At 49.3% G+C, this 57,671-nt stretch carries 49 protein-coding genes and 2 tRNA genes (2 of these 51 only partly in view); 29 read left to right on the plus strand and 22 right to left on the minus strand.

Going from position 1 to position 57,671, the window contains the following annotated elements; all coding sequences use genetic code 11:
- Window positions 1–439: the 3' portion of a helix-turn-helix domain-containing protein gene (locus F0L74_RS06955; protein WP_149837076.1), read on the plus strand. The gene continues 398 nt to the left of window position 1, outside the view; only the last 439 of its 837 coding nucleotides appear in the window; the start codon falls outside the window, past its left edge; the stop codon is at window positions 437–439.
- Window positions 440–532: 93 nt separating this feature from the next.
- Entirely contained in the window at window positions 533–1,291 is a 759-nt protein-coding gene (locus F0L74_RS06960; RefSeq protein WP_149837077.1) for a phytanoyl-CoA dioxygenase family protein, read from the plus strand.
- 42 nt (window positions 1,292–1,333) lie between these two features.
- Here the strand turns inward: F0L74_RS06960 and F0L74_RS06965 are convergent, their stop codons facing one another.
- On the minus strand, window positions 1,334–2,863 hold the full coding sequence (locus F0L74_RS06965) for an MFS transporter (protein ID WP_213086906.1): 1,530 nt from the start codon (window positions 2,861–2,863) through the stop codon (window positions 1,334–1,336).
- A gap of 99 nt (window positions 2,864–2,962) precedes the next feature.
- Between F0L74_RS06965 and F0L74_RS06970 the strand changes: the two genes are divergently transcribed.
- Window positions 2,963–3,799, plus strand: coding sequence for a helix-turn-helix domain-containing protein (locus F0L74_RS06970; protein ID WP_149837078.1), 837 nt, complete (start codon window positions 2,963–2,965; stop codon window positions 3,797–3,799).
- A 2-nt stretch (window positions 3,800–3,801) separates the two neighbouring features.
- Here F0L74_RS06970 and F0L74_RS06975 read toward each other — a convergent pair whose 3' ends face one another.
- Entirely contained in the window at window positions 3,802–4,260 is a 459-nt protein-coding gene (locus F0L74_RS06975; RefSeq protein ID WP_149837079.1) for a hypothetical protein, read from the minus strand.
- A 92-nt stretch (window positions 4,261–4,352) separates the two neighbouring features.
- Between F0L74_RS06975 and F0L74_RS06980 the strand changes: the two genes are divergently transcribed.
- Complete coding sequence (locus F0L74_RS06980) at window positions 4,353–5,348, plus strand: virulence RhuM family protein (protein ID WP_149837080.1); 996 nt, start codon at window positions 4,353–4,355, stop codon at window positions 5,346–5,348.
- A gap of 219 nt (window positions 5,349–5,567) precedes the next feature.
- Here the strand turns inward: F0L74_RS06980 and F0L74_RS06985 are convergent.
- From F0L74_RS06985 to F0L74_RS07000, 4 genes are all read right to left on the minus strand, one after another.
- Window positions 5,568–5,649 (minus strand) — tRNA-Leu (locus F0L74_RS06985).
- Between the two features lie 62 nt (window positions 5,650–5,711).
- A complete protein-coding gene (locus F0L74_RS06990; protein WP_149837081.1) occupies window positions 5,712–6,419 on the minus strand; it encodes a LytR/AlgR family response regulator transcription factor in 708 nt (235 codons plus the stop codon).
- Window positions 6,416–7,396, minus strand: coding sequence for a DUF4407 domain-containing protein (locus F0L74_RS06995; RefSeq protein WP_149837082.1), 981 nt, complete (start codon window positions 7,394–7,396; stop codon window positions 6,416–6,418). The genes F0L74_RS06990 and F0L74_RS06995 overlap by 4 nt, the downstream gene beginning before the upstream one ends.
- Before the next feature lie 10 nt (window positions 7,397–7,406).
- A complete protein-coding gene (locus F0L74_RS07000; protein ID WP_149837083.1) occupies window positions 7,407–8,900 on the minus strand; it encodes a sensor histidine kinase in 1,494 nt (497 codons plus the stop codon).
- Window positions 8,901–9,496: 596 nt separating this feature from the next.
- Here F0L74_RS07000 and F0L74_RS07005 point away from each other — a divergent pair.
- A complete protein-coding gene (locus F0L74_RS07005; protein WP_149837084.1) occupies window positions 9,497–10,726 on the plus strand; it encodes a T9SS type A sorting domain-containing protein in 1,230 nt (409 codons plus the stop codon).
- 217 nt (window positions 10,727–10,943) lie between these two features.
- Here the strand turns inward: F0L74_RS07005 and F0L74_RS07010 are convergent, their stop codons facing one another.
- Window positions 10,944–12,128, minus strand: a complete 1,185-nt coding sequence (locus F0L74_RS07010) for an acyltransferase family protein (protein ID WP_149837085.1) — start codon at window positions 12,126–12,128, stop codon at window positions 10,944–10,946.
- 187 nt (window positions 12,129–12,315) lie between these two features.
- Between F0L74_RS07010 and F0L74_RS07015 the strand changes: the two genes are divergently transcribed.
- Together F0L74_RS07015 and F0L74_RS07020 are read left to right on the plus strand one after the other, a co-directional pair.
- On the plus strand, window positions 12,316–13,191 hold the full coding sequence (locus tag F0L74_RS07015; RefSeq protein ID WP_149837086.1) for an AraC family transcriptional regulator: 876 nt from the start codon (window positions 12,316–12,318) through the stop codon (window positions 13,189–13,191).
- Between the two features lie 75 nt (window positions 13,192–13,266).
- Window positions 13,267–13,983, plus strand: a complete 717-nt coding sequence (locus F0L74_RS07020; RefSeq protein WP_149837087.1) for an SIP domain-containing protein — start codon at window positions 13,267–13,269, stop codon at window positions 13,981–13,983.
- 135 nt (window positions 13,984–14,118) lie between these two features.
- Here the strand turns inward: F0L74_RS07020 and F0L74_RS07025 are convergent, their stop codons facing one another.
- Window positions 14,119–15,528, minus strand: a complete 1,410-nt coding sequence (locus tag F0L74_RS07025; RefSeq protein ID WP_149837088.1) for a right-handed parallel beta-helix repeat-containing protein — start codon at window positions 15,526–15,528, stop codon at window positions 14,119–14,121.
- Between the two features lie 379 nt (window positions 15,529–15,907).
- A complete protein-coding gene (locus tag F0L74_RS07030) occupies window positions 15,908–17,305 on the minus strand; it encodes a right-handed parallel beta-helix repeat-containing protein (protein WP_149837089.1) in 1,398 nt (465 codons plus the stop codon).
- A gap of 174 nt (window positions 17,306–17,479) precedes the next feature.
- Between F0L74_RS07030 and F0L74_RS07035 the strand changes: the two genes are divergently transcribed.
- Complete coding sequence (locus F0L74_RS07035; protein WP_149837090.1) at window positions 17,480–18,607, plus strand: hypothetical protein; 1,128 nt, start codon at window positions 17,480–17,482, stop codon at window positions 18,605–18,607.
- Between the two features lie 301 nt (window positions 18,608–18,908).
- Here the strand turns inward: F0L74_RS07035 and F0L74_RS07040 are convergent.
- The 6 genes from F0L74_RS07040 to F0L74_RS07065 all read right to left on the minus strand — a co-directional run bounded on the left by F0L74_RS07040 (window position 18,909) and on the right by F0L74_RS07065 (window position 24,593).
- Window positions 18,909–18,981: transfer RNA gene (locus F0L74_RS07040), tRNA-Ala, on the minus strand.
- Window positions 18,982–19,053: 72 nt separating this feature from the next.
- Window positions 19,054–19,470, minus strand: coding sequence for a response regulator (locus F0L74_RS07045; protein WP_149837091.1), 417 nt, complete (start codon window positions 19,468–19,470; stop codon window positions 19,054–19,056).
- Complete coding sequence (locus F0L74_RS07050; RefSeq protein WP_149837092.1) at window positions 19,454–20,551, minus strand: ATP-binding response regulator; 1,098 nt, start codon at window positions 20,549–20,551, stop codon at window positions 19,454–19,456. Before F0L74_RS07050 ends, F0L74_RS07045 begins: the two co-directional genes overlap by 17 nt.
- A gap of 12 nt (window positions 20,552–20,563) precedes the next feature.
- Entirely contained in the window at window positions 20,564–22,720 is a 2,157-nt protein-coding gene (locus F0L74_RS07055; protein ID WP_149837093.1) for a sensor histidine kinase, read from the minus strand.
- A gap of 9 nt (window positions 22,721–22,729) precedes the next feature.
- Entirely contained in the window at window positions 22,730–23,851 is a 1,122-nt protein-coding gene (locus F0L74_RS07060) for a ThiF family adenylyltransferase (RefSeq protein ID WP_149837094.1), read from the minus strand.
- 16 nt (window positions 23,852–23,867) lie between these two features.
- Entirely contained in the window at window positions 23,868–24,593 is a 726-nt protein-coding gene (locus F0L74_RS07065; protein WP_149837095.1) for a hypothetical protein, read from the minus strand.
- A 580-nt stretch (window positions 24,594–25,173) separates the two neighbouring features.
- Here F0L74_RS07065 and F0L74_RS07070 point away from each other — a divergent pair.
- On the plus strand, window positions 25,174–25,908 hold the full coding sequence (locus F0L74_RS07070; protein ID WP_149837096.1) for a superoxide dismutase: 735 nt from the start codon (window positions 25,174–25,176) through the stop codon (window positions 25,906–25,908).
- 31 nt (window positions 25,909–25,939) lie between these two features.
- Here the strand turns inward: F0L74_RS07070 and F0L74_RS07075 are convergent, their stop codons facing one another.
- From F0L74_RS07075 to F0L74_RS07085, 3 genes are read right to left on the minus strand one after another with little or no spacing between them, the layout of a single operon-like run.
- The gene (locus F0L74_RS07075) at window positions 25,940–27,268 is read right to left on the minus strand and encodes an ArnT family glycosyltransferase (RefSeq protein WP_149837097.1); all 1,329 of its coding nucleotides are present in this window, start codon (window positions 27,266–27,268) and stop codon (window positions 25,940–25,942) included.
- Window positions 27,269–27,319: 51 nt separating this feature from the next.
- On the minus strand, window positions 27,320–28,024 hold the full coding sequence (locus F0L74_RS07080) for a phosphatase PAP2 family protein (protein ID WP_149837098.1): 705 nt from the start codon (window positions 28,022–28,024) through the stop codon (window positions 27,320–27,322).
- Window positions 28,025–28,035: 11 nt separating this feature from the next.
- Window positions 28,036–29,487: an LptF/LptG family permease gene (locus tag F0L74_RS07085; RefSeq protein WP_149837099.1), complete on the minus strand. Its 1,452-nt coding sequence runs from the start codon at window positions 29,485–29,487 to the stop codon at window positions 28,036–28,038.
- Window positions 29,488–29,629: 142 nt separating this feature from the next.
- On the opposite strand from F0L74_RS07085, the gene F0L74_RS07090 reads away from it, so the two are divergent.
- Complete coding sequence (locus tag F0L74_RS07090; RefSeq protein ID WP_149837100.1) at window positions 29,630–30,235, plus strand: hypothetical protein; 606 nt, start codon at window positions 29,630–29,632, stop codon at window positions 30,233–30,235.
- A gap of 157 nt (window positions 30,236–30,392) precedes the next feature.
- Here the strand turns inward: F0L74_RS07090 and F0L74_RS07095 are convergent, their stop codons facing one another.
- Window positions 30,393–30,773, minus strand: coding sequence for an START-like domain-containing protein (locus F0L74_RS07095; protein ID WP_149837101.1), 381 nt, complete (start codon window positions 30,771–30,773; stop codon window positions 30,393–30,395).
- Between the two features lie 364 nt (window positions 30,774–31,137).
- Between F0L74_RS07095 and F0L74_RS07100 the strand changes: the two genes are divergently transcribed.
- From F0L74_RS07100 to F0L74_RS07160, 13 genes are all read left to right on the plus strand, one after another.
- Window positions 31,138–32,013 carry a sigma-70 family RNA polymerase sigma factor gene (locus tag F0L74_RS07100; protein ID WP_213086907.1) on the plus strand — a complete coding sequence of 292 codons (876 nt, stop codon included), beginning with the start codon at window positions 31,138–31,140 and terminating at the stop codon, window positions 32,011–32,013.
- Between the two features lie 264 nt (window positions 32,014–32,277).
- A complete protein-coding gene (ffh, locus tag F0L74_RS07105; protein WP_149837102.1) occupies window positions 32,278–33,600 on the plus strand; it encodes a signal recognition particle protein in 1,323 nt (440 codons plus the stop codon).
- A 175-nt stretch (window positions 33,601–33,775) separates the two neighbouring features.
- Window positions 33,776–34,216, plus strand: a complete 441-nt coding sequence (gene rpsP, locus F0L74_RS34060; protein WP_149837103.1) for a 30S ribosomal protein S16 — start codon at window positions 33,776–33,778, stop codon at window positions 34,214–34,216.
- A 171-nt stretch (window positions 34,217–34,387) separates the two neighbouring features.
- On the plus strand, window positions 34,388–34,909 hold the full coding sequence (locus F0L74_RS07115; protein WP_149837104.1) for a ribosome maturation factor RimM: 522 nt from the start codon (window positions 34,388–34,390) through the stop codon (window positions 34,907–34,909).
- A 50-nt stretch (window positions 34,910–34,959) separates the two neighbouring features.
- Complete coding sequence (gene trmD, locus F0L74_RS07120; protein WP_149837105.1) at window positions 34,960–35,688, plus strand: tRNA (guanosine(37)-N1)-methyltransferase TrmD; 729 nt, start codon at window positions 34,960–34,962, stop codon at window positions 35,686–35,688.
- 297 nt (window positions 35,689–35,985) lie between these two features.
- On the plus strand, window positions 35,986–36,333 hold the full coding sequence (rplS, locus tag F0L74_RS07125) for a 50S ribosomal protein L19 (protein ID WP_149837106.1): 348 nt from the start codon (window positions 35,986–35,988) through the stop codon (window positions 36,331–36,333).
- Between the two features lie 200 nt (window positions 36,334–36,533).
- Window positions 36,534–36,767 carry a Sec-independent protein translocase subunit TatA/TatB gene (locus F0L74_RS07130; RefSeq protein WP_149837107.1) on the plus strand — a complete coding sequence of 78 codons (234 nt, stop codon included), beginning with the start codon at window positions 36,534–36,536 and terminating at the stop codon, window positions 36,765–36,767.
- Between the two features lie 179 nt (window positions 36,768–36,946).
- Window positions 36,947–38,407 (plus strand): Asp-tRNA(Asn)/Glu-tRNA(Gln) amidotransferase subunit GatA, encoded by a 1,461-nt coding sequence (gene gatA, locus F0L74_RS07135; protein WP_246197637.1) that lies wholly within the window; start codon window positions 36,947–36,949, stop codon window positions 38,405–38,407.
- A 13-nt stretch (window positions 38,408–38,420) separates the two neighbouring features.
- The gene (locus F0L74_RS07140; RefSeq protein ID WP_188315886.1) at window positions 38,421–39,764 is read left to right on the plus strand and encodes a lytic transglycosylase domain-containing protein; all 1,344 of its coding nucleotides are present in this window, start codon (window positions 38,421–38,423) and stop codon (window positions 39,762–39,764) included.
- Between the two features lie 123 nt (window positions 39,765–39,887).
- The gene (locus F0L74_RS07145) at window positions 39,888–40,610 is read left to right on the plus strand and encodes a hypothetical protein (protein ID WP_149837109.1); all 723 of its coding nucleotides are present in this window, start codon (window positions 39,888–39,890) and stop codon (window positions 40,608–40,610) included.
- Between the two features lie 118 nt (window positions 40,611–40,728).
- On the plus strand, window positions 40,729–42,888 hold the full coding sequence (locus F0L74_RS07150; RefSeq protein ID WP_149837110.1) for an outer membrane beta-barrel family protein: 2,160 nt from the start codon (window positions 40,729–40,731) through the stop codon (window positions 42,886–42,888).
- Between the two features lie 10 nt (window positions 42,889–42,898).
- Window positions 42,899–43,933, plus strand: coding sequence for a sensor histidine kinase (locus tag F0L74_RS07155; protein ID WP_149837111.1), 1,035 nt, complete (start codon window positions 42,899–42,901; stop codon window positions 43,931–43,933).
- Window positions 43,930–44,703 carry a LytR/AlgR family response regulator transcription factor gene (locus tag F0L74_RS07160; protein WP_149837112.1) on the plus strand — a complete coding sequence of 258 codons (774 nt, stop codon included), beginning with the start codon at window positions 43,930–43,932 and terminating at the stop codon, window positions 44,701–44,703. The genes F0L74_RS07155 and F0L74_RS07160 overlap by 4 nt, the downstream gene beginning before the upstream one ends.
- 6 nt (window positions 44,704–44,709) lie before the next feature.
- Here the strand turns inward: F0L74_RS07160 and F0L74_RS07165 are convergent, their stop codons facing one another.
- On the minus strand, window positions 44,710–45,501 hold the full coding sequence (locus F0L74_RS07165; RefSeq protein ID WP_149837113.1) for a bestrophin-like domain: 792 nt from the start codon (window positions 45,499–45,501) through the stop codon (window positions 44,710–44,712).
- 163 nt (window positions 45,502–45,664) lie between these two features.
- Between F0L74_RS07165 and F0L74_RS07170 the strand changes: the two genes are divergently transcribed.
- Together F0L74_RS07170 and F0L74_RS07175 are read left to right on the plus strand one after the other, a co-directional pair.
- A complete protein-coding gene (locus tag F0L74_RS07170; protein ID WP_149837114.1) occupies window positions 45,665–46,525 on the plus strand; it encodes a DUF4349 domain-containing protein in 861 nt (286 codons plus the stop codon).
- A gap of 142 nt (window positions 46,526–46,667) precedes the next feature.
- Entirely contained in the window at window positions 46,668–49,400 is a 2,733-nt protein-coding gene (locus F0L74_RS07175; protein ID WP_149837115.1) for an alpha-L-rhamnosidase, read from the plus strand.
- A gap of 118 nt (window positions 49,401–49,518) precedes the next feature.
- Here the strand turns inward: F0L74_RS07175 and F0L74_RS07180 are convergent, their stop codons facing one another.
- Window positions 49,519–49,989: a hypothetical protein gene (locus tag F0L74_RS07180; RefSeq protein ID WP_149837116.1), complete on the minus strand. Its 471-nt coding sequence runs from the start codon at window positions 49,987–49,989 to the stop codon at window positions 49,519–49,521.
- Between the two features lie 162 nt (window positions 49,990–50,151).
- On the opposite strand from F0L74_RS07180, the gene map reads away from it, so the two are divergent.
- The gene (gene map / locus F0L74_RS07185; protein ID WP_149837117.1) at window positions 50,152–50,910 is read left to right on the plus strand and encodes a type I methionyl aminopeptidase; all 759 of its coding nucleotides are present in this window, start codon (window positions 50,152–50,154) and stop codon (window positions 50,908–50,910) included.
- A gap of 67 nt (window positions 50,911–50,977) precedes the next feature.
- Here the strand turns inward: map and F0L74_RS07190 are convergent, their stop codons facing one another.
- The gene (locus tag F0L74_RS07190; RefSeq protein WP_149837118.1) at window positions 50,978–53,770 is read right to left on the minus strand and encodes a hypothetical protein; all 2,793 of its coding nucleotides are present in this window, start codon (window positions 53,768–53,770) and stop codon (window positions 50,978–50,980) included.
- A 226-nt stretch (window positions 53,771–53,996) separates the two neighbouring features.
- Between F0L74_RS07190 and F0L74_RS07195 the strand changes: the two genes are divergently transcribed.
- The 3 genes from F0L74_RS07195 to F0L74_RS07205 form a co-directional block, all read left to right on the plus strand.
- Complete coding sequence (locus tag F0L74_RS07195) at window positions 53,997–54,566, plus strand: RNA polymerase sigma factor (protein ID WP_188315887.1); 570 nt, start codon at window positions 53,997–53,999, stop codon at window positions 54,564–54,566.
- 81 nt (window positions 54,567–54,647) lie between these two features.
- Window positions 54,648–55,667, plus strand: a complete 1,020-nt coding sequence (locus tag F0L74_RS07200) for a FecR family protein (RefSeq protein ID WP_149837120.1) — start codon at window positions 54,648–54,650, stop codon at window positions 55,665–55,667.
- 210 nt (window positions 55,668–55,877) lie between these two features.
- A protein-coding gene (locus tag F0L74_RS07205; protein WP_188315888.1) for a TonB-dependent receptor crosses the window boundary here: on the plus strand, window positions 55,878–57,671 show its 5' portion. Its footprint extends 1,722 nt past the window's final position; 1,794 of the gene's 3,516 nt are visible here — the first part of the coding sequence; it begins with the start codon at window positions 55,878–55,880; its stop codon lies beyond the right edge, outside the window.

The raw sequence follows: 57,671 nt of genomic DNA on the forward strand, positions 1-57,671 counted from the left end.
GGCAGAAGAAGTGCTGCAGAACCGTAAATCCTGTTTCTACCTCGATCATTTGCTGCTCTTCATTTTTCGCTTATTATTTGATAACGACAATCTATCCGCAGATCAAAAAATACCAGCCTGGCTAAACCATGCCATCAGAAGCTATTCCACCCCAGCCATGTTTAAACAAGGCGTGCGCGGCTTCGCAGATCTGGCAGAGCGGAATATAGACCATGTAAACAGAACGGTACAACGCACTTTGCATAAAACACTAACAGACCTGGTAACAGAGCTGCGCATGAATTTCGCATCCAAACAACTCTCCATCACCAACACACCCATTAAGACCATCTGCAATGATTGCGGATTCACTAACCTGGGACATTTCTACAAAACCTTCAAGGAAGTATATCAGCAAACCCCATCCGCATACAGACGCAGCAGCCAGACAATTGTATAAGGTCGTTATAGCGTAAAAAACAACCGCCAAGGGATAAAAGATAGACAGCATCCCAACGCCCGTACTTGCTACATTTACATCAAAAAATCAGGTATGAGGACAGACGAAAAAACAAAGCTCTCCCTGGAGGAAATTTCCTTTTACAAAGACAACGGATATCTGCTCACCAACAGACCCTTATTCAGCAAAGAAAAATTCGACAGGCTGTTCACCATTTTTGAAGAGCACCTGAATAACCGCGGAAACCTCAGACCAGATGAGCTGGATGTACCGCACATGAAAGACGCCCGTTTGTTTGAATTCCTGATGGCCCCCGAAATACTCGGCATCGTAGAAGGATTGATAGGCCGCGATATAGGTTTATGGAGCAGCCACTTCATCTGCAAAGAGCCCAGAACAGGGAAGAAAACGCCCTGGCATGAAGACAGTGCCTATTGGGATGGCCGCTTCAACCGATATGATGGTATCGTGACCCTTTGGCTGGCCATAGATGAATCTACAAAAGAGAACGGCTGCATGGGCGTCATCCCCGGTTCACACCATAACGGCTTTTCCGAGTATGAAAAAATGGATACAGATCACAGCATCTTTAACATCGAGATAAAAAGATCAGCGGTGGATGAGAGCAAGGTAGTTTGGTTTGAGCTGCAACAGAACCATTATTCATTGCACGACTCCCGCATCATTCACGGCGCAAATCCCAACACAAGCGAAAAAAGAAGGACCGGCTATACCATGCGCTACTTTAATACGGATCTGATCATGAACCAGGAGCATCCGGATAATATAAACCATAAAGTATACTACTGCCGTGGAGAAAACCGCGGAAAGAACCCATTGATCTATCTGTAAAAACAAAAGCACATCCCATACGATGTGCTTTTGTTTACCAGCTTAACGTTGCGAAGAACGGCCAAACAGCAGATAACTGGCCACTGCCAGCACTATAACGCCAATACCTCCGTACAGCAATACCGCTTCAAAACCATGTACCAGCGCCGCATGAATAACGGTTTCCGGTGAAGGCAACGTACCCAGTTCCGGAAAACCCTGCCCTTGGGAAGAAACGCTCCCGGCCGCTATCTTCTCCGCCAGCACATGTAATGGCGCTGGATTAGCTGCGGCAGGAAGCGCCTGCTGCAGATAAGAAAAGATACCTTCCACCAGTATAAATCCCATCAGCGCAATATTGATCGCCAGCATGATCAACCTGGCGCTCATGTCTATACCGGAAGCCATCCCTGCCCGGTTGCTGGATACAGAAGCCGTAGTGGTATTGGTAACGGGCGTATTGGTGATCCCCAATCCAATACCCGCCAGCAGGGAACCCGGTAGCATAGTGAGCCAGCTGGCATGCGCAGCAGCGCTACCATATCGCATAAGCAAAAAACCTACGCCGATGGTAAACAATCCCAGCGGTATAACAAAGCCCGGCCGGTAACGCAATGAAAGATGCTCTCCTAGCGGCGGAAACACCAGGGTAGGCAGCGTATAGGCCAGCAGTGATAAACCGGCAGTAACGGTATCATAACCCAGCCCCGTCTGAAAATAGATAGGTAAATAGATCATAAACGGCCAGAAACTGAAGTTCATACCCATCGACCCAAGTATCGCCCCGGAAAAATTACGTATCCTGAATACAGAGAAGTCAAACATCGGATGCGCATGCCTCCTTTCTACAAAAAGAAAAACAACAAAACTCACCACGGATGCTATCAGGATACTCACAGCGGTAACGCTGCCAAAACCCAGTTCAGGCCCCTGCGTAATAAAATAAGTAAAACCGAACACCGCTAACGAAAGGCTAATAATACCGCCAACATCCATCCTTTTCGCCTGCGGATCGCTGGATTCCTGCACTCCGCTCACTATCAAACCCAGGGTAACCACAGACAGCAACACATGCACCAGGAAAACCCATTGCCAGTTAGATACCGCCACTATCATTCCACCTATAATGGGCCCAAAACCAAGCCCAATGCCAAAGATAATGCCCCACATACCAAAAGCCCGGCTACGTTCTTTTCCATCCTGGAATTGATGGGAAAGCGTTGCTATCTGGCAGATCAGCATAGCCCCGCCGCCAATCCCCTGCAGAAAACGGCTGATTACCAGCAGGGACACGCTTCCGGACAGCCCGCAGACCAGCGAGGTCAGGCCAAAAAAGATAACGCTGATAATAAAAAGCCGCTTTCTCCCATACCGGTCAGCCAGCGTTCCCGTGGCCATCAGTACCGTTGTACAGGCGATTGTATAGGCATTCATGATCCATTGCATGTCCTTAAAATTGCCATGCAACACCTGTTTGAGGGTGGGAAGTATCACCGGCACACTGGAGATCTCCAGCCCAAACATTAAAGAAGACAGGCAAATAGCGGCCAGCGCTATTGCATTATTACCATTGCGGGAAACTGTTTTCATCATTGATATTTTATTCGGATAGCGAAAGTAGACTGATTGACATCGAAAAATCAGTACATTTCAATGATAAAGGAGTATTTTTGTACCATGGGAAAAGAAAACATGCATAAGTCAGTAGAGGTGGTCTATAAAAAGATCGATGAGTGCCCGGTGGCGGACTTACAACTCACTTTTTTCCAGATGGCCTATGTGATCGCAGGGGAGGGGAAGCTCAGGATAAACGGCAACTGTATGCCTTACAAAGCCGGTAACCTCATGTTACAGGCCCCCAATGATTATTATGCTTTTGATATTGACACGCCCACAGAATTCCTGTTGATCCGTTTCAATAGTGGCTATATAAGGCAGTACCAGTGGGAGAGCATCGATCATATAGAGTGTATGCTGTTCTATGCCAGCCATCTGTCAGGCTGCATCATGAACTCCGAATCTGATAGCCGGCATGTAAAATCGATCGTAGAGGTATTGCTGTATGAAATGAACCACGGCAGCATGTACAACGAAGACCTCACGCGGCATTTCGTAAACGCATTGATCGTGATCGCCGCCCGCAATATTGCTATGATCAAACCCGCCAACATCAGATCAAATGCAGATAACCGCATCCAGGACATCATCAATTACATACAGCTCAATATCCGTTTCCCCCAAAAGCTGAAAGCCTCCGCCATTGCAGAAGCCTTTGGCCTGTCCGATACCTATCTGGGGGCCTATTTTAAAAACCAATGCGGAGAGACTATTCAATATTTCATCGCCAATTACAAGATCAGGCTCATTGAGCACCGGCTGCGGTTCAGCGATATGAGGATCAACGAGATCGCCGGTGAGTTTGGGTTTGCTGATGAAAGTCACCTGAACAAGTTCTTCAAGAAATACCAGGGACAAAGCCTGACGGCCTATAGGAAGGCAAATTTTGAAAAGGGTTATCAGCTGTTGTAAACCTAATTATAAAGATCAATTGCCTTCACCCTCAGATCATACTTTGCAAAACAAGCTACTATTTCATTAGGCTCAAAAAATGCAAACGTCACATCAAAGTCTATTGCCCTTACAAATCTTTCTTTAATGGGCTTATCCGTGAGCACCCGGTTAATGGCCAATACAAATGGCGTTATCAGATCTTGTGCGTCATGCTCCTTAAATTCATAACACACATTGGCAGACTTGATCTTTACATGGTACACATAGCCATCATCCTCATCCTTAAAGGTATCCTGCTCAACAATTATATCAGTGATCCCTTTGTCTGATAAAAGAGGAAGAAAGTACTTTTCAAACATGGCATCAAACTTAAGCGGCGGGTAAAATATATAGGGCTGCAGGCCGATGCATTTGCTGCTGGTAGTAACAAAGAAAGCGGGAATAAAACCTGACTCCTGGATGCTCTCAAAAGCTTCCACTTCATAGGGGGTAATTTGAGTTTTTTTGTCTTACCTTGAAGATTGCAGGCGTCTGGGAAGGAACGTGTGTACAATAATTTAAGAAGAAATATATGTCAGAAAGTAATATCATTATTTATCAGACTGAAGATGGTAAAATACGGATAGAAACATTCCTGGAGGGTGAGACTGTTTGGTTGACTATTGACCAAATGTCAGAACTGTTTCAAAAGTCGCGGTCGACTATTAATGAACATATACTGAATATTTATGAGGAAAATGAGCTTGATCCTCAGTATTCAATGAAGAAAATCGGAATTTCCGATTTTTCAAAAAAGCCTACTAATTATTACAATCTTGATGTTATTATTTCTGTTGGTTATCGTGTAAAAAGCCTGCAGGGTACAAAGTTTCGTCAGTGGGCTACGGCCCGTCTCCGGGAATATATCGTAAAGGGGTTTACTCTCAACGATGAGTTGTTGAAACAGGGAGGTCACGGAAATTATTTCGAGGAGTTATTAGCAAGAATCCGGGATATCCGTTCATCCGAGAAAGTATTTTGGCGGAAAGTACTTGATATTTACGCAACCAGCATTGACTATGACCCCGGTCAAGACATGTCAGTTAAATTTTTTCAAACGGTGCAGAATAAAATGCATTGGGCTGCTCACGGAAATACTGCAGCGGAAGTAATTTTCCATCGTATAGATGCTGGTAAACCGAACCTGGGATTAACCAACTTTAAGGGAGGTAAGCCTACAAAACAGGAAACTGAAATTGCCAAGAATTACTTAACAGCGGATGAACTGAATATTTTAAACAGAATGGTCACCGCGTACTTGGAGTTGGCTGAACTTCAAGCATTGAATCGCCGTCCCATGTATATGAAAGACTGGATAACAAGATTAGACGAGTTTTTGAGAATGACAGGTAATGATATTTTGCAACATGCAGGTTCAGTTAGTCATGAACAGGCTATGAAAAAAGCAGCAGTGGAATACGATAAGTTCAAGGAGTCGCATAAAGATGAACTTTCTAACGCCGAAAAACACTTTTTAACCTATATCGAAGATGCCGCTAAAAAGATAGGACGCAAGAAAAATGAATAGCCGGTCAGCAGAACTGAAAATCAAACATTTCGATCTCTCCGCGCATAAGGCCTTATATTTTCTTCTAAATCACTACCGCGAAAAGCATTTCAGTCGGGTAAACCTTATAAAACAGAATCACGCTGTAAATACTGAAAATGCAACTTCAGCGGTTTGGATATCGCCCCCACAAACAAAAAAGGCCGCATTGCTGCGACCTTTTTAACGGCAATTTACCTGTGCGGGTGATAGGACTCGAACCTACATGCCGTGAAGCACCAGATCCTAAGTCTGGCGTGTCTGCCAATTTCACCACACCCGCGTGTTACGCTAGCTTGCGTAAAAATGGACTGCAAAGGTATTCTTTTTTGGGAATTAAAAAAATTACTCCATCCCCCCCTTCCATATCCTCGCCACCGCATCCGCATAAGCCGCGCCTATACTAATACTCGCCTCCCGCACATACAAAAAATTCCTGTCTATCCTTTCCACCTTACTATTCGCCACTATAAAAAACCGGTGCACCCGCGTAAACAAACTCCCCGGCAACAGATCCAGCGCCTCCTGCATAGACAACCGCGATAACAACTTCCTGTCCTTCAGCACAAAATTCACATAATTCCCCGCGCTCTCCAGGTACAGGATATCATCCAGCTGCAGTTTATACTGCTCATAGCCACTTTTCACAAATACATAATCTGGCGCATAAACGGCCGCAGCGCTCTGCTGCTTCAGCTGCAACAAGGAGTGCGCTTTATTACACGCCTTCAGGAACCGCGTCAGGGAAAAAGGCTTCAACAGGTAGTCAATAGCATCCAGCTCAAAGCTTTGTACGGCATGCTCAGAGTAGGCGGTGGTAAATACCACCATAGGCGGGTTGGTAAGACTGGTCAGGAAATCAATCCCGGTAATATCCGGCATCTTAATATCCAGGAAAAGCAGGTCGGTCTTTTCCCGGTTCAGGTGTTCCATGGCCTCAAAGGCATTGGTAAACAAGCCCTTCATTTCCAGGAAGGGCACTTTGGCGGCGTGCGAGGTGATAACAGACAGCGCCACCGGTTCATCATCTACAGCAATTGCGGTGAGCCTCATACCACATTGTTTTTCCGGTAGCCAAGATACATATTATTCGATTCCAGCAGCCGGTCATATTCGCCTTTGGGTAGCAATAATTTGCTGAGCAGGGGCATGATCTCTATCAGGGTGATGATCAGCACGATCAGCCGGTACCGGTTGCGCAGGGCGGCATGTTCCACCGTCAGCTCTTCCAGCGCTTCTGTCTGCGCCAGGAAACCGTTAGTCAGGGAGGCTACATACACCTTCTCTTTGGCAACGTTCTCCTGCCACAGGCCGGAAAGCTGCGTCTGCCGTTCCTGCTGTTGAGGGCCAAGGCTATTGCGCAGGGCCGTCAGTTCTTCATCAGCTTTCAGGTACGCAGTTTTTTTAACCCGGGCAATGCTGGATTCGCCAATCTTGCCGGAACCGCCGGTACCGTCTGTTTCTTTGATGTAATCGTCTTTATAGGCCTTCACCTGCGCCTCTTTTTGCTGCAGCTGCTGTTGCCATTGCTGCAGGTCTTTTTGAAGGGTAGTGGTGCGGTCCTCATTCAGTGTATTTAGTTCTGCGCGGAACCTTTCCAACTTGCCCTGGCGGTTCAGCACCATCTGTGCCTGTATATCTTTTTGAAACAGCAGCAGTACAATAGGCTGGGAAACAAACAATCCGATGGTGAAGGCCAGCAGTAAGCGAAAGGCCGCCGGTAGAAACTTCCGGCGGCCTGAGCCTGACATAGCCGTTATCAGGCTTCGGTCAATGGACAGGATGGCGAAACCAAAGAAAACCGCCAGTCCTCCTATAACCACATCATCGTCAACAATGGTAGAGAAAAAATATCCCCAGGCCAGGGTCGCGAATAACCAGGTAACCCCTACGGATATGCCCAGTATCCGGTACCTTTCATGATCGGCCCGGCAGTCTTTTAGAATATTGATATCAGCCGCAGCCAGCCACCAGAGGAACTTGCTAAGCCCATCCGGGGCCGGTGTATTGGCAGCAGGTGTTTGTTCCATAGATCGTTTTTTAGCGGGCCACACGAATGGTCAGGTGAACAAAGTATTCCGTAGCGGTCTGGCGTATGCTGAGCTCATGTTTGTCAGGATACAGCAATGACAGCCGGTCCCGCACATTGTTAAGGCCAATGCCGGGTCCTTCGGCCGTATGGTCGTTCTCTGGCCGTTCATGCGTGGTATTGTATACATCAAAATAGATGTGCATAGCGTCGCAGGAAAGGGAGATAGAGATCTTAGACCGGCTGCGCAGGCTGATGCCGTGTTTAAAAGCATTCTCCACAAAAGGGATGAGCAGCATGGGCGCTATCTCATGATCGCAGTGGTGCTCATTGATGTTCACATCTATCAGTATATCCGGGGAAGCCTGTGTGCGCAGGCGCTGTAATGCAATGTAATTATGCAGATAGGCTACTTCCTTGCGAAGTGCTATCTTCTCGCGATGGTTCTCATCCAGCATAAACCGCATCATATCGCCCAGCCGTTGAATACCTTCGCTGGTATTGGTGGCATTCTCCTGCAAGGCGGTGCCATACAGCGTATTAAGGGCATTAAATAAGAAATGGGGGTTGATCTGGGAGCGAAGGAAATCCAGGTCGGCAGTAGAGCGGCCCAGGGCTTTCTGCAGCGTTAGCATGGTATCTGTGCGTTTTTGGCGGGTAGTATACAGCCACCAGGTTAGCGGCAATAGCGCCACAAACTGCACCAGCATCAGGCAAAGCATAATGCCAAATACGAGTCCGTCGTCGTGGCCGCGCGTCATGGCTACCGCCGCCAGGAGAACAGCCAGACCTGCCGCAAAGGAGGTAAATACAATATCCCGCCACAATATCCATTTGTTCCGGTGTTCATCAAATCTGGGAAACACGCGGTTGAGCCATACAAAAAAGACCACCGCATAATAAGGGCCGCCGCAGGCAATGGCCACCGCCAGCATAGGCGCATGTATACCCGCCGAAAAGATCAGCAACGCTACCCATATCACCAACGCCATACCTACCTCGCTCATCACCAGCTTACGCTGATGAAAGTACTGGAAGTACAGGTGTTTACCGGCATAATACAACACATAGATGATACTATAGAACGCCGTAGTGATAAAGGCAGATTTGGCAAAATACATATGCGCCCCCTGCACCGTTTGGTATACGCCCAGCAAATAGCCATACCGGTAAGAATTAGCCACCATCAGCACCAGGAATACGGTAAGCAGGGCAAGACCGGCCAGCAGCAGGCCGGCCAGCCAGCGCTCCTGCTCCAGGAAGCGGGGAACAACAAACATATTCAGGAATAGAAAAGCGGCATACACAACGGTCATATGAGCCAGTAACGGCAGCAGGTAATGGATATAATAATCAAATACCTGGTGATACTGGTGGAATTTATGCCCATATGTATGCTGCATCTCAAACACATTAAAGGTCACGCTACGGTACAGCAATGGGAACAATAGCAGGAGAAAGATGGCCGTCACCGCCCCAAACTCCAGTTTCTTGAAAGGGATCATTGTTGAAAATTTCAACAATGATAGGAATCAATCATAAGTCCTGGCCCGAAATGGGATGAAACCACCCGAAAATGGGATGAACCCACTCACAGGACTCCACCACACAGTGCCAACAGCTATTACGCCCGGCAGCATCCCCACGCCCAGCCTTCCTCTCTGGCCTGACGTGCATACTGCGTTGCCGGCAGGTTCCGTGGTGGGGCCTTGGCCGGCGCGGCTCCTACAGCCCACCTGCAAAACGAACATCCCGCGGCGGGCGCAGCCCCACGGCGGAACCCTGCCGGCATAGCATCTCCCTCGCCGCTGCCCAATAATCTGATCCTGCCAACGCAGCCCCACGGCGGAACCCTGCCGGCATAGCATCTCCCTCGCCGCTGCCCCAATAATCTGATCCTACCAACGCAGCCCCACAGCGGAACGCTGCCGGCAAAGCCCATCTCCAAAAAACTGATCATATCAGCCCACCCACCATATCATCATCGCGTAACTCCCATCCACCTCCATAAATATTGCCACATTTAACTATATTTAAATATAATTAATATGAAAAAACACCGAAATTTGTCGTATCTTTTATAGACCCAAATATTGCCTGTATGAAGACCATAACTTTACTCAAAATCCCTTTACTCTGTTTAACCGCTCTTTCCTGTTTCACCGCCTCCGCACAGCAGAAAAGCGCTGCGTACGCTATTACTGCAGATACCATCGGCGGCATCAACTGGAACGTGTTGAGGTTAATAGACATTAATAACGGCTCCGCCATCAACCAGCTGGCCAAAGCGCCCGCGCCGGCGGCAAACGTAGTGCAGGCCGCTAAAGCAGCGCCTAATGCTAAAACCAACGGTAGCGCTAACCTGGGCCGTGTAGCCGCCTGCGCATTCGACAATGCCACCCACCGCCTGTTCTTTGCTACCATGCAAACCAATGAGCTGTATGCCGTAAACCTGAACGCCAGCGGCGCTGCGCCTATCAAAGTGGCAGACCTGCGGATCAACGATCCCTTTGTCAGCCATCCGGAAGAGAACAACATCAGCCGCATGGTGATCGGCGCAGACGGTAACGGCTACGCCCTTACCAACGACGCAGAGCATTTCTTTGCCTTTGCTACTACCGGTCAGCAGGTACAGTTCCGCGATCTGGGCACGCTGAAGGACGCCGCCACCAATGGAGAAAACTCTATCCACTCCTTCTGCACCGGCTGGGGAGGCGATATGGTAGCAGATAAATACGGCTTTCTTTACGTGATCAACATCTACAACAAGGTATTCAAGATCGATGTAAACAAGCAGGAAGCTACTTATACCGGCAACATCTCCGGCCTGCCCGCGGGCTTTTACACCAATGGCGCTGCCGTGGATGATGATGGTAAAATTCTGTTAAGCTGCTCCACCTTCGGCAAAGGTTATTATGTAGTAGACATCAACAGCCTCGTCGCACAGCCTGCGCCTAACAAAAATAACGACGTATTTAACGCCTCTGACCTGGCCAGCGCCAACCTGCTGTTCCAGGATAAGAAAGACCTCGCCATTGTGCAGGATCAGTTAATGGATCTGGACGGCAACGTATCCGTATGGCCTAACCCGGTACCCGCCGCCAGCAAAAGCTTTAACATCGTGTTCAACACCATTGATAAAGGTGATTACATGGTGCAGCTGGTAGATATGGATGGTAATGTAGTAGTGAACAAACCCGTACGTATCGCCGGCAAACGCCAGAGCTTCCCTGTAAATTATACCGGCTCCGTATCTAACGGTCTGTATATGGTAAGACTGGTGAACAGCAAGAATGTAACACAATCAGTACGTAAGATCTTTATCCTGTAATCAGCCATTACAGCACACGTCCTATTTCAATATAAAGGGGCCGCTTCGCATAGAGGCGGCCCTTTCTTATGCCGCCTCCACACGTCCCTCCGCACCTTGCCTCCCCGCCGCCCCCACGCCATGCTCCGCGCCCTACCGGGCCTCCGCACCGCCTCCGCACGTCCCTCCTACGCCGCCCTGCGCTCGCTCCTCCTACGCCGCCCTGCGCTCGCTCCTCCTACGCCGCCTTCGCCACGCCAAACCCGCTTTTCACAAAGCGCTTACCCAATGCGATAAACGGTTTTTCCACCCACAGGAACAGCGCATAGGAAATAACCAGGTTCGCCACCAGGAACACCGCTACCGCAATACCCGCATTAGCTACCTTGCCCAGTGGAGAGTACGTGATCACCATGCGTATCACGCCAGGCATCAATATCATGTGAATAAGATAAAGGGAGTAAGATACATCCGCGCCAAAAGCGCCTAATTTACCCCCCAGCCCCTGCCGGATCTTATCCAGCATAAACCCTATGCCCGGGTGCGCATAGGGTTTGATCTGGTTGGCAAACAGCAGGGTAATAATACATAGGATAGTTACCACCGTTAACGGACCGGTAAAAGGCAGTATCAGCAAAGACCATACGGCCAGGTGCACCAGCTTTACCTTATTGAAAAGATATGCCGCCAGCAGCATACCCAGTAAAAAATAATGGAGGGAGTAAAACAGCAGGGAAGGGGCCTGGAAATCGATCACCCGCCCCGGTTTGGTCCAGCCGCCAAACAGCTGCTGTACGGCTATGGCGGCCAGCAGGGTAAACACAATGAATTGCATCATGCGGTTCTTCACAATACGGTTATTCTTAAAGAACACCAGGTATAGGAAAGGGAACAGCATATAGAACTGCGCCTCCAGCGAAAGGCTCCAGGCCGGGCCCAGTATGCTGGTATTCACTTCCGGCAGCAACCCGTGCAAAAAGGTCAGGTGCAGCAGCAGATCCGTAAAATGAGGATAGGCCGCCGGGTTATACGTGGTGGCAAAATGGGCGTCTTTCCCCGTAAAATAATGGTAGTTGATGTATACGCTCTCAAAATTGTACTGGAAAAGATTATAGGCCACTATAATGGCTACCAGGTACAACGGATACAGCCTAAACAGGCGGCGTACCCAGAACTTGCCGAATGTAGCGCGTTCCGTAGGCGGCTCTTCCCGTTCCCGCTTTATATAATGGTACATCATCAGGAAACCGGTGATCACCATAAAACCATCTACCGCAGGGCCATTGGTCATCAGTATATTGCCAATGACCGGTATCTTCATAAAAGAAGCGCCCCCTATGTATTTATAAAAATGTCCCAGCGCTACCCATAGCGCCAGTATAAATCTGAATCCGTTGAGAAAATCAGTATTAGGTTTTTCCATAATTTCGTCTTTGTTGGTATAGGTACTATAAACAGGATACAGGTACAGAAAATAAACAGATATGGTGCTGTAATTTTAACCATTCCTGCAGGATCAGCTTACTACTAATAATGCTATAATTATAAAGCAGGCCCCGGCCGGATACTACTTATTTTAATAACAAACGTAAAAAGGCCTTGTTTTGCATATGCCTTCACGCCGTAAAGCTAACATACCGGTACACACTACAGATGAGCTGCACCCAACAGGCCTGCAGATCCATATTGTTGACGATAGCAACATTAAGGATGCAGACACGGTGACCAGCGCCCAGGGCATACACCGGGATGATTACTACATCTTCCTCGTATTAAAAACCGGCGCTGGTAGTATGATGGTGGATTTTCAGTACCAGGAGCTCACCGCGCCAGGCATTTTGTTTGTACTGCCTGGCCAGGTGCATCAATATATCAGCGCCTCCCCGGGCTCTTCCAGTTGGGTAATTGCGGCAGACAGCCTGTTGATCAGCGAGCTGTTTCAGCCCGTATTTAATGCGGAATCCCGTACCGGCCCCCTGTCCATTACACCGCAACAGCTGGAAGCCTTTAATAATACCTGCGCCCTGCTCAACTGCCAGCTGGCAAATGCACCCGCTACGCCCTATGCAAAACCTGTTATACATGCCCTGGTGACTGCATTTGCAGGCATGGTGGCCGCCGTGTATACGGAGCATGCCGGCCGCGGTAAACAAGGCCAGCGCGGCGCTGCCATCACCAGCGATTTCCGGCAGCTGCTCACCGCCAGTTACAAAACCATGAAAAGTCCGGTGGACTATGCCCGGAAAATGAACCTCTCCCTCTCTTACCTCAACGAAATGGTAAAGGCCCATACAGGCTTCCCCGTCAGCTACTGGATCCAGCAGGAAAGCATGCTGGAAGCCCGGCGCCTGCTGTATTACACACAACTAAGCATCAAAGAGGTGGCCTATGACCTGGGCTACGATGATCCCACCTATTTCTCCCGCCTGTTTAAAAAAGTGGTCAGCCTCAGCCCCGGCGATTACCGCAAGCGATACCGCGAATAGTCCAGCTTTTGCCATGTATTGTCTATTCCCGGCGGCGGAATGATTCGTTGCTTTGCAGACTAAACCGCCTTCTTTATGGGAAACACAATACAGGTAATAAAACAAAAAACAATAGCGCGCATCGCGCAGCGAAGGTCTAAGACCGCCAGCGTACTGGCAGTACGGACCTGGGAGCCGGAGGGGATGATAGAGGTGGATGTACACCTGCCGGATACGGATATGAGCCGGTGGACAAACGCCCAGCATATAGATATAGCCGTGGCAGAAGGAGTGTACCGGGACTATACGCCTTTTGGCTGGGATGCCGGTACCGCTACCTGCACACTGCTCATAGAAACCGGGCATAATGGCGCCGGTACCCGTTGGGCGCAAAAGCTACAGCCAGGGGATAGTTTCTCCTACCTGGGGGTAGGGGCCACCTCACACCGGCCCGCGGCAGGGGCGCCGCTTGTCTTTCTGGGTGATGAAAGCAGCATTGCGCACTTCCTTGCACTACGGCAGCTGGCGGCACAATCCCAGTCCATAAGCGGGGCCATTGCATTTACCCACGCTTCGCACCGGGAGCTGTTCCATACCTGCTGTTATGAGCTGCAGAACATATGCCCCGTTAGCAAAACAGGCAGCAATGGTACGGCGGCGTTGTTGGAATGGGCCGCCGCACAAAGCTTTAACAGTGATACCGTCTTTTACCTGGCAGGCCAGGTGCAGGCCGTCCTTCGGCTCCGGCAATGGCTCAAGGCAAAAGGGTACAGTGGTAGTGGTCAGGTAAAGGCCCAGGGATTCTGGAAATAACCGCGCCAATAGTAATAGCCGTTAGCATGTTGTGTAATGATACGTATAACATTACACCATACTAACGGCTAACAACTATGACTAACGACTATTGTTTGTTAAAGAGAGATGATCAAAATATATCAGCAGCGCTTATTACTTCCTGTAACCGGTAACGCCCAGGGGAGAACCGGCTTTAGGCAGGCAGTAATTGGTGATATCTATCAGCGCAGCGGTAACAGTGGCGATCTTCTTGTTGGCCAGTGCACCGGTGCCTTCTTTGTAGGTACCACCACCTTCTGTATAGATATAAGCCCTGGATTCTACAACACCACCGGCTACCCTGGGTTGGATCAGGGCATTGTCGTTAATGGTCTGCGGTAATACCATGCGGCCATCATAACCGTTGATACGGATGCTGTTGCCACCGGTACGCAGTACGGTGTTGTTAGAGATCACGATCTGTGCGTTGTCTATACCACGCAGGCTGATGCCGTCATGAGCGCCCTTGTTATCACGGAACAGGTTGTTATAGATAACGTGCTGAGCGCTGCCATAACCGGAACCGTAGAACTGCAGCAGCTCACCCCAGCCATCATGTACGTAGTTATCGTGCACGTTGGTGTTGGTGGTACGGCCGCCTATCAGGATACCGCCATTATGGGAAGGATTCTGGTTAGTAGCCCAGTTCCTTACTTCATTTTTGTAAACTTCCAATCCGTCAATAGCGGCAGTCTGGATACCGTCCCCACCACCGTCATGTACCAGGTTGTTGTAGATCTTCACGTTCTTCCATTTGATAGGCTGCACATATTTGTGGCCCGCAACAAACTGTGAAGGATCTCCGTAGAAAGACAGGTTGGTGTTCAGATCCAGGTAAGTAGCCGTATGGCCAATGTAGAAGGCCTCATTCTGGTTACCGGTAACCTCTACATCATGGATGCTCAGGTTATTCATGTAAGAATTGGGATGCCAGGTGCTGGGATCATTTGCCAGCGGATCTGTTTTAGCCCAGATACCAGTACCACCATTGGTGATAGTGATGTTCTTTACTTCAAAATTGTCCGTGTGGTCAGCCAGGATCAGGTCAAAATAGGCCTGACGGGCAGACTGCGTAGAGCCAGTGATCTTGAATTGCGTTTTGCTGGTTTCGCCACCCAGTTTAATGTACTGACAGTTCTCGAAACGAAGCGCTTCGGCATAAGCGCCACTGCCCCAGGCCGGATTACCAATGGTGGTTACCGCGCCGCTCGGGTTCTTGATGATGATGGGAGAGGCTGATGTACCTTTCAGATTGTAAAAATAAACCGCTTTAAAAGTGCCCTTCAGGTTGATCACATCTCCCGGTTTGTAATAACCGTTCTTGTTATCAACACTCAGGTGACCGTAAGCGTCCGCTACCAGTGTGAATTGGCGGCCGGAAAGGGCCTCAGTTTTTGCAGAATCGCCTGCCGCATCGGCAAGGTTTCCTACATCATTCTTTTTACAGCTGGTGATCAATAGTGCAGCGGAGGCCGCTAAGGTTAGACATAGTTTTACTGCATGCTGGTTTTTAAAGACTCTCATGGCTTTTCTTATTATATGGTTTAAATGTTTAAGAAAGCAACAGTGTAAACATGACAAGGAATCATGTACACATGGCTGTTATGGCATAGTACACTTGGGCATAGGCAATAAAATGATGCATCGGTTTTTTGTCTCCCCAAATAATGACTGCAAAAAAACGGAACTTATTTTGAATTATTATCTTCTCTTCGTTGATGGGTGGGCGTTTGAGAGGAAATATAAACGTAATAATGATCGCAATAGCTGCGAAATTAGGGTGCTAACAAAATAAACATAAGAAAGTAGTGAATGACTATTTAGTATATATATAAAAAAAGCTAAACCTTAAAAAAAGTTAAAATTTTTTTCTTGTTTGAAATACCGGATAAATTACAGGGACTTACCAACCGTTTTTACGGAAGCCGCAAGAGCCAAGCGGGGAGCCGCTTTGCGGCTGATAGAAGTTGTTTGTATCCACTTCTGCGGCGGATACCGTTGTAAGCTTGGTATTAGACTCATTACCGTTGCCTTCTATCACCACAGCGCCGCCCTCCGTATAGATATAAGCATTAGGATACATGGGCGTGCCGTTGTTACGGGGCTGCAGCAACGCGTTGTTATTGGCCACCTGTGGCGCCGTCATGCCCCTGTAGCCGCTCACACGGATGCAGTTGCCGCCTGTTTTAGCCACCGTATTATTGGTGATCTGGATCACAGCATTGTCAGTGCCCCGCAGGCTCAGGCCATCATTGCCTTCCTGGTTATCCCGGAACAGGTTATTGTTGATGATATGTTTTGCGCCATTCTCACCAGAGCCATAAAACTGTAGCAATTCTCCCCAACCATCATGCACATAATTGTCGTGCGTGTTGGTATTGGTAGTACGGCCGCCTATCAGGATCCCGCCGTTATGTGAGGGATTATGCTGCTTTGCCCAGTTGGTCACTTCGTTGTTATATACCTCCAGCCCGTCAATAGCGGAGGTCTGTATACCATCTGCCCCTATATCATGCACATAGTTATTGTAGATCTTCACATTCCGCCACTTAATAGGCTGCACATACTCGTGCCCCGCTACAAATTTGGACGGATCATCGTAAAAAGAAAGATTGGCCGTAAGGTCCCAGTAAGTGGCCGTATGGCCTATGTACATAGCTTCATTATGTGTGCCGCTTATCTCCACATGATGTATGGACAGGTTCTCCATCATCGTATTGGGATACCAGGTAGCCTGATCTGCCTTCACAGGGTCCGTTTTGGCCCATATGCCCGTACCGCCGCCTGTAATGGTAATGTGACGGATCTCGATATTGTCTGTACGGTTCCGCAGGATCAGGTCAAAATAGGCGGGGTTGCCGCGCTGCGTAGAGCCATTGATCAGGAACTTGCCCTTGTTTTCATCACTGCCTATCTTCAGGTAATGACAGTTCGTAAAGCTCAGCGCTTCTGCCCAGGAGCCGCCATTCCAGCCCGGGTTGCCAATAGTGGTGATATGCCCGGTAGGATTTTTGATAGTAATGGGAGCGGAGGCGCTGCCGCTCAGGTTCGTGAAATATACCGCCGTGAAATTGCCCTGCAGGAGCAGCACATCACCCGGCTTATAGAACTTTTTACTGTTGTCAACATTCAGATGCCCATTGGAGTCAGGGGTTAAAGTATACGTTTTACTGGCGGCCGGTGGCTCATTGTTGATGTTTGGTATAATTTCGCCTTTACAACTGAGAACAAGAATGGCAAGGGTAGTGAGCATTAACATATATGAATGCTTGAATTGATATTGAGCGTTGGATGATTTCATGGCAAGAGATTTTTCACTGTTTCCAAATGTCACTGGCCTCAGGTAAATGAATACATCCTTGCTGGTACCGTAAAAATACGAGGTTTATAGCAGCTAAAGCTTCACCGTCACTATTTTTTCTGATAGCTGTAATACCTGCGCCGCTAAATCGTTATATTTATATACAACTAATATATGAGGAAATTTGTATACCTGTGCCGGTTGCTGGCCCTGGTCTTGTGCCTGGCCGCCTGCGATAAGCAGGACGAGCAGGATTCCTCCCTGGCTACCCGCGCTTTTTATATGGGAGTTACTCCCTGGCCGGCGGACTTTACCGCCCAGGCAGCTGTGGATGCCTACCGCTTCGTAAATGATCATTGCGATCTCATATCGCATCATTTCGATGAGGGCATTCCCTACGAGGCAGTCCTCAAGGGCCTTACCCTGCCGGAAGCCTTCCTCAAAGATGTAGCCTTCCGCAAAACCAGCACGCCGCCTGGCAAAACCGTTTTGCTCAGCGTAGCGCCCCTGAACAGCACCCGCCACGAAAAAGCGGCCTACTACGCGCAGGAGGCCCCGGCAAAAACAGTGATCAGCCACTGGAATGCCCTGGCTTTCAATGATCCTCAAATGGTAGATGCCTATGTGAATTATGTGAGCTTCCTTATAGAGCAGCTGGAGCCCTCCTTTGTGAACTACGGCGTAGAAAGTAATGAAATGAGCTGGGCGCCGGATAAATTCGCCCAATACAAGGATTTCCTCGCTAAGGTCTACACCCGGCTAAAAAACCGCTATCCCGCCATTCCCTTTTTCGTAAGCTTTATAGTGAATGACTCCCCGCAGTCCATGGCCTATGCCAGCGAACTGCTGGCCTCCACGGATTATGTGGCCCTGAGCGCATACCCTTATATATTTGCGAAAAGCAGCGCCGGCGGTAATACAGATCCCGCCCTGCTGCCTTCGGACTATTTTACCCGTTACATTAACCTGGCCCCCAATAAACCCTGGGGTTTTGCAGAAACCGGCTACGCGGCAGAGAACCTTTCCATACCGGCCCTCAGCATCCAGCGCCAGGGCACAGCGGTTTGGCAGCAGCAATACCTGGATAAGATCTGCCAGCTCTGTCAGGATAAAGGAGCAGATTTCGTCGTTTGGTTCTGCCATCAGGATTATAATGCAGGAAATGCACGGCTAAGATCAACCGGCGTATACCAGGATATTTTTGGCTTATGGCAGGATACCGGCCTCAAAGATGAAACAGCAAAAGAACGCCCGGCCTACCAGGTATGGTTGCAGTGGATGCAGAAAGCACGTAAGCGATAAGGAAGGCGGCTGCGTTTTGCCTCCTGCCCAACCTTGCCAACATCGCCAGCCTATTTTAAGCCTCCTATTACAAACGTCAGCGTCCGTTCCAATAAGCTTGCCTGTCCAACTCTTTATACAACCTCCTTCACTCCAACAAGCCTTCGTCAAACGCCATCATATAGCCTCCTTCACTCCAGCAGGCCCTCGCCAGCCTCCTTCACCAACCTCCTTCACTCCAACAAGCCCGCTCGTTAAACAGCCCTTCAAAATACTGCAACAAAAAAAGGGCGTATCTTTCGATACACCCTTTTCTCTTCGGTGGAGGATATCGGACTCGAACCGATCACCTCAAACATGCCATGCTTGCGCTCTACCAGATGAGCTAATCCCCCATCTCCAACAATTGCCAACTGGCTTTTGCGGAGTGCAAATTTATACTTTTTTCACAAAAACCAAGCACTCCACTAAAAATCTTTGAAAATTTCTCCTACCGTTTCTTTAAGATCCTTTGCCAGCAAGGGCTTGCGAAGCAATTTAATCACCAGTGGATTGGCGTTTGTACGGTTAATATCCCCATGATCCAGCGATGATGATACCATAATGATATGGCACTGCGATTTGATCTTATGCGGATAATTGTCAAATGCCTGCAAAAACTCAAACCCGTCCATCTCCGGCATCTGTATATCCAGCAGGATGATAGTAGGCGGTATACGGTGCAGCGTAATGTTCGAAGAAAGGAACTCCAGCGCCTTATTGGCATTGCTGAAAGAAAGTACGGTCCTGCTGATCTGCTGAAGGCTGATCAGTCGCTCATGCAACAAGAGATCTATCTCATTATCGTCGATCAATATTACGCGTAAATCAGGAATCGAAATCATTTCTGTTGGGAATAGTTATTTCAAACTGCGTACCTTCTCCGTATTTGGATTCAACACTGATCGTACCACCGATCTTATTCAGCGCCTCCTTTACAATATACAAACCTATCCCGCTTCCCGGCTTATTATTATTCTTGGAGCGGAAAAACATTTTAAAGATATTGTTCAGGTGCTCGCTCAATATGCCTATCCCGTTATCCTCTATCCATATGCTGGCTTTATGAGGTTCCACCTTCACCGTAAGGTTTACCTTGGGATTGGCTTCATCGGGCTTCTGATATTTAACAGCGTTGGATATGAGGTTGTTTAAAATTACGCTGATGCGGAAGGTATCTCCCTTAAAATCCACCGGCTGGTCTATATTCAGCAGAAACTCTATCGCCGTATTCTGGGGCTTAAAAGCGGCAATGCATTCCTGTAAAAGACTGTCAAACTGGATCTTCTCATACTCCACATCCAGGCGGGAATTACGGTAATATTCAATGATCTTCTGTATAAACCCATCCAGCTTCAGCACGCAGGATTCAATCATATCCACATAACCATTCGGGTCCTTTACAGAATTATCAAGCCGGGTAAGGTTGATGATCCCCAGCACAGACATTAGCGGAGAGCGCAGATCATGGGAAGTAGAGTAAATGAAACGGTTCAGCTCATCATTCGTCTTCTCCAGTTCAGATATCTTTTCCTTGAGCTGCTTCCGCGCCTGGTACATCTCAAAGGCATTATTAATGGTATTGTGCAGCTCATACTCGTCCCAGGGCTTCTTTACATAGGAAAAGATATGGCCTTTGTTAATGGCTTCAATAATATCCTCTACATCGGTATAACCGGTCATCAGTATACGGATGGGGTCTGGCAGCTGGTCCTTGATCTCATAAAAGAAATCAACGCCGGTGGACACAGGCATCTTCTGGTCTGCAATAATGATATGTACATCAATGCTCTTTAACAACAGCTTACCCTCCTGTGCGGAGCTCGCCGTGTATATTTCATAACTTCTTCTGAAACTGGCCCGGAAAGCGTTGAGGTTATGAATCTCGTCATCAATGTACAATATCCTGATACGGTTTTCTTTCATTCAGGGATTATATTAAATCGGCGGATTAGTAATTTTCAAAGGTAAATATATAATAAATTCAGCTCCTTCATTTGGCGCCGTGTTTACTACGATCCGCCCGTTGTGTTTTTCAATAATACTAAAAACAATAGACAATCCCAAACCAGTGCCCTCGCCTACATCCTTCGTAGTAAAGAACGGATCAAAGATTTTATCCTTCACCTCAGGCGGCATACCAACACCACTATCTTTAATGCTGATCCGTACGCTGCTGTTCTCCAGCCCCGTGGTAATGGTAAGGGATTCCTGGCCATTCGTGCCTTTGCTCTTCATGGCATTAAAGGCATTGGTGATGATGTTCATGAACACCTGGTTCACTTTGCCGGCATAACACTCCACCTTGGGCAGCTCGCCATAGTGGCGGATCACGTTTACGTTGGACGGGATGCTGTTGCGCAGCAATACCAGCGTAGAGTCCAGCCCTTCATGCAGATCTACGGATTTCAGATCGCTTTCATCCAGCCGGCTAAAAGTGCGTAGCCCCTTCACGATCTCCGCAGTGCGCTGCGCGCCGTCCTCTATGCCTTTCAGCAGGTCTGCGATCTCTTCATGTATATACTCAATGCCTATCTGTTTTTTGTAAGCGGCTACCTCGCGGAAAGCATGCTGTATATCCGGCGATTTCTCCAGCTGGTCATACTTCTCCAGCAGGGTCCTGATATCTTCTATATCCAGCCGCAATGGTTTTATGTTAGAGGTCACAAAGTTGATGGGGTTGTTGATCTCATGCGCAATACCTGCCGTCAACTGACCAAGTGAGGCCATTTTCTCTTTTTCCACCAGCTGGGTCTGCGCTTCCTTCAGGTTCACCAGCGCCACGTTCAGCTCCGTATTGGCTTTTTGCAAGGCCTCCGTACGTTCTGTTACCCGGGTTTCCAGTACCACGTTCTGCTCGCGCACCAGCTGTTCATTCTCTTGCGATACCTGCAGTGCTTCCGCCTGTGATTCTTCTTTTTCCTTCTTATAGGTATTGATCTTATCCGCCAGCGCAAACGACAGCAGCACTACTTCTACGGCGGAGCCTATCAGCAATATATGACTGGTGAAGATATTATAGGGGATGATACCTACATCCTTCAGCACAAAAATGATAATGGAAGAAATGAATACAAACCAGGCAATGATAAAGATCCTGGCCAGGCGCTCCCGTCTGGCGCGCACAATACCGTATACCAGCAGGAACACTACCACGGATAGGGCCAGCAGGTCAATAATGCCATAAGCTACAGAAAGCTGGCCGGCCAGGCATAAAGGTATCACTGCGGTATAGGCAATGATAAAGAACCAGAATACCTTATTGATGAAAGGGGAGCGGGCCTTTACATGCAGGAAGTTCTTCACAAACGCCAGCACGCCTATACCGGAAAGTACGCCGCCCCATTGTACGCTCTGCTCCGTAAGGAAAGCGCTGTCATGCCACCAGTAACGGTAGCCAAAGCCCTGCAGGCATATCTGCGTAAAACCTACCGTGGCAATATAGAAGATGTAATAGAAATAGCTCCAGTCCTTGGTCGTAAGGAAGATAAAGATGTTATAACAGAACATCACCAGTATAACCCCTATATACAACGCCAGGAACAGATCGTCCTTATTCAGTTTGCCCAGTATCTCCCGTTCCGTGCCTACATATGTGGGCACCAGTATTGGCTCCTTGCTCTGGATACGTAGCAGATACGTCTGTACCCCGCCGGGTGGTACATTCAGGTCAAATACAAAGTTCTGGTGATTATACGGCCGCTCATTGAACGGGCGCAGATCGCCGCTGGTGATCATCTTATACTGCCCGTCCTGGCCGGGATAGCAAAAATCTATCTCATCCAGTATCGGGTAGGTGATGTCTATCTTCAGATGCGGCTCGTTGGTATGGTTGGCTACCGTAAAACGCAACCACAGCACATCCGTGGTAATGGCAAAATTGGGTATCTGCTTGTCTATCTTCCGGAATTGTCCCCTCGCCAGCACATCCGCCAGCTGCAGGGAATCGCTGGGGTCCAGCAGGTATTCCATCTGTCCGTATACCGCCAGTTGCAACGGCTGTTCGTGGCTGATGGTGATCGTATCGGCCAGGGCGGTAAAACGGGCGCCCAGTACAAGGACTAATAACAGGTATATAGTGAGGTTGCGCTTCATTGCGGCGGACTAGTGAGTTGATGAATGATTAAAGACCAGATCCGGATCTGCATAATACCGGCCGGATGCGATAGGGCGCTCCAGGCATATCTCGCGGCACACATGAGCGGCCATCGCCCCTCCCAATGCTACTGCAGAGGCAAGTTGCGGCCAGGTAGTGATGGTTTTGCCTATTTCTGCAATAGAGCTGCGCAGCTTATCAGAAATATTATCAAAATCCAATATGTCGCGCACCAGCTGCATCCGCTCCTCTCCGCTAAATGTACGAATGCTGCTGTAAGATAAGTTATCCTGCACTTTTCCGTGCAAAAGAGGCCGGTCAGGCTGCAGATCAAAACGCTCAATGTCCATCATCCCCCGGTCGCTGGTCTCCATGATCACCGGTATCTGCGCGGCCCTGGCCCGTTGCCGGCTCAGGATCTTTATTTCCATACTGTCGCACTCCTCCACCAGCACATCCAGCCGGCCGTTCTCCGTAAGGAAAGTATCTATATTATCCTCCGTAATGCCCGCGTCAAAGCAGGTCACCTGCAGAAAAGGGTCTATCTCCGCTATCTCCCTGGCTACGATCGTGGTCTTTAGCAAGCCAATATTATAGGCGCCCGCCCGTATCCGGTTCAGGTTACTCAGGTCCAGGGTATCAAAATCCGCTATGCGTATCTCCCCGCAAAGCCGCTCTATAGCAATGGTCAACGCGGCAGACTGTCCTACGGAAAGGCCAATAATGCCAATTTTCTTATGGGCCAGCTGTTGCATCTCTGCGGCGGTGATCTTATGCTGGTTACGGCTGGTGCGCAGTTCTACAAACTCCGCCTCGTCCAGCAGGTGCACCATACGTTGGGACCAGGGATAGTATACCCATACGCCATATTCCTCAGCAGGGCCGCTGCCCAGCTGTATGGCTATTTTCTCTTCTAAAATGGGATCAGATAACCGCTCCCCGGGATGCCGGGTCTTGATCAGCTCCTTCAGCTGCTGGCGGATGGTGTCATATACCTGGATGGCAGGATGGGCGGTTAGCAGCGCCTTAAATGCAGCCAGCTGCGCCGGGTGTTTCAGTCGGAAGAATTGAACGGTCTTTATAGCATCATCCTTGCTGGTAAGCAGGGTCCTTTCTGTTGTGAGACTCATATATGGCTTTATTGTTTCATTTCACAAGTAACAGGTTATCATGTTGGGGTGCTTTGCGGATGCGCAGATCATAATCCAGTATCATCTCGCCCTTAGGCCCTTTTTCAACAATCGTTTGCACAGGATTGTTGCGCAGATGCATGATCTTTTCCCTTTCCTCCGGATGCGCGCCCCGCTGTTCCCAGGGGTCTTCCAGTATCATCGCGGTTGCGATCAGGTCTTCCTTCGGATAGTAGAAGGTACCCTGGTTGCCCACCGCCGTCAGTATCTTATAACCGGTTTTACTGCTGTTTTTAAAAGTGGTCTGTGCGCAGAAGCTTAAGAAAGTAGTAATAGGCAATTGGCTCAAAACAGCATTCACCACCCGGAACAATACAATGCTGCCCACGCCCCAGCCGGCTACCTCACGGGAGTTCCACAGCCCGCAGAACTCGCCGGTGCCGCCCTGCAGATGCAATTGCTTCACTATGTCGTAAATGCGCACATCCATGGTGTTGATTGCAGATTCTATCGGTAAGGGCACACTCCCCCCCGATAGCTGGATACGGCATCCGCCATAGATCTTATCCGAATCTTCCGATGTTACAGTGATCAGGTAGGCATACGGCTCATACATCCAATCTATACTTGCGGATGTTACTTTCGTCACTCCATATGCTTCCAATACTTTCCTGTGCCCGCCTATGTACTGCATACACTCTTCGGGATAGTCAATTGCCCTGAATACTCTTACCTTAAGCATGTATAGGAATGCTTTTAATTTTTAAACACTGGCTAAACATCACAAACACAGCATCCAGCTTTACTTGTTAGTTAGTTGTTAGTTAGTATAAGTCAATTAATTATTATGATGCACGGTTGCCTCTTAAGCATGCTTACCTAATAGAATGGACCCTTGCGGATACCATTTCCTAACCGGTGGTGATGACCCATGACACATTTTGTCGGCATTTGCTCATAGTTAGGCAACAAGGGCAGGAGTAACAATCTGCTGCGCTATTCTACAGCCTGGTACCGCCCGGGATAAATAGTCGTGATAAAATCCAGAATAGTTACGCTTAACTTTTCTCCACATGAAGGTACTGGTAAAATAATATTATTTCCACAATAAATTATAATGATTTTTTAGGCTGGTAAAGGAGAAGTGAAGAAATACGAGGTTAAATATCCGGAGATTGCGTATTACATCCGGCGTTTACAAATGACCTAAACTGGTGGTAAACTGATAGAAATGGTTTAATATTTGTAGCTTTATGACCCGCCGCCTTTCGCTTTGCTTATATTTCATATGTCATTATATCATCAATTTCAATACTATTGATATGGATAAGAGAGAATTCATCAAGCTGGCAGGCCTGGCAGGCGCAGCCGCTATTAGCAACCCAACCGGTTTACTCGCTGCCTCACCCGCTACCCTCAGCGCAGCTAAAGGAACCGGCCCTAAAGCGCCCTTTGAACTGCCGCCGCTGCCTTATGCCACAAACGCCCTGGAGCCTAACATTGATAAAATGACCATGGAGATCCACCACGATAAACACCACGGCGCCTATGTAAAGAACCTGAACGACGCAGTGAACGGAACCGCATTCGCCAGCCTTACGCTGGAAGAGATCCTGAACAAGGTCACAGAAAAAGACAAGGCTATACGTAATAACGCCGGTGGCCATTACAATCACTCCCTCTTCTGGACCCTGCTCTCCGCACAGAAAACTACGCCTTCAGAAAAACTGAAGTCTGCCATCAACAGCGCATTCGGAAGCTGGGATGCTTTCCAGCAGAAATTCAACGATGCCGCAAAAACAGTATTCGGCTCTGGCTGGGCCTGGCTTATCGTTACGCCGGATAAAAAGCTCACCGTCATAAATACGCCTAACCAGGATAACCCGCTCATGCATCAGATCGTGCAGACTAAGGGAATACCTGTACTGGGCCTGGATGTGTGGGAACATGCTTACTACCTCAAATACCAGAACCGCCGGCCTGATTATATCAGCGCTTTCTGGAACGTAGTGAACTGGAACGAAGTGGAGAAACAATATGATATGGCCATGAAATGATCTGGCCTTTAGCTGTTAGCTCTTAGCCTGGCTAAAAGCTAACAGCTAATAACTTCGGTATAAAATGCCACAACGTTAGCTGTATCGTAACAAGCGTACTTATAAACAAACACAACAACCCGCCCCTGTATTTTCGTTGCAACAATAATACCCCGCTCATCACCACCAATATAATATATAGTAACCCATACCCCGTTTCCCATAAACTCCAGGATACATTAGCCTGCAGCCTGGCCCTTAAAAAAGGATCTTGCGCATAAGGTAATAACGCGGTCCTGTACACGCCCGCCAGCGGCAACAGCATCAATGCAATACCTATAAGGATACCCGTTAGTAACAACAACCCCACATTCCATCCCAACAAATGCTGCCGGCCTTCCGCCAGCCGGTATACCTGCCAGGCCGCCAGGAAGGAGAGGGGCAGGCAGCAAAGGGAGGAGGGCCATGCCAGCAGGGATACCCACAGCAATACCCACATCCAGGTTTTAAGGTCTTTTAGCTCCAGCGGTTGCGCCGCGCTGTAAACAGACATAGCGGGTTTGCGCCCCCGCAGGTAGTTAAACAGGAATATACAGGCCGGGAAGCTACCTGCCCACAACACCCGGTAGTAAAAATAAGCGCTGTTGTACCAGTGCCCGGCAATAGCCTGCAGGCCCAGCTGGTGACGAAGGAACGCCATAACAGGCGCCCAGCCGTATGCAAAACCGGCATAGCTAAGCCATATGGCGGTGGGCAAGCAGGCGCAAAGCACCAGCATCGCCAGCTGTCCTGCTTTAACAGGCAGGCTGCCTTTACTGGCAATCCAGCAAAACAGCAGCACCAGCAGGCCCAGGATCAGAACCGCCGGCCCCTGGGTAAGCATGGCCAGCCCAAGGCAAACACCGCTAAGGATCACCGGGCGCATAGGCGCCGTGCTATAGTTAATGCGGTACGCGCAGTAAATAAACAGGAAGAAAAAGTAATTGAAAAGCGGGGCGGTCATACCGGATTTAAACAGCAGATGGGGCAGCCAGCAGGCAGCGTATACCAGCGCCCACCAGGCGCCCAGCCGCTCATCTCCGGCCTTTTGGCTAATGGCATAACCCGTAAGCAGGGTAAGGATGCCTATGATCGCGTTGGGAAAACGGGCGGCAAATGCACTGTTGCCAAATACCGCCATACTGCCGGCCTGCAGCCATAAGAATAAAGGAGGGGTATAGTCTGGGTTAAGGTCCGCCGGCGGCATGGCATAATGGCCATTCATAATCATATCCCAGGCGGCTGCTGCTAAATGTGCCTCCTGCGGAGCTACCAGTGGTACCGCTCCCAGGAATGGTATAAACAGCAGGCCTGCTGCTATGGCAATGATCAGGTACTTCATCCGGATGTGTTAAGTGGTTAATGTGCTTAACTACTCACCACAATGCCGGCATTAGCCCAGGTTGGCTTCCAGATGATTGGGTTCCAGCTCGGCTTCCGCCAGTAGCTGTGCCTCCGCCTGCTGACAAAGCACCGGGCTTTGGGTGAGATTCTTAAATTCGAACAAACCGTATACCACAAAGCTGCATAAAGCGCCAATAATGCTGCCAATATAAATGTCGGCAAAGAAATGTTGCGCCAGGTAAATACGGGAATACGCCGCTATCAGGGCCAGCCCAAGGAAAAGCGGACCGCGTAATTTGTTTTTATCAACCAGGGAAAGAAAACAGAAAAGTGAAAAAGCGCCCGCAGAGTGCCCGGAAGGGAAACTGTTTTGCCCATGCACCGTTACCCATTTTACCATATGCAGTAAAGACGGGTCCTGGAAATATAATAAAGGCCGTGGCGCATCCACTGCATGTTTAATTACCTGCACGATCACCGTCACCAGCAATATGCTCGTAAGCCCTATAAAAAACACTTTAAACTTACGGGTCATCAGCACGATCAGCAGCACCAACCCAAAGGCGATGCCATCCCCCATATAAGTAAGACCCGTCATAAGTACATCTGCATATGGGTTATGCAGATGGTTGATCCCCATAAAAAGCTCTGCCGGTGTGAATATGCTTTGCATAACAGCCCCCGTGAGTATCCATAGTAGTAACGGCAGAAAGAAGTAGGTGTTCTTTCTAAACAATGTAACGAACGCTTTCAATGTCAAACGTTTTAAGTTGTAGGTTGCTTCTGGCGTTTAGCCTTTTCTAAGAACTTTTTGATAATTTCGAATACTCTAAAATAAAACTCTTTGTTGAATAATTGCGAATCATTCATGGCTTTAACAATCAGGAAGCCCGCAATAGGCAACAGCACGATGTTTGAAAGCCACATTCCCCCAAAGGTGGTCAGCACATCCTTACGCGCCATCTTTTCCCCAACCATGAAGAATATATTAAATATAACAAAAAAGATCACTGCAAAAACCAGCGGCGTGCCCAAACCACCCTTACGGATAATGGAACCCAGCGGCGCCCCTATCAGGAACATTACCACACAGGCAAAGGCCAGGGTGAACTTACGCTGCCATTCCACCTTGTGTAGCAGCATCACCGCATGTTTATCCCCAAACTCCTTGGCCGTGCCTTCCAGGTTGCTGTTTGCTTCGCGGATGGCCTGGTCCGCACGGTCCAGCACATAACGGTAGTTCTGCTCCGGGATCAGGTCCCTGAATTCCTGTACGCCCAATGGAGGCGCTTTGTCCAGCCAGGCGCTGTCCTTCCATTTAAAGAAGGGGTAGCGCGAGGTCACATACGCATTCACGGTACGGGAAAATTTATTCTCTTCCAGCTGCAGGGAATCAATGGCTTTATCCAGCTGACGGATGTTCAGCATCTGCTGGTTAGAGGCAAACAAACCTACATCCAGCCGGCTAAAAGTAAAGGAGCTCAGGTCAAACGCCTTTTTGTATTCCGTAAAACCCATGCGGATGAGCTCACCGGGCACCGTAGAGCCGCGCAGGTTACGCTCCTCATAACGCCAGCCATCCTTCAGTACGAAGTACAGGAAACGTTTGTTGGCAGATAGTTCCATGGTGCCCTTCCTGGCCAGTATCAGCTTGTCCGCGCCACTGCCGCCGGCCCCGCTCTGGTCAAAGATCATCACCTGGTGAATGGTCTTATTATCTTTCTCCTTACGGGCTACTTTGATCGTATAGCCGGGTATGTCACTATAGAATATGCCCGCCTTTATATTAAAGGCCGGTTTGGAGTTGGTGATATCATATAAAAGGGATTTGGCGCGGAGGTTGGCCACGGGTATCACATAGTTGGCAAAAAGAAAGGCCAGTACGCCAATGCCCATACATACAAATAACAACGGGCGGATAAAACGCAGCAATGAGATGCCGGAAGACTTCAGCGCCACCAGCTCAAAGCTCTCGCCCAGGTTGCCAAAGGTCATAATGGCCGATAAGAGTACCGCCAGGGGCAGGGCCAGCGTAATAAGGCTGGCGCTGGTATAGGAAATAAGCTCCAGGATAACAGGCAGGTCCAGCCCCTTGCCCACCAGGTCATCTATGTACTTCCACAGGAACTGCATCAGTAACACAAACCAGGTTACAAAGAACGTGGCGATGAAAGGCCCCAGGAATGTTTTGATAATGAGCTTATCGAGTTTTTTCACTACTGAATAATTAATTATTACGATTTAGCTTTACAGCTTATCCGCCAACACCATGGCCGCGCTTGTTTTCCGCAAACCAGCCGCAATTTACTATGATTTCCGGTAGCGCAGCCATAGCCACGGATATGATACCGTTAATAATATGAAAAATTTTTTACTTACGCCAGCAGAGCAGCAGGTGGCCTTCGACGCCAGCTGGATCTACCGCAAGAACAGCGTGATAGAGAAGGTAATGGAGCTCCTGGGCGCCCTGCATCAGCAGCTGGAACAACATAACAATACCCGCCACTTCAACTTCCCTGCAGCCTGTCTGCAGCGTGGCGCCAAAATATCCAAAGGAGAGCGGTATAAGGAGCTGCCCTGGGTAATGCTGGATTATCCCCGCTTCTTTAGTCAGGAAGAGGTATTTGCCTTCCGCACCATGTTCTGGTGGGGGCACTATTTCAGCTGTACGCTACACCTGGCGGGCGCTGTCAAGGAACAGTACGCCATAGCTCTCATACAGGGATATACGCAACTGGCCCGGTCCGGGTTCCAGGTATATGTCCAGGAAGATCCCTGGCAGCATGATTTTGAGGATGGGAATTACAGGGCGGTGGAAACATTCACCGTACAGGAATGGAGGCAACTGGTCCTCCAGCAACGCTTTATAAAGCTGGCTAAGCCCTTTGCGCTGGATATATGGGAAAACATCATCCCTCAGGTAGTAGCAGAATATGCCATACTACTGGAGGTGCTTGGTAAATAATGTCGTGATTGATAGTTGTTAGCCGCTTGTTGTCCGGTCCGGGATAAGCTGTGCTACAGAAATTGTCCACTAATACTGTTCTATCTACGGGGTATTAATAGAAAACCGGAAGTAGTAGGAAATCGCTAACCGCTTAATGCAGCGCTAACAACGTTTTTCAATTGCCGATACGGTGAAAAAGGTCCTTTACCTGGTAATCCCAGAGCTGGCTTTGGTCCGCTATCTCCTTCTTTTCTGCAAAATCCTTCACTACCAGTATAGTTTCATTGGTAACTTCAGATATCTGGATACGGAACTCAAAAAACTCTTCGCTCGGGGCGTGTAACCAATGTAAACGTATAAATTCTTCTTCCTCTTGCTCCAGTACCTCTGCCTCCTCCATAGTACCATTCCAGGAAAAAGAAAAAACATTGTCCCTGAAATCTACCTTATCGGCAAACCATTCCTGCAGCCCCGCAGGGGTCGATAGGAACTCGTATAAGATACTTGGTGAGCACCGTACCGGGTATTCCAACTCATATTGCACTTTCTTAGACATCGCTCAAGTAATTAGTAAATCAATATCATCCGGCTGCAATTATAGAAAAATATTTATTCTGTCAAAATAATTTGCTGTTTTTTTTTAATCAATTCCCACATTTATTTGATGGTTTATAAATTTGCTTACTATTAAAAATATTATTAATATATTTGTATTGATTAAGAGTATATTAGACACTTTTTTTTGATAGGAATTACGCCAGCAGCCCTTGTAAGAAGCCTACGAATAATCAATCGATTTTGCTTGAAAACGGTTCAATAACTAATTATTTTTTTTGGGAGCTATCTAAAAAAAGTTATTTTTGTCTGGTATTCGTCAAAAAATTAACTTTTTATTAATAACCTGTAACTGTTCCGACTCTATGTCAATGCGCCAACTCAAGATCACGAAGTCGATTACGAACAGGGAGTCACAATCCCTGGAGAAGTACTTGCAGGAAATTGGAAAAGTAGATCTGATTACGCCTGAAGAAGAAGTGAACCTGGCTATCCGTATTAAACAGGGTGACCAACGTGCACTGGAGAAACTCACTAAAGCCAATCTGCGCTTTGTGGTGTCCGTGGCTAAGCAGTATCAGAACCAGGGCCTGTCGCTCAGTGATCTTATTAACGAAGGTAACCTGGGCCTGATCAAGGCAGCCCAGCGTTTTGATGAAACCCGCGGTTTCAAGTTCATATCCTATGCCGTATGGTGGATCCGTCAGTCTATCCTGCAAGCTTTGGCAGAACAGTCGCGTATCGTTCGCCTGCCCCTTAACAAAGTGGGCCTCAGCAACAAGATCAGCAAAGCTTACTCCCAGCTGGAACAAGAGTTCGAACGTGAGCCCTCTCCGGACGAACTGGCCACCATCCTGGAAATTAATACGGAAGAGGTAGAAGCTACCCTCGGTGTAGCCGCCCGCCACGTGTCTATGGACGCTCCCTTCATCGACGGCGAGGATAACTCCCTGCTGGATGTACTGGAAAATCCGAACGCCGTTAGCGCCGATGAGGAACTGGACCACCATGACTCCCTGCGCCGCGAAATAGAACGTTCCCTCTCCACCCTTACAGACCGTCAGAAAGATGTAATTATGCTGTACTTCGGTATCGCAGTAGAACATCCCATGTCCCTGGAAGATATCGGCGAAAAATTCGGCCTCACCCGCGAACGCGTACGCCAGATCAAGGATAAGGCTATTACAAAACTGCGCACCACTTCAAGAAGCAAACTGCTCCGGAATTACTTAGGCAGCTGATAATGCTAAATGGTTTTAGCGAACTCGCTAACAATCAGGCATTTTGTAATCAACCGGTAAAAGATATATTTTCGCACACGTAAATGGTGAATATGCTAAATATTCACCATTTTTTTATGTCATACAGCAAACACGGCCGTACTGCGGCCATACAGCAGCTGCATCGCGTATTTTCCCTGACCGGGAGCGGCCAAAGGATACGCAATGCCGTATGATTACCGTAACTTTGATCCGTAAAACAACAACAAATTTAACTAGTTACTAATGTTTGAATCATTATCAGAAAGACTGGATTCCGCGTTCAAACTGCTGAAAGGGGAAGGTCGCATTTCCGAGATCAATGTGGCCAGCACCGTAAAGGAAATTCGCCGTGCACTGGTGGATGCGGACGTGAACTATAAAATAGCCAAGGAGTTTACTGATAGGGTAAAAGATAAGGCCCTGGGCGAGAAAGTGATCACTGCCATCTCCCCCAGCCAGCTGATGGTAAAGATCGTGAAGGACGAACTGGCAGACCTCATGGGCGGTACCGCCGCAGAGCTGGAGCTCAAAGCCAATCCCACCATCATATTGATCGCCGGCCTGCAGGGTTCCGGTAAAACCACCTTCTCCGGTAAACTGGCCAACTTCCTCAAGTCCAAAGGCAAGAAACCCCTGCTGGTAGCAGCGGATATCTACCGCCCGGCGGCTATCGACCAGTTAAAAGTACTGGGCGGCCAGATCGAAGTACCCGTATATAGCGAGCCGGAGAACAAAAACGCCGTGCAGATAACAGAAAATGCCCTGCGCGAAGCCAAACAGAATAATAATAACGTAATTATTATAGATACGGCCGGCCGTCTGGCTGTAGACGAGGCCATGATGGCTGAGGTGGCCAACATCCGCAAAGCCGTTCAGCCACAGGAGATCCTGTTCGTAGTGGACTCCATGACCGGTCAGGATGCCGTAAACACCGCCAAGGCCTTTAACGACCGCCTGGACTTCACCGGCGTCGTGCTCACCAAACTCGACGGTGATACCCGCGGTGGCGCTGCCCTCACCATCAAATACACGGTAGAAAAGCCCATCAAGTTCGTGAGCATGGGCGAAAAGCTCGATACGCTGGATGTGTTCTACCCCGAGCGTATGGCGCAACGTATCCTGGGCATGGGTGATATCACCACCCTGGTAGAAAGGGCGCAGGCGCAGTTCAACGAAGAACAGGCTAAAAAGCTGGAAAAAAAGATCCGGCAGAACCAGTTCGACTTCGACGATTTCCGCGAACAGCTCCAGCAGATCAAGAAAATGGGTAACCTGAAAGACCTCATGGGCATGATACCCGGGGTAGGGAAGGCCATAAAGGATATAGATATCAGCGACGACGCTTTCAAGGGCATTGAGGCCATGATAGGTTCAATGACCCCCCAGGAGCGTGGTAATCCGGACATTATCGACGGCAGCCGCCGCAAACGTATTGCCAAAGGCGCCGGCAAAGAGATACAGGACGTAAACCAGTTTATGAAACAGTTCGAGCAAATGCGGCAGATGATGAAGATGATGAATAAGATGGGGGCGGGCGGAAAAGGACTGAAAGCGCTGGGAAGATAAAAACGGGCCCTTATCCATGGCTTGTTGCATAAAGATTGTAATGCTTTAACATACAATGGGCTACCAGCCATTGGGCAAAGGATCTCCGGAATTTATTTTGAGATTCACAATTAATCATTTACTTTTGCCCCCCTATATATTTTTTAAACTCGCAAAAAAATAACTCGATTTATTTATGCCAGTAAAGATCAGATTACAACGTCATGGCGCGAAAAAGAGACCTTTCTATTTTATTGTAGTAGCCGATGCGCGCGCGCCCAGGGATGGTAAATTCATCCAGAAGATCGGTACGTACAATCCCTTAACTGTTCCGGCATCTATCAACATTGATACCGAAAAAGCACTGCGCTGGTTACAGAAAGGCGCACAGCCCACTGATACAGTAAGGAGAATTTTATCTTTCAAAGGTGTGCTTTACCTGAAGCACCTGCTGAGAGGTGTTAAATTAGGCCTGTTCGATGAGCCTACTGCCTACAAGAAATTTGAACAGTGGCAGGCTGAGCACGAGCAGAAAGTAGCCGCCCGTCGCGATAGCCACAAAAAGGCCCGCGCAATCACTCCGGTGGTTAAAAGGGTAGAGGACGCTCCTGCTGAAGGCGGCAACGCTGAGGCATAAGCACCTTGCTTCACCATACTCAAAAAAGGAAATATTTGTCCGCAAATATTTCCTTTTTTATTTTGACAATAAACAGGGCTTAGAAACAGCATTTAGCTATAGCCAGTTTGATACCGTTACCGCTAAAAGCTAATAGCTAACGGCTAATAACTTGCCATTAACAGCTCGCCAATGAACAATTACTTCAGCATAGGAAAGCTTGTCGCTACCTTTGGCCTGGAAGGGGAACTGGTACTCCGCCACAGCCTGGGAAAACGAACCGCCCTCAAAGGGGTAGAGGTCCTTTTCCTGGAAGAGCGTAAGAACAGCTTCCTCCCTTATTTCCTGCAAAAAGCCAGCGCCAAGGACCATGAGCACGCCTACGTAAAGCTGGAAGGCATAGACGCCAGGGAAAAGGCCCAAAAGCTGGTCCAAACGCCTGTCTACCTCCAGGAATCCGACTTTAAGCAGCAAACAGCCGCCTCCGCCCCCTTATCTCTCCTGGGCTTTACCGTACAGGATGAGGCACAGGGCGCCCTGGGCGTTATAGAGGAGGTAATAGAGATGCCCATGCAAGTACTGGCAAAGGTCACCATACAGGGCAAAGAGGCCCTGTTACCACTCAACGACCAGACCCTTATAAAGATCGAAAAGAAAAAGCAGGTGGTCCACCTCCGCCTCCCGGATGGCCTCCTGGATATTTATTTAGGATAACCGCTCATTGGAATAAGGGATAAGTAAAAACTCTTAAGCTACTCATCATCATGCGTATAGACATCATTACGGTACAACCCGGCCTGCTGGAAAGTCCTTTTTCCCACTCCATCCTTAAACGGGCGCAGGACAAAGGCCTCCTGGAGGTACACGTTCACAACCTCCGGGATTACTCCACCCTCAAACACAAACAGGTAGACGACTACCAGTTTGGCGGGGGCGCCGGTATGGTCATGATGATGGAGCCCCTGGTAAAAGCCATTGAGCATTTACAGGCCCAATTCACCTATGATGAGGTCATTTACCTCACACCGGACGGCGAAACCCTTAACCAGCCCATGGCCAACCAGCTATCCCTCAAAGGCAACCTCTTACTCCTCTGCGGGCACTACAAAGGCATTGATGAGCGTTTCCGGCAACACTTCGTCACCAAAGAGATCTCTATCGGCGACTACGTCCTCTCCGGAGGCGAGCTCGCCGCCGCCGTACTGGTAGACGCGCTGGGCCGCCTCCTCCCCGGCGTGCTCAACGACGAAACCTCCGCCCTTTTCGACTCCTTCCAGGACCATCTCCTGGCCCCACCCGTCTATACCCGCCCGGAAGAATTCCGTGGCTGGCGCGTCCCTGACGTCCTCCTCAGCGGCGACCACCGCAAAATAGACGACTGGCGCCACGACCAGGCCCTCGAGCGCACCCGCCTCCGCCGTCCGGACCTCCTGCAGAAAGGCGAAGAAAATGACAAGGAAAAGGGTCCAGCCAAGGGAAAAGAAAAAGAATAACCGTGCAACCCCTACTGCCTTACGTGCATGCTGCGTTGCCGGCAGGTTCCGGTGTGAGCCTTGGCTGGCGCGGGCTCCCCCAGCCAACTACCCAAGCGAACACCCCGCGGCAGGCGCAGCTCACAGAGGAACCCTGCAGGCATAGCATTCCCATCCAATGCGCTAAAAACTCCCGGCATAGCATATCCACCGCAATTCCCATCCCCCCAAACCACCCCTCCCCCAAAATTTCTCCCGCTTTTATTTGGAACTTGTCTTTCCAGTACTTACCTTTGCCCTCCCATAAATAATTGAAAGATGAACGCTATTTCTTTTGTTCACGAGCAACTGACAACAAAAAAAGAGTTTCCGAAGTTTAAAGCCGGTGACAACGTTACCGTTAACTATAAAATCGTGGAAGGCAACAAGGAGAGGATCCAGTCTTTCAAAGGAGACGTGGTTAAGATCCAGGGTACCGGTTTCACCGCATCCTTTACCGTGCGTAAGATATCCGATGGTGTAGGCGTAGAAAGGGTATTCCCCATGTTCTCCCCTAACATCGACTCTATCCTGCTCCACAAGGTAGGTAAAGTAAGAAGGGCTAAACTGTACTACCTGCGTGAACGCGCCGGTAAAGCTGCCCGTATCAAGGAAAAAAGGGTTTAGTATAAAAATACAGGGAAATTAGTGAAAACGGGAGCCGTTCCTGACGGTTTCCCGTTTTTCTTTTTATATCCAGAGAAACCGTCATGTATTGTGGAACCCGCTCCGGCAGTGGTTAAAATCTACTTAAACTCATAACCCTCCGGAGAAAATTACAATTATTAGGTCTATCTTTGTACACTGAACTTTTAAAAACTGAGAACATGACTGCCGTTATTGTAAAAACACCTCTTTTATTATTCCAAGAACTTGGTATGACTGAATTATTGTTAATAGCACTGGTAGTATTGTTATTGTTTGGCGGAAAGAAAATTCCTGAGTTGATGCGTGGGCTGGGTAAAGGTATCCGCGAGTTCAATGATGCAAAAGCCAACGTACGTCAGGAAATCGAAGACGGCATGAAAGAGCAGCCTTCTACCACAGACGTAAAGAAATAATTGTAGTTAGCCGCTAGCTACTAGCGGCTACTTTATCTTACAGCAGCTACTTTATCTTACAGCAGCTACAGCTGTACGCTAAGATCTCTTGGGCTTTATGTTAAATTGTTGGGATAGATCAACCTATGGCCAGCTCAATTTAACCGTGTAACAATTTAACATTAAAGAAATTAACTGGTTTGGCATTGTCTGAATACAGCAGTATATCGTCTTTTCACGAAGCATTATACGCCGGCAGCACTACCTGTTCGGAGGTGGTACGCCATTTCCTCGAACGTATCGCCCAAACAAAACACCTGAACGCTTTTCTGGAAGTATATGAAGAAGAAGCCCTGCAGCAAGCCCAGGCGCTCGATGCCCGTATTCGTAACGGGGAGCCCGTAGGCCCGCTGGCAGGTGTGGTGATAGGCAATAAGGATGTGATCTGTTATAAAGGGCACAAAGTAGGCGCCGCTTCCAGGATCCTGGAAGGGTTTACTTCATTATATTCCGCTACGGCAATCGAAAGACTGCTGGCAGCGGATGCTATTATTATAGGCAGTCTCAACTGCGACGAGTTCGCCATGGGCTCTACCAATGAGAACTCTGCGCACGGCCCGGTACTCAATGCGCTGGATAACAGCCGGGTGCCCGGCGGCTCTTCCGGCGGTTCCGCAGTAGCCGTACAAGCCGGTCTCTGCCATGTAAGCCTGGGTAGCGATACCGGTGGCTCGGTACGTCAGCCTGCGGATTTCTGCGGCATCGTGGGGATGAAGCCTACATATGGCCGCATTTCCCGCTATGGATTGATCGCTTATGCCTCTTCTTTTGATCAGATAGGCATTTTTGGCAGGAATATTGCTGATGTAGCGGCTGTTTTACAAGTGGTCGCTGGCCCCGATGGATATGATAGCACCGCAGCATTGCACGAAGTACCTGACTACCAATCAGCGCTTTCGCACAATAAAACCTTCAAACTGGCGTATTTAAAGGATGCATTGCATCACGAGGGACTGGATGCAGAAATGCGGGCAGCCTATACAGGCTTTTTTGAAGAGCTGGAAACAGCAGGAAATACAGTAACAGCAACGGATTTCGCCTACCTGGACTATATCGTGCCCGCTTACTACGTACTTACAACGGCAGAAGCCTCCTCCAACCTCTCCCGGTTCGATGGAGTAAAATACGGTCATAGAACAGCCCAAAAAGACCTGGACCTGGTCGATTTTTACAAAAAAAGCCGGTCCGAAGGTTTTGGCAAAGAGGTAAAACGTCGTATATTGCTGGGAACCTTTGTGTTAAGTGCAGGTTATTATGATGCCTATTACACTAAGGCACAACAGGTTAGAAGATTGGTGGTTGATAAACTATCAGAAATACTATCCACCTACGATGCTATTTTAATGCCAACTGTCCCCAGTACAGCATTTAAAATCGGGGAAAAAACTGAAGATCCTATCGCCATGTACCTGGCAGACATTTACACGGTACTGGCTAACCTCGCAGGAGTACCGGCAATTTCCGTACCTTTGCGGCGGCATTCGAACGGAATGCCCTTTGGTGTGCAGATCATCACAAAGCAATTTGACGAAGCGAGCTTGTTGAACATTGCAGATCACGTTATGCAAATGATTTCAGTGAAACAGGTCACTATTGTTTAAAATAAAAATGTGTATGAGGAAAATCTTTTTACTACTGCTGTTGCCAGTGATGGGTGTAGCAAGTGCGTTTGCGGCAGATGGCGATGTGGTACCTAAAGAGATGGATGCTCCCCAGACGGCGGCGGCTCCAGACACGGCTATCCTTATGACTAAGGTGCGGTTGCCGAAGGATACCACCACAGTGCTCCCAAGGGCTACTGCAACAGAATCTGTGAAAAAGGCGGCGGAAAGCCTCCCTTCCAGCATTCGTAGCCCAAAAGTATATGAGCAGATCAACAACAACCTGGTAGCAGGCTATATTAATACCTATGCTACCCGTTACAGCCAGCACCTCGCCATCATGCTCGAAAAAGGAGAGCCCTATTTCGTAATGATCGAGAAAATATTCCGGGACCATGGTATTCCGGAAGAAATGAAATACCTGGCCGTAATAGAATCCAGCTTTAACACCAACGCCCGTTCCAGGGTAGGGGCTGTAGGCGCATGGCAGTTCATGTCAGGCACCGCCCGTATCTTCGGCCTGAGCGTAGGTAAAAAAGTGGACGAAAGGAAGGATTTCTACAAATCTACCCTCGCCGCTGCCAAATACCTGAATGAGCTGTATGACCAGTTTAACGACTGGCTGCTGGTAGTAGCCGCTTATAACTGCGGCGCCGGTGGCGTACAGCGCGCCATGAAGGCCAGCGGACGTGAAGACTTCTGGGGCATGCAATATTTCCTGCCTTCTGAGTCCCGCAACCATGTATACAAATTCATTGCTACCGGTTATATCCTGGATAGGTTCAACAACTTCTTCGGTTTAGGAGAAGATGATAACAAAGGTACAATGGCCGTAGCCGAAAAGGCCATGTCTTTCTCTACCATGCCCGCTGCCACAGCTGAGCTTACAGAGGATGACATGTACAACACAGTAGAGTTCAACATCAGCGGTAAATACCGTATGGAAGCTATCGCTAAGAAGCTGAACATGGATGTCAATGAGCTGAACCGCCTGAACCCTGACTTCTCCAAAACCATCGCAGGCCCGGACAATAGCTACGACCTGCGCGTGCCAAAAGAAAAGATGAAGGTGTTCATGAACGAGAAAGACGAGATCCTGAAAGAGTCCGTTCAAATGACCCTGGATGACCGTGCAGTAGCTACCGACAGGTCTAAATTCCCGCCCCCGGCTAAGATCCCTGCCCGGACCGCGGCGAGCACTAAGACCACTACCGGCAAAACTGCCAGCACAAGATCCACCACCGCTTCTAAGAAGTATTCCACCACACGGAAACGTTCCACCACAAAGAAGCACCACACCACAGTAAGGTCTAAATCTGCAACAGCAAAGAAGACCACCACTGCAAAAAAGAAATGAAGCATTTTAGAAAGATAATAGCAGAGGGCGTATCATTGATACGCCCTTTTTTTATATTTATACCCGTCTTAGCCGCCTTCACCTAACGGCTAAAAGCTAATAGCTAACCGCTAAACGTTAACCATGCAACAATCCTCTATGCTCGTAGAGCAGCTAAATGAAGCCCTGAGAAACAAGCTGCAGGCCTCCGGTTGTGTGACCGGCCGCCTGGAGTGCCGCATTACCCCCGTCTTCCTGCTAAATCTGCAGGGCCAGCGCAACAATGGCCAATCCCTTTTCTTCTGGGAACTGGAACGTAATATCAATATGCTGCTGGATCGCTACCAGACAACAGAAGCCGCGCATGCCGCAGCCATTGTAATCGATATAGACCTGGCCCGTAACAGTTTTGTCTATAATATCATCTCCCAGGAGCAGGCAGCTGCTCAGCGGGAACGGGAGGCCAATGCCCAGAAAGATGAAGAGACCCGCCGCTTGCTGCAGTTAAAGCAAAACCTGCTGTCCCGTAATACGCCATTTGGCCGGCAACTGGCAGAGCAGGTATCATATGCGTTGGAGCGCGGGGCCCTCTGCTATAGCCATCGTGACTACTGCGGTATGGGCCTGGAAAAAAATGCCCAGGGTAATTATGTTTACGCGGCGGTATGGGATGGCTGGCTCCAGCCGTTGCAGACCTTTACCTCCCGGGAAGCCTTTATACAATGGCTGGCCGTACAGTCAGATGCCAGCCTTTCGCGTGTTAACGAGCCGGATACCTGGGTATGGGATAACCAGGTCATCAACCGGCAACGGCTGGAGGACTTTGTGAACTGGAACCAGGGTTTCGACCCCATCCATCACCGTTAATACCTCCTTCAATCTGCAAACCCCTTCTTTTAACCCCATAATCCCCCCGTTCAATGGAACGCTTCCTTACTGCCTGCTTTTAAAGGTGACTTTTATTGCATAAACAGTAAAAGCCTGCATGAAAACAATACTAACCTTTATCCTCACGCTGATAGCCGGCAGCCTTGTTGCCCAGGACAGCCTGCGCCAACGCTCTCTTTCCGCCATTACTATCACCGCTGCCAAACCCCTGGTCGAAAGAAAACAGGACCGCGTAGTGGTGAACATTGATAAGATGATCACGGCTGCCGGCAGCAACGTGCTGGAAATACTGGGCCGGCTGCCGGGTGTGGCGGTAGACCAATCCGGTAACATCCGCCTCAACAATAAAAACAATGTGCTGGTGCTCATAGATAACCGGCCTACCTATCTCTCCGCCGGCGACCTGGCCACGCTGTTACAAAATATGTCCGGCAGCGAGATAGAAAGCGTGGAGATCATGACCAACCCACCCGCCCGTTACGATGCCGCCGGCAATGGCATTCTCAACATCAAAACTAAAAAGGGATTAAAAAGAGGCATGAACGGCAGCCTTACCGCCGGCTACAGCCAGGGTACAGTACCGCGGGAGAACATCGCCCTCAACCTCAACTACCGCAATGCACAGTGGAACCTTTTTGGCGGCCTTTCTTTTAATGATTGGCGGAATGCCAGTGAGCAGATCAGCAATCGTTCGTTTGCCGGGGTGGATGGTACCCCCAACCAGGTAAATGGTCATGATCACATCCGCCAAAACTTTCGCGATGGCGGTATCAAGCTGGGGGCAGACCGCTCCCTGGGCAAAAAAAGCACCCTCGGGGTACTGGTAAATACCAACCTGCTGAACGGCCATGCCAACAGCGTCACGGGTACGGAGGTGTTGGCTGGTCAGTCCCTCACCAACCAGCTGCAATCAGCTACGCGTTTCTCCATGGACCGTCAGATAGCGTCCGCCAACCTCAATTACAGGCAACTGTTTAATAAGCCGGGGCAGGAGCTCACGGCAGATGCGGATTACGTATACTATCACTCTGCCAGCCGGCAGGATATCCACACCCGCTTCTTTGACGCCGCCGGTAATGAAAACAGCAGCGCCCTGCAACTGCAATCCACAGCGCCCGTGCACATTGATATATGGTCTGGTAAACTGGATTATGTGCAGCCGCTCAAAGAAGATATGCGGCTGGAAGCAGGTATTAAAAGCAGTTATGTATCCAATAACAATGAGCTGGTGTACCAGCGCCTGGACAATGGCAAATGGGCGCCGGATGCGCGTAGCAATGAATTTGCGTACCGGGAGAATATCAATGCTGCTTACCTTAATTACGCCGCTACCCTGGGCAAATTCAGCCTGCAGGCCGGCGTACGCGCAGAAAATACCCATGGTAAAGGAGAGCAGCGTACCGGCAACGTGAACTTCACCCGCGATACGCTGAACTTTTTCCCCACTGTTTTCCTGCAATACCAGCTATCAGATAAACACGTCTTTGGCGCTAACTATGGAAAGCGTATTGAACGGCCGCAGTATGAGCAGCTCAACCCCTTTATTATTTTACTCGATACCTTAACGGCAGAACAGGGCAATCCCGCGCTGCGCCCGCAGTACGTAAATAACATCGGCCTTAATTATACCTATGATAAAGCCTTGCAGCTAACATTGGAGTATAGCGCTACAAACGATGTGATCTCCAAAATAGCGCGCCAGTTGCCGGAACAGAAAATAACTATATTTATGCAGGAGAACATTAGCCGGGTACGTTACCTTACGGCATCGGTAGCCTATAACCGGGCAATTACCAGCTGGTGGCAGGCAGGTTATCACGTGGCCATGATCTATACCCACTACCAGGGTGCTGTAGATAATACGCCGGTATCATTGTACAATACCGCGTTTAACGCCAATATCAATAACAGCTTCCAATGGCGGCAGGGTTGGTCTGCAGAGATAGGCGCCATTTATAACGGCCGCTACCTGAACAATTTCCTGGGCATTGCACAGCCGGTATTTTCGTTAAATGCAGGCATTGCGAAAAGCCTCTGGGATAATAAGGCAAAGCTGCAGCTCAACCTCAGCGATCTTACCCGTCCCGCAGAACGGATGACAACTGACTATGGCAACCTGGTAATGTATAACTGGTACCGGGGCGACAAACGAAGGATAGGCATCTCCTTCACCTGGAAATTTGGCAAGTCCTCCGTAGAAAAAGAACGGGCCCGCACCACCGGCACCCAGGCAGAACAAAGCCGTTTAAAGAACTAAGTGATATACCATGATAAAGCAGGTAATAAGACATAGCTGGATCCTCGTCTTACTCATTGTGTTCACAGTAGTGGATATATGGAACACCTACATGACCAACTTTGGCCAGACAAATCCTTTCAGTTGGCAGGAGTATGTATTCAGTTTTATATTAGCCGTGGCCGCCTGGCTGGCCGCTACTATAAGCTTCAGGTATTGCAACAGGCAACTGGCGCGCTGGGGCAACACCCTGGTAAGTATCATGGCCTTTTTCAGCGGCGCCTTGCTGTTCTATGTTTTTTACATGCTCTATCATGGTATATTGATACACTTTCTTATACATGGAAAGCTGGCGGCCCCCTGGCGGTTTTGGAACAACGGCCTGTTTATGCTCATGTCTATTTACCTGCCCATAGCCGTGTTCTGTCTGCTATTAATGCATCAGCGCAGGCTCAGCGCCCTGCAGCAGGCATTGCTGGAGAAAGAGAAGGTCAACCAGCAGAAAGAACTACAGTTCATCAACCGCCAGCTGGATCATCACTTCCTTTTTAATAACTTCCATTTCCTGGCAAACCTGGCAGAGAAAAATGACGGGCGCACCGTTGCCTTCACACAAAAAATGGCCATGCTGTACCGCTATGTGACCCGCTATGCAAAAGAAGAAGTGGTAAGCCTGCAGGAAGAGATCCAGTTTGCGCGGGACTACCTGGATATCATGGAATACCGTTTCCCGGGCCAGTTCCGTATGGAATGGGCCCAGCATACCAATATGCCCTTAACCGCATTATATATTATGCCCGGCGCCTTGCAGCTCCTGGTAGAGAATGTGATCAAACATAACGAGGTGCCGGAAGGCGCTTCCTTATTAATACAATTACACATCAGTGATGATCAGCTCACTGTCACAAACGCGGTACACCCTAAACTATACCGGCATGAGAGCCTGGGCGTAGGCCTGCGGCAACTATCGGAGTTTTATAACCTGCGTTGGAATAAACAGCTGCTTATCCGTCGGGAGCAGCAACAGTTTACTGTTACCCTTCCCTTAATACAATCAGCCGCATGAACATAGTAGTGATAGAAGATGAATTAACCGCCCGTGCACAGTTGGTAGAGCACATCCTGCAGTTTGATGATAGCCACAATATTGTACAGCAGCTGGGCAGTATAAGGGAAGTGGCCGCTTATTTCCGCCAGCAGCCGGCGGTAGATCTGATCTTTAGTGATATAGAGTTGAGTGATGGCAACATCATCGCCGCCTGGAAAGAGCTGGATATCCACCAGCCGGTCATCTTTGTAACAGCCTATGATCAATATTGGATGGATGCATTGCAGCGTACCGGTATTGATTATATATTAAAACCATATGCCTACCAGGATATTGCCCGGGCCCTGCAAAAATACCTGAGCCTGCGTACCCCGGTGAAAACAGCACCCCTGGCAGATTCCCTCACTGCGCTTTGGGAAACCCTGCAGCAAAAAGACAGGAAGAAATATAAACAACGGTTCACCTATAAACTAAAGGATAAGATCTTCCTGGTAGAAACAGCCAATATCAGCTACTTCTCCATTACCAACGGTATCATCTACGCCTATGATAATACCGGCAAAAAACATCCCTTGCAGGAACAAACCTTGCAGGAGTTAGAGCCGGACTTAGACCCGGACCTGTTCTTTCGCATCAACCGTAGTGATATCATCAATGTACAGGTAATAGATCATATGCGGAGCATTGAAGGAGAGCGTACAGAAATATTCTTAAAGCATTATACAGAAGCGGTATATACCAGCGCCAACCGCAATACGGCGTTCAGGCGCTGGTTAGAGAGCAGGTAGTATAAACTACATACCTGCCCATTGTAATATATCCTTATACCCCGTTGGGTCTACGCACAGATACCCGGAGAACGGGTAATCCATAATGATGATCAGGTACAGCACGATCCCTATAAAAGAGCCAAGCATTGCGCTCAGGATCACATGCAGCTTACCATTTTCGATATCCAACATCATGGCAAAGAACATGGTAATAAATCCGCCTATCAGCAGCGGTATCCATAGCTCACGCGGTATGCCGGCGCTGGCGGCCAGCTGCCGCAGGCTGCGATGGGTGGCCAGTTCATTCAGGTGGCGGAACATTTCCGCAGAGCGTTCGTTGAGGGCTGGCGTCTGCGGGTCCATCTGCTCAATTACCTGGAATACATTATTGAATGCCTCCGTGCTGGATTTTGGAACAGGTTCCAGCCGCGCCATGGCAGGGTATTCCTCCGTAATTACATCCTTCACATAACGCAGGTACACCTGTTTAACGTGTTTGGAGGTCGCCGTATCCGGGTAATACTGAATGTCGCGATACAGCCCTTTGGCCACGCTGAATTCCATATTGGCATGGCTGGCCGCATCATTATAACCATCCCACACTAAGAACACTACAAAGGCCAGCAACAGGCTGTATAAACCGCCGGCACAGGCAAATATATTCCCCGTCACCTCGTTGTGCGACCCTAATACTTTTAGCCGGGAATACTTGCGGAATAACCAGGTAGAGGTACCGCCCATAAGAGCAAACAGGATGATCATAAGTACCATCAGCAACAGCGGTGGCACGCTAAGTAAGGCATAGGAAAGTGACATAGCTCTAAAAATGATTAGTTAAAAACAGTTAATTGAGGGATTTGAATAAGCGCACCAAAATACAAAAAAACACAGGATGCCGAAATCCCGCTTTAGGGTTATTTTAACATTTTAAAAAGGTTACCCCGGCGGCCATTTCGGTATAAAATGGAAATCTCTTCCTATGCGTGCTTACCTGTTTTATCTCATTGTTCCCGCCCTTTCCCTGGTTGCCTGTAGTAATCAGAGCGGCCTTACCACGGAGGAGGCAAACTACGCCGCCACCGCAGACTCTACCGGATTTTCCAAAGACATGACCGCGCTCAATTCCCCGTCCCGGAAACGCGTGCGCACAGCGGATGTCCGGTGCCGCGTGAAAAATGTCTATCAGGCCGCCACCGCACTGGAACGCGCAGTAAATGCCATGAATGGTATAATAGTCACAAGTACGTTAGAGAACAGTTTTGGCCGCCAGCAGGATGTACCCTATGCCGGCGATTCATTAAAACGTGTACAGCTGTATACGCCCACCGCGGCGCTTACATTGCGCGTACCCGCAGCCGGCCTGGATTCCGTTGTTCGCACCCTCACCGCCATGGCGTCTTTCATCGATTATCGCACCTTAAAAGAGGAGGATAAGACCCTGACTTATCTCTCCAATGCGCTCCGGAATGAACGGGAGCCAGAGGCTGTTTTCACCGGCAAGCAGCTCGATACATCCCTGGCAGAGGCCCGGTACAACGATGCCCACGCAGAAGCGGCCATCGATCGGAAGATCGCTAACCTCGCCATCCTGGATGATGTGAACTACGCCACCTTTACCGTACAACTGCTCCAGCCGGAGATGGCAGATGTACAGATAGTGGTAAACCCGGACCGCGTGATCCGTGCCGGATTTGGCACAGAGCTGGCTACCGCCCTGCGCAACGGTATGGACATCTGCCGGAATGTAGTATTATTCTTCCTGCAGCTGTGGCCCTTCCTCTTATTGTTAGCCGCCGCCTGGTGGGGTTACCGTAAGATGAAGTTTACAAGAACGGCCTAACCGGATGTTGCTGAACGATGGATCTGCAGCTGTATGGCGCCCGCCGCACAGCTGCAGATCCCATATATACATATTAGGACAGTGTGGGACACTTTTCCAATGAAGTATAGGATATTTGTAAATACTTCACAATATTGATGGAATGAAAAAGAACCACGTTACAGCGATCCTAATAGGCGCTGCTCTACTCACGTCGCATAATATTACCTATGCACAGGTAAAAGTGCAGCAACTACTTTGCGAGAACCTGAAAGACCCAATGGGCCTGGATGTACTGCAGCCCCGCTTTAGCTGGCAATTAAGCTCCCCGCAGCGCAATGTACAGCAAACAGCCTACGAGCTAAAGGTCACCAGCAACGCAAAGGAGATCTGGAGCAGCGGCAAAGTGCCCAACGACTCCTCCGTACATGTTGCCTATAAAGGCCAGCCCCTGCAGTCAGACACCCGCTACAGCTGGCAGGTACGCGTATGGGACAACAAAGGCAAAGCCTCCTCATGGAGCGCGCCTGCATTTTGGCAAACAGGGCTGCTGAATAAAGCCGATTGGAAAGCGCAATGGATCGTATCCGGCTTACCGGCAGACAGCGCCAACGGCATCAGCCCCTTCTTACGCAAAACATTTACCACAACTAAAAAAGTACAGTCCGCTACCGCTTACATTACCGCACACGGTTTATACGAAGCGCAGATCAACGGCAAGCGGGTAGGGGATGCTTACCTCACGCCGGGTTGGAGCAGTTATGCCCAGCACCTGCCTTATCAGGCCTATGATGTGACAGCATTGCTGAGCGGCGGCAAAAACGCTATAGGGGTCATCCTTGGTAGCGGTTGGTACCGCGGCCCCCTTACCTGGGCCAAACAAAAGAATTACTACGGCAAAGATGCCGCCCTTTTATTCCAGCTCAACATCCATTACACAGATGGCAGTACAGAAACCGTCGTTTCTGACAATTCATGGAAAGCCGCCGCTGGCGGTATCGTAGCATCAGAGATCTACGATGGCGAGATCTATGATGCGCGGTTGCAGCAAGAAGGCTGGGCTGCCGCCGCCTTTGATGATGGCCAATGGCAGTCCGTAACTGTGCTGCAGGCGCCCATGGATAATTTATCCGCCGCTTACAATGAGCCTATCCGCAAACATGAGACCTTTAAACCCATTAAGGTGATCACCACCCCTAAGGGCGAAAAAGTGCTCGACTTTGGCCAGAACCTGGTAGGCTGGGTAGAGCTAAAAGTAAAAGGCAAAGCCGGCGATACCATCAACATCGCCCATACAGAAGTAATGGATAAATGGGGCGAGCCCTATTTTGAAAACCTCCGCGCCGCCAAAGCGCAGGATGTGTTTATCCTCAAAGGCAACGGTACAGAAACATTTGAACCGCATTTCACCTTTCATGGTTTCCGCTACATCAGGGTAAGGGGTATCAATAGCGCCCTCAACCCGGACGATTTCACCGCCATTGCCCTGTATTCTGATATGCCGCTTACCGGGCAGTTCTCCTGTTCAGACCCGCTGGTCAATCAGCTGCAGCACAATATCCGCTGGGGCCAGCAGGGTAACTTCCTCGATGTGCCTACGGATTGTCCCCAACGGGATGAGCGTTTAGGCTGGACCGGCGACGCGGCCATGTTCTCCCGCACCGCCACCTTTAACCGCCAGGTAAATAACTTCTTTGCCAAATGGCTAAAGGACCTGGCCATCGACCAGGCGCCGGATGGGGCCGTGCCCTTTATTATCCCAGTTTTGAAAATAGAGCCCTTTACCAATATCGTAGGCGCCACCGGCTGGTCAGATGCGGCCACTATTGTGCCATGGAATACTTACCTCGCATATGGCGATACCCGCCTGATAGCGCAGCAGTACGCCAGCATGAAAGCATGGCTGGGCTACATAGAAAAGTCTTCAAAGGATGATCTGTGGAATACCGGCTTCCAGTTTGGCGACTGGCTCTCTTACCGCGCTGAGGAAAATGATGCTTTTAACGCCGTATCCGCCGTAACAGACCGTTACCTCGTAGCGCAGTGTTTCTGGGCCAACTCCGCGCAGATCATGATCAATGCCGCTGCATTACTGGGCAAAACAGAAGATGTGGCTTATTATACAGATCAGCTTAAACGCATCAAAGCCGCCTTTGTAAAGGAATATGTAACGCCAAACGGCCGTCTCATCTCCAGCACCCAAACTGCCTATGTGCTTACGCTGTATTTTGATATGCTGCCGGAAGCGCTGCGCCCCCGGATAGTGGAAGAGCTGGTAGGCAATATTGAACGTTACCATGACCACCTCACCACAGGCTTCCTGGGCACGCCTTTTCTTTGCCATGTTTTAAGCCGTTTTGGACATACAGAGACTGCTTATAAGCTGCTGCTCCAAAAAACATATCCCTCCTGGTTATACCCCGTTAAAATGGGCGCAACCACTATCTGGGAACGTTGGGATTCCATGAAACCGGATAGCACCTTCCAGGACCCCGGTATGACCTCCTTTAACCACTACGCCTATGGCGCCATCGGTGATTGGATGTACCGCACCATGGTAGGCCTGGATACGGAAGACGATGGCCCCGGCTACAAACACATAAAAATAATGCCGCACCCCGGCGGTGGTATCACCTTTGCAAACGCCAGCCTGCAAACCTATTACGGCCCCGCCGCCGCCGGTTGGAAACTGGCAGCCGGCAAGCTCTCATTAGATGTAGAGGTGCCTGCCAATACAAAAGCCACCATCTACATACCGGCAGCCAGCGCGGATGTTATACAGGAAGGCGGGCAGCCGCTATCCGCTCAGAAAGATATAACCGTAACCGGCAAAGAAAAGGAATATGTAATAGTGAACGTAGGTTCCGGGACCTACCACTTTAGCGCCACCATGTAAAGAATAATAGTTATAAAACAGGACAGCCGGCCATCGCAGCCGGCTGTCCTGTTTTATACAAAAGATACCGGCAACTGGCGCCGGCATCCTGATCTTAATAAACTATCGCTTATATCAGTTAATGCTTGTGATCGTCATGGTGCTCGTCATGATGATCGTCGTGTTTACCATCATGGTGATCATTCCTATGATCGTCATGATGATCATCCTTGTGGTCATCGTGATGGTCATTCCTATGATCGTCATGGTGGTCATCATGTTTGCCGTCATGTTTCTTATCCGGCCCCTTAGGATGCTTATCCCCGTTCCTGTTATCATGAGGGCCGTCCTTATGATCATTCTTCCTGTTATCATGATGATCGTCATGTCTGTCATTCCGGTGATCATCCCTATGATCGTCATGGTGATCGTCATGATGCTCACGCCGCTCTTTTTCAATACGTGCTTTTTCCTCCGGTGTCAGTTCCTGTGGTTTTTTGTTGTGGCCAAGACGATCCTGGAAAGTTTTTGGTTGCTCAGTTTGTGCATGTACAATTTGCCCTGTTACCATCAGCGCCATAAAAGCGACGGTAAAAACGGTTTGTTTCATAGATAGTGGTTTTTATGAATATGTGGAATAATAGACGGAGGGCGGCACGGATAGTTTAATACAGGCATAATTAATTGTTGGCCTGGAACCCGGATTAATGTTTAATCAATTGATATACAGCCCGGAAGCCATTTAATAATAAATCAGTAGATTTGAACCACTATGTCAATTACATCAAACGCAGAACTACAGGGCATGACAAAAGTGAGCGAGGCAGTAGGCCTGGTGCTGAAACAGATGCGGGAATACGCCGCGCCCGGCATGACCACCCGCGAGCTGGATGAATACGGCGGACAATTATTACAGGCTGCCGGCGTTAGGGCCGCACCCAAATTGGCTTATGGGTTCCCCGGCTGGACCTGTATCGGCGTAAACAACGTGGTGGCGCACGGTATTCCTTCAGATAGCGTACGCCTGCAGGAAGGCGACCTGGTGAACATCGACGTATCCGGAGAGCTGGATGGTTTCTGGGGCGATAATGGCGGCTCTTTTGTCCTGGGCAACGATCTTAATCATCATGCACCGCTGGTAAATGCCTCCCGTAATATATTGCTGCTGGCCATCAGCCAGATAAGGGACGGCGTAAAACTGGCAGACATTGGCCGCCTCATAGAATTCGAAGCCCGCAGAGCCGGTTTCCGGGTCATTAAGAACCTGGTAGGCCACGGCGTAGGCCGCAGCCTGCACGAAGCGCCCAAAGAGATCCCCTGCTTTTACGATCGCGGCAACAAAGGCCGCTTTACAAAGAACAGCACCGTAGCCATAGAAACATTTATCTCCACCCGCGCCTCATATGCATATGGTAACGGCGATGGCTGGACCCTGGTCACCAATGATGGCAGCTTTGTTGCGCAACATGAGCATACCATTATGGTAACAGCAGGTGAACCGGTGATCCTTACAAGTACTAACGGTATCTGATATAAATAGCATCATAAAAAAGAGGGTGTATCNNGATACACCCTCTTTTTTATGATAACATACCTTACTACGGTCTAATGGCCTGCGCAAGCATATAACCGCTCTTCTCCAGCAATACCAATTGGGGCAGGCTGCCCACCGTACCCCAGGTGAATGTTTCCCAGCCGCCAACAGCCGCACGGTTGCAATTCATAGGTATGGCCGCATTTTCAGAGCATACATAATTGCCGCTTACGGCGCGCAGGGCTACCGTATTTGGTCCCAGCTGTTGCCATGTAAAACGGGTACTGTTGTTAATGGCCGTGCCATTACAATACATAGGGCTGCCGGAATTAACATACAGACCATTATTTCCCTTCAGCGCAATCATACCGCTGCCACCATCTACTACCTCAAACTGTTCCCAGGGGCCTGCAGCGTCCCGGTTACAATTCATAGCATTGGCGCCGTTTTCAGAGCATACATATTTGCTGCCGTTCTGCAGGTACACAATACTGCCAATAGGCGCAGTGTTGACGGGCGTAGTGTCTGCTACCGCGTCTTCAATGATCACATCATCAAAATAGGCGGTAAAGCTGCCGCTCGTGGCCGGCTGGTCATAGGCCACCGTGATACCGGTAATGGTATCGCCCACCAGTTCTCCCTTACCCAGCGCACAGGTAAATTGCTCCCAGGCCCCTACTGTGCCTCTCCCGGCGGATGGTTGCATGCTATTGCCTTTATTATCCTTATAAGCCGTAAGGTTCCGCAGCAGTTTACCGGATGTAAAGGCCAGGTCTATAGAGGTGTACCTGCCGGCATTATTCACCGTATACTTCCAGAAACGCAGCTGCATATTATTCTTTATACCAATCTTCGTTTCGGCAATACGGTAATAGTAAGAAGAAGCGCCGTTGGCCGTACCGTCTATCTTTACCGCATACTGGCCGCTTTTCGCAAAAGCGGGGGCATTTACAATAGCTACGGAACCATTGCTCACCGCCTGTTGGGATACCAGCGCGTTTTTATAAAAACAAGGGTCTATGGGCGACAGTATATCCTGCGGCGTACCGTTAATGATACAATTGGCTATCCGGCTCTCAAAACTGTTCCGGTAATACAGCGGTCCGTTGGAGTAGGGGATAGGAATGCCGCCGGCCGGGCCGCTGCCCGTAAGCATACGGGCTGCGGCGCCGGCTAAGCGCAGGTAGTAGTCTGGCGAGGTCCAGATCCCATCCATAGACAAAGTGCCAAAATACTGGTCAGTAGGGATATCAAAATAATCCGCCGCCGCATTAATAATGTTCGTGGATTCCTCAAACTCATCCAGCATCGCAAAATACATAGAGGGCACGCCCACGCTTTTGATATTGGACGCCTGCTTCCACAGGAACTGCCCGCCATTGCGGCGCGTATCATTCGGGATCCCGGAAACATGCTGCGACCAGCCGCTGCCTGGGAATATCACCGGGTACAGGTCCATGCCGTTCTGATCACAATACTGTTTGTCCGGGGTCATATAATTATTGCGGTAGTTATTGGCCCCGGTAGTGTCATTATATGCGCCCACCGTCCAGGGAGATACCATGTTATAGGCTTTGTACACATCCGCAAAATCAGTACGGGAACCTTCGTTGCGCAGGCGCCAGTCGCGTGGCACGCCGGCAATCACATAACAGCCCCTGTCCTTAAAGAACTGCGCCAGCTCAAGCGCCTGTTGCTTTTCTACCAGTATGGTGGAGTAACCCAGTCCCCACAGTTCCACCACCGGCTTGCCGTTCACCGTAGCATAAGCCGGGGAGGAGGTTACCGCGTAGATCTGCTCCATCTGGTACACCCAGTCCCGCTTAATACCCGCTACCAGGTCCGCCAGGGACTGTGCGCCATTGTTAATATCAGGCATGCAATACATCACATAGAACAGGCGGCCGTTGGCCTCACAGGCATTTTTAATATGCACATAATAATCATCTGTAGAAGTATATTTTATATCCTTGCCTACCGGCGCATTGCGCTGGATGGCTACGCCGTCAAAACCAGCCCGCTGCAAAAGGGACATTTGCACATCTATCACCCCCTTATCCGTAGAATTGTACAGGCGCGCAGGCGTGCCATTCCCCAGGTTGGCAAAATTGGTAGGATACAACGTCACGTTGCTGTTGCCCTGGTAGTCTGCCAGGTTAGGGAACATCTCCGTATTATGGTTGCCCCTGCCGGCAGCCGGCAGCATACCGTAAGACCAGTGCCGCCAATCCTCCGGTTTATTGCCCGCTTCATGCCATAGCTGGTAACCCGCAAGGGAGCGGCCTTTGAACTCAGAATTGGGGTTATTGGGCTTTGCAGGTAAAGGCTGCGTATCAGGGTTTAACGTACCGGTATATACGCTGATGTCCTTGATATAATTATCCTCGCTGCCAAACCCCAGGCGTATATCGCCGCCATAACCCATAGAGCCGTCTAGTCCCGCGTCTGATAAAAAGATCAGCCGTGTGATCCATTTGCCCGTATTGGTCTTTTTAAAGTCCGCGCCGCCCCAGCCCATACCGGTACGCGTATAGTTGCACCAGATATAATTCATACTATTATCGTAGTAGGTAACAGATAATATAAGGTTTTTCGCCGTGCTGGGTACCGCACTCCGGTTGCAGTTGATATACATAAATTTACCCGCGGGGATCTTCCTGCACGGAACCCCATCCATAACAGCAACTTCCGTATAACCTTCCCCGCCTTGGTTATTTTCAATAGCTAAAGACATACTGCCGGACTGTAACGGGTTCGTATACTTGATCCACGCAGCTACCGGCGGTAACACAATATCCCCGGCTTTTACAATAAGGGCACTGCATAAACAAAAGAGGAACAAAAAGGTGTTTTTCATAGATAGGTTTTAGATGATATGCGCAGATAAAACGGCTGCTTGATAACTATTATTATCTATCGCTGTCCATTCAACCCGTATTGGATTAACAAAAAATAAATGTATTCCTAAACAGCTATTTTTTTAATTATCCTTCAAAAACACATTTTATTATTATTAAATTTCGGAGATCCTATAAAAACTATTGGTGTATGGCCGGGTATTAATAATGTATAAATCAGTATGTATGGAAAAGGGGTATCCCCCGCACGACGAGCGCGGACTCCTGGAGAAAATTGCCCAGGGCGATAAAGAGGCATTTAAGATCATACATGACCATTACTGGACCGCTATCTATGAAACGGCCATCAGTTTTCTAAAGTCACGTGAATGGGCAATGGATGTAGTACAGGATGTGTTTGTAAAACTATGGATCAAACGCGCCGGCCTTCCCGCCATAGAGAATTTTAAAGCATGGCTTTTTATTACCGCCCGCAATGAGCTGATATCCGCCCTGCGCAAAAAGCTGCAGGTGAACGCAGTCAACCAGAACTATAGTGACCGTTACGATGTACAAACGCCTTTGCCAGATGATGATCTGATCGGGAAACAACTCGAGCTCCTGCTCAACCAGGGAATTGCCCAACTGCCCGCCCGGCAAAAATTGATGTATGTACTTACCCGCAACCAGGGCTTAAGCCACGATGAGATTGCCGGTAAGCTGGGCATTACCCAAAAAACAGTCAGTAATACCACCACGCTCGCACTCCAGAACCTGCGTAAATACCTGCAGGAGCACGGTGATGCATCCCTTTAAAAAAATCTTGGAAAAAATTGATCTGGCAATAGGGTGTTTGGAAAAGCGCATGCGTCTTTAATAACGGAAGACCCTTTGTATATGCAACCAGATCTGATCGCCCTCCTCGAAAAATACCTGTCCGGCTCCCTCACGGAAACGGAACAACAGCTATTAGCCGCATTACTGGAGGAGGAAGGTAATCAACGTATCCTGGCAGCGCTCATAGACCAGCAGCTGGAACTTACCGGCCATGAGCCGCCGGAGTATGCGCCCTTGAAGGCCGCCAGCTTCCGGCGCCTGGAGGCCGCTATGGATCGGTCGGAGGAGGTTGCTCCCGCCCGCGCTGTTTCCCGCTGGCGCCGGTTAAGGCCATTCGCAGTAGCCGCCTCCATATTACTGGTGCTCGCTGCCGGTTTGTACCTGCTGGCCCCACGCAGGGTAACGTCAATGCCTGCACCGTCAGAAATCAGTTATGCGCAGGCTGTGCCCTATACCCGGCACATTATATTGCCAGATAGCAGCACTATCATATTACGGGCTAACAGCACCCTGCAGCTGGGGCGTAACTTTAATACAAAAACAAGGGAAGTAGTATTAATAGGCGAAGCCTATTTCGATATCCGTCACAGTACCGGTAAGCCATTTATTGTACATACAGGCGCGCTGAAAACAACGGTGCTGGGAACAGCCTTTAACATCATAGCCTATGCCGGCGCCCGCCAGGTAACCGTTGCCGTTACCAAAGGGAAAGTGAAGATCGAAGACCATCAGAAAACCGTAGCCACGCTCATGCCAGACTGTGAAATGGTCTACACCTTAAACGACTCCACCGCCGCACAACAACCTGTAGACGCCTATAGCCTCGTTACCAGCTGGACAAAAAAAGAAGTGCTGTTTGAAGCGATCTCTTTTGGCAGTATCGCAGACATATTAAGCCGGCGCTACGGCGTTACCATCCGCTTCAGGAATAACGCATTAAAGGAATGCCATGTAAGAACGGCCTTTAAAGGAACAGAGTCCCTGCCGGAAGTACTGGACCTCCTGTGTACTGCCATGAACGCATCTTATACCATAAACGATAGCGAAGGAGTAATGATCAGCGGAGATGGGTGTAACTAACGCTTGACTCTAGAGTAAACAACTATAGAAAATATGCATCAACCAACATCTGCCAACGCGCCTTAGCGCGCGGTAAAAAATAACCCCCACGGCCTGGGAACCAACAGGGGTTATGGCTTAAACAATCTCTTACCATTATTTAAACTCATGCAATTTATGAAAAAATTGACTGCTGCTGCGAGGCGGCATATAAGGAGCTATAGTTTTTATATGAAATTAAGTACCGTTTGCCTGATCTTCGTACTAAGCAATGCACAGCTGCTGCTGGCACATACAGGCAAGGCGCAGGGCATAGAAACGGATAGGATCACGCTGGAGCTGCGCAGTGAAAGCCTGAAAACAGTACTGCGCAAGATCGAGAAATTAAGCGGCTATCCTATTACCTACCCCGTGGAGCAGGTAGAAAGATATAATACCATCAGCCTCGACAAAGGAAACCGTACTGTCAGTAAAACATTGGAAATAGTGCTAAATGGCACCGGGCTTCACTTTAAGCAACAACATGCTGCCATCGTCATCTTTCCGGAACGTAAAACGCCGCCTGCCAAAAGCCTCGTTACCACGCTGCCCCTGGATACCGCCATCCTGGTAAAAGGCAGGATAACGGACGATGCCGGTACGCCTTTGCCTGGCGTGGCGGTAGCCGTAAAAGGTACCACCAAAGGCGCCACTTCCGGTGAGGATGGCAGTTTTACCCTCTCCGTAAGCTCGCCGGATGATAGGCTGGTATGCTCCCTCATAGGTTATGCACCCAAAGAGCTGGCCGCCCGCCAATTCAACGGCGGCAATATCATGCTCATCGCAGAGTCCAAAAAGCTGGATGAAGTAGTGGTGATAGGATACGGTACCAAAAGCGTGCGGGAAACCACCGGCGCTATCAGCAAAGTATCAGGCGATAAGTTGAGCAATGAGCCGCTGTCTGCCTTTACCCAGGCCATGGCCGGTAAAACTGCCGGTGTGCAGGTTAATATGAACGGTGGTACCCTGGGTGATCCTACCGCTATACAGATCCGCGGTATCAACTCTATCACTTCCTCTGCCCAGCCATTGATCGTGATCGATGGCGTGGCGCAGATCGCCAACGATAACCTTAACGGCCTCCGCACGGGTGCGGGTACCCGCTTCGATCCCCTGGCCATGCTTAACCCTAACGATATTGAATCCATCCAGATCTTAAAGGACGCCGGCTCCGCCGTGATCTATGGCTCCCGCGCCTCAAACGGCGTAATACTTGTCACTACCAAAAAAGGCAAGCGGGGTTCCGTAAAAGTGATGATCGACTCTAAAACCGGCTGGTCACAGGCGGCTAAAAAACCAAAGGAGCTGGATGCCATTAATTATATGATGATCCAGAATGAAAAAGCCTCCAATAAATACGGCCTCAATTCTCCCAACGCGGTCATTGCCAAAGAAAGCGATACGGATGGGGATGGCCAGCCGGATAATACAGACTGGATCTCGCTTTTATACGGCACAGGCATCATGTATGATAACTCCATCTCCTTTTCCGGCGGGGCGGATAAGCTCTCTGTATACGGTTCTGCGCGGTACCTCAGCCAGGAAGGTATCGTAAAACCTAACAAGATCACCATGGGCCAGGCCCGGCTTAACCTGGATTTTACACCTAAACCCTGGTTTAAAAGCGGCATCAGCCTGGCGTATACCCGCACAAAGAACGTGGGGGTATTAACAGATGGGTATGTACAGGGCGTAAACATTTCCGGCTGGCAGGCGCCTGCTAACGTATCGCCCTATAATCCCAACGGTCCGCGTGGGTACAATTTAACAACCGGTACCGGCGGCGGCTACCTGGGCCTGGGCAATAATATTACCGCTATTAATGGGGCCAGCATTATGTCCCAATCCGGTGGCTACTTTAATATGATAGCCATGACAGACCTTACCCGGAACCTGAATACCGCCCAGGACCTCCGCGCCAATATCTATGGTGAGATCAGGCCTATCAAAGACCTGTCATTCACCTCCAAACTGGGTATCCAATAT

Origin of the sequence: Chitinophaga agrisoli (assembly GCF_008386695.1) — a bacterium.
Lineage (GTDB): Bacteria > Bacteroidota > Bacteroidia > Chitinophagales > Chitinophagaceae > Chitinophaga > Chitinophaga agrisoli.

Bases quoted from the DNA above. Each gene is read 5' to 3' on its own strand.
- F0L74_RS06980 (WP_149837080.1), top strand. From the start codon at position 4,353: ATGTCAGAAAGTAATATCATTATTTATCAGACTGAAGATGGTAAAATA.
- F0L74_RS07025 (WP_149837088.1), bottom strand. From the start codon at position 15,528: ATGAGAGTCTTTAAAAACCAGCATGCAGTAAAACTATGTCTAACCTTA.
- F0L74_RS07155 (WP_149837111.1), top strand. From the start codon at position 42,899: ATGATAAAGCAGGTAATAAGACATAGCTGGATCCTCGTCTTACTCATT.
- F0L74_RS06965 (WP_213086906.1), bottom strand. From the start codon at position 2,863: ATGATGAAAACAGTTTCCCGCAATGGTAATAATGCAATAGCGCTGGCC.
- ffh (WP_149837102.1), top strand. From the start codon at position 32,278: ATGTTTGAATCATTATCAGAAAGACTGGATTCCGCGTTCAAACTGCTG.
- F0L74_RS07010 (WP_149837085.1), bottom strand. From the start codon at position 12,128: ATGGAAAAACCTAATACTGATTTTCTCAACGGATTCAGATTTATACTG.
- F0L74_RS07005 (WP_149837084.1), top strand. From the start codon at position 9,497: ATGAAGACCATAACTTTACTCAAAATCCCTTTACTCTGTTTAACCGCT.
- rpsP (WP_149837103.1), top strand. From the start codon at position 33,776: ATGCCAGTAAAGATCAGATTACAACGTCATGGCGCGAAAAAGAGACCT.
- F0L74_RS07195 (WP_188315887.1), top strand. From the start codon at position 53,997: ATGGAAAAGGGGTATCCCCCGCACGACGAGCGCGGACTCCTGGAGAAA.
- F0L74_RS07160 (WP_149837112.1), top strand. From the start codon at position 43,930: ATGAACATAGTAGTGATAGAAGATGAATTAACCGCCCGTGCACAGTTG.
- trmD (WP_149837105.1), top strand. From the start codon at position 34,960: ATGCGTATAGACATCATTACGGTACAACCCGGCCTGCTGGAAAGTCCT.
- F0L74_RS07090 (WP_149837100.1), top strand. From the start codon at position 29,630: ATGAAAAATTTTTTACTTACGCCAGCAGAGCAGCAGGTGGCCTTCGAC.
- F0L74_RS07070 (WP_149837096.1), top strand. From the start codon at position 25,174: ATGGATAAGAGAGAATTCATCAAGCTGGCAGGCCTGGCAGGCGCAGCC.
- F0L74_RS06970 (WP_149837078.1), top strand. From the start codon at position 2,963: ATGCATAAGTCAGTAGAGGTGGTCTATAAAAAGATCGATGAGTGCCCG.
- F0L74_RS07030 (WP_149837089.1), bottom strand. From the start codon at position 17,305: ATGAAATCATCCAACGCTCAATATCAATTCAAGCATTCATATATGTTA.
- F0L74_RS07065 (WP_149837095.1), bottom strand. From the start codon at position 24,593: ATGCTTAAGGTAAGAGTATTCAGGGCAATTGACTATCCCGAAGAGTGT.
- F0L74_RS07145 (WP_149837109.1), top strand. From the start codon at position 39,888: ATGCAACAATCCTCTATGCTCGTAGAGCAGCTAAATGAAGCCCTGAGA.
- F0L74_RS07020 (WP_149837087.1), top strand. From the start codon at position 13,267: ATGGGAAACACAATACAGGTAATAAAACAAAAAACAATAGCGCGCATC.
- F0L74_RS07115 (WP_149837104.1), top strand. From the start codon at position 34,388: ATGAACAATTACTTCAGCATAGGAAAGCTTGTCGCTACCTTTGGCCTG.
- F0L74_RS07055 (WP_149837093.1), bottom strand. From the start codon at position 22,720: ATGAAGCGCAACCTCACTATATACCTGTTATTAGTCCTTGTACTGGGC.
- F0L74_RS06990 (WP_149837081.1), bottom strand. From the start codon at position 6,419: ATGAGGCTCACCGCAATTGCTGTAGATGATGAACCGGTGGCGCTGTCT.
- F0L74_RS06995 (WP_149837082.1), bottom strand. From the start codon at position 7,396: ATGGAACAAACACCTGCTGCCAATACACCGGCCCCGGATGGGCTTAGC.
- F0L74_RS07060 (WP_149837094.1), bottom strand. From the start codon at position 23,851: ATGAGTCTCACAACAGAAAGGACCCTGCTTACCAGCAAGGATGATGCT.
- F0L74_RS07095 (WP_149837101.1), bottom strand. From the start codon at position 30,773: ATGTCTAAGAAAGTGCAATATGAGTTGGAATACCCGGTACGGTGCTCA.
- map (WP_149837117.1), top strand. From the start codon at position 50,152: ATGTCAATTACATCAAACGCAGAACTACAGGGCATGACAAAAGTGAGC.
- F0L74_RS07190 (WP_149837118.1), bottom strand. From the start codon at position 53,770: ATGAAAAACACCTTTTTGTTCCTCTTTTGTTTATGCAGTGCCCTTATT.
- F0L74_RS07140 (WP_188315886.1), top strand. From the start codon at position 38,421: ATGAGGAAAATCTTTTTACTACTGCTGTTGCCAGTGATGGGTGTAGCA.
- F0L74_RS07180 (WP_149837116.1), bottom strand. From the start codon at position 49,989: ATGAAACAAACCGTTTTTACCGTCGCTTTTATGGCGCTGATGGTAACA.
- F0L74_RS06960 (WP_149837077.1), top strand. From the start codon at position 533: ATGAGGACAGACGAAAAAACAAAGCTCTCCCTGGAGGAAATTTCCTTT.
- F0L74_RS07045 (WP_149837091.1), bottom strand. From the start codon at position 19,470: ATGATTTCGATTCCTGATTTACGCGTAATATTGATCGACGATAATGAG.
- F0L74_RS07175 (WP_149837115.1), top strand. From the start codon at position 46,668: ATGAAAAAGAACCACGTTACAGCGATCCTAATAGGCGCTGCTCTACTC.
- F0L74_RS07200 (WP_149837120.1), top strand. From the start codon at position 54,648: ATGCAACCAGATCTGATCGCCCTCCTCGAAAAATACCTGTCCGGCTCC.
- F0L74_RS07000 (WP_149837083.1), bottom strand. From the start codon at position 8,900: ATGATCCCTTTCAAGAAACTGGAGTTTGGGGCGGTGACGGCCATCTTT.
- rplS (WP_149837106.1), top strand. From the start codon at position 35,986: ATGAACGCTATTTCTTTTGTTCACGAGCAACTGACAACAAAAAAAGAG.
- F0L74_RS07035 (WP_149837090.1), top strand. From the start codon at position 17,480: ATGAGGAAATTTGTATACCTGTGCCGGTTGCTGGCCCTGGTCTTGTGC.
- F0L74_RS07150 (WP_149837110.1), top strand. From the start codon at position 40,729: ATGAAAACAATACTAACCTTTATCCTCACGCTGATAGCCGGCAGCCTT.
- F0L74_RS07130 (WP_149837107.1), top strand. From the start codon at position 36,534: ATGACTGCCGTTATTGTAAAAACACCTCTTTTATTATTCCAAGAACTT.
- F0L74_RS07165 (WP_149837113.1), bottom strand. From the start codon at position 45,501: ATGTCACTTTCCTATGCCTTACTTAGCGTGCCACCGCTGTTGCTGATG.
- F0L74_RS07015 (WP_149837086.1), top strand. From the start codon at position 12,316: ATGCCTTCACGCCGTAAAGCTAACATACCGGTACACACTACAGATGAG.
- F0L74_RS07050 (WP_149837092.1), bottom strand. From the start codon at position 20,551: ATGAAAGAAAACCGTATCAGGATATTGTACATTGATGACGAGATTCAT.
- F0L74_RS07100 (WP_213086907.1), top strand. From the start codon at position 31,138: ATGTCAATGCGCCAACTCAAGATCACGAAGTCGATTACGAACAGGGAG.
- F0L74_RS07170 (WP_149837114.1), top strand. From the start codon at position 45,665: ATGCGTGCTTACCTGTTTTATCTCATTGTTCCCGCCCTTTCCCTGGTT.
- F0L74_RS07075 (WP_149837097.1), bottom strand. From the start codon at position 27,268: ATGAAGTACCTGATCATTGCCATAGCAGCAGGCCTGCTGTTTATACCA.